The sequence below is a fragment of the Duganella sp. CF458 genome (assembly GCF_900113115.1).
Classification (GTDB): Bacteria; Pseudomonadota; Gammaproteobacteria; order Burkholderiales; family Burkholderiaceae_D; genus Rugamonas.
The window spans coordinates 115,343-164,421 of sequence record NZ_FOOF01000016.1 but is presented as its reverse complement, the minus strand read 5'-3'; the positions used below and the strand labels follow the sequence as shown (position 1 = coordinate 164,421).

The 49,079-nt window shown below is 62.1% G+C and carries 39 protein-coding genes (1 of these 39 cut by a window edge); 19 read left to right on the top strand and 20 right to left on the bottom strand.

Annotation, left to right across the window (positions count from 1 at the left end):
* Positions 1 to 365 precede the first annotated feature (365 nt).
* Positions 366 to 1,094, top strand: coding sequence for a hypothetical protein (locus BM269_RS23135; RefSeq protein WP_090442780.1), 729 nt, complete (start codon positions 366 to 368; stop codon positions 1,092 to 1,094).
* A gap of 93 nt (positions 1,095 to 1,187) precedes the next feature.
* Here BM269_RS23135 and BM269_RS23130 read toward each other — a convergent pair whose 3' ends face one another.
* The 6 genes from BM269_RS23130 to BM269_RS23105 form a co-directional block, all read right to left on the bottom strand.
* Positions 1,188 to 1,601, bottom strand: coding sequence for a DUF6006 family protein (locus tag BM269_RS23130; RefSeq protein WP_139232842.1), 414 nt, complete (start codon positions 1,599 to 1,601; stop codon positions 1,188 to 1,190).
* 124 nt (positions 1,602 to 1,725) lie between these two features.
* A complete protein-coding gene (locus BM269_RS23125) occupies positions 1,726 to 3,297 on the bottom strand; it encodes a GMC oxidoreductase (RefSeq protein WP_090442774.1) in 1,572 nt (523 codons plus the stop codon).
* Positions 3,278 to 5,161: a metallophosphoesterase gene (locus tag BM269_RS23120; protein ID WP_139232841.1), complete on the bottom strand. Its 1,884-nt coding sequence runs from the start codon at positions 5,159 to 5,161 to the stop codon at positions 3,278 to 3,280. Before BM269_RS23120 ends, BM269_RS23125 begins: the two co-directional genes overlap by 20 nt.
* Positions 5,162 to 5,208: 47 nt before the next feature.
* Entirely contained in the window at positions 5,209 to 6,723 is a 1,515-nt protein-coding gene (locus BM269_RS23115; RefSeq protein ID WP_090442768.1) for a patatin-like phospholipase family protein, read from the bottom strand.
* Complete coding sequence (locus BM269_RS23110) at positions 6,720 to 7,607, bottom strand: acetoacetate decarboxylase family protein (RefSeq protein WP_090442765.1); 888 nt, start codon at positions 7,605 to 7,607, stop codon at positions 6,720 to 6,722. Before BM269_RS23110 ends, BM269_RS23115 begins: the two co-directional genes overlap by 4 nt.
* Complete coding sequence (locus BM269_RS23105) at positions 7,604 to 8,626, bottom strand: alpha/beta fold hydrolase (RefSeq protein ID WP_229204765.1); 1,023 nt, start codon at positions 8,624 to 8,626, stop codon at positions 7,604 to 7,606. Before BM269_RS23105 ends, BM269_RS23110 begins: the two co-directional genes overlap by 4 nt.
* A gap of 275 nt (positions 8,627 to 8,901) precedes the next feature.
* Here BM269_RS23105 and BM269_RS30010 point away from each other — a divergent pair, with 275 nt between their 5' ends.
* Positions 8,902 to 9,024, top strand: a complete 123-nt coding sequence (locus BM269_RS30010) for a hypothetical protein (protein WP_255372312.1) — start codon at positions 8,902 to 8,904, stop codon at positions 9,022 to 9,024.
* Between the two features lie 100 nt (positions 9,025 to 9,124).
* Here the strand turns inward: BM269_RS30010 and BM269_RS23100 are convergent, their stop codons facing one another.
* The 5 genes from BM269_RS23100 to BM269_RS23080 all read right to left on the bottom strand — a co-directional run bounded on the left by BM269_RS23100 (position 9,125) and on the right by BM269_RS23080 (position 17,889).
* The gene (locus BM269_RS23100) at positions 9,125 to 12,232 is read right to left on the bottom strand and encodes a CHAT domain-containing protein (RefSeq protein ID WP_170860462.1); all 3,108 of its coding nucleotides are present in this window, start codon (positions 12,230 to 12,232) and stop codon (positions 9,125 to 9,127) included.
* A gap of 10 nt (positions 12,233 to 12,242) precedes the next feature.
* Complete coding sequence (locus BM269_RS23095; RefSeq protein WP_090442759.1) at positions 12,243 to 13,037, bottom strand: hypothetical protein; 795 nt, start codon at positions 13,035 to 13,037, stop codon at positions 12,243 to 12,245.
* The gene (locus BM269_RS23090) at positions 13,034 to 13,222 is read right to left on the bottom strand and encodes a hypothetical protein (protein WP_090442756.1); all 189 of its coding nucleotides are present in this window, start codon (positions 13,220 to 13,222) and stop codon (positions 13,034 to 13,036) included. The genes BM269_RS23095 and BM269_RS23090 overlap by 4 nt, the downstream gene beginning before the upstream one ends.
* 99 nt (positions 13,223 to 13,321) lie before the next feature.
* Complete coding sequence (locus tag BM269_RS23085) at positions 13,322 to 15,433, bottom strand: zinc metalloprotease (RefSeq protein ID WP_090442754.1); 2,112 nt, start codon at positions 15,431 to 15,433, stop codon at positions 13,322 to 13,324.
* Between the two features lie 239 nt (positions 15,434 to 15,672).
* Positions 15,673 to 17,889, bottom strand: coding sequence for a hypothetical protein (locus BM269_RS23080; RefSeq protein ID WP_090442749.1), 2,217 nt, complete (start codon positions 17,887 to 17,889; stop codon positions 15,673 to 15,675).
* A 287-nt stretch (positions 17,890 to 18,176) separates the two neighbouring features.
* On the opposite strand from BM269_RS23080, the gene BM269_RS23075 reads away from it, so the two are divergent.
* Together BM269_RS23075 and BM269_RS23070 are read left to right on the top strand one after the other, a co-directional pair.
* Positions 18,177 to 18,599 carry a response regulator gene (locus tag BM269_RS23075; RefSeq protein ID WP_090442747.1) on the top strand — a complete coding sequence of 141 codons (423 nt, stop codon included), beginning with the start codon at positions 18,177 to 18,179 and terminating at the stop codon, positions 18,597 to 18,599.
* A gap of 176 nt (positions 18,600 to 18,775) precedes the next feature.
* Positions 18,776 to 19,846: a trypsin-like serine protease gene (locus BM269_RS23070; RefSeq protein ID WP_090442745.1), complete on the top strand. Its 1,071-nt coding sequence runs from the start codon at positions 18,776 to 18,778 to the stop codon at positions 19,844 to 19,846.
* Positions 19,847 to 19,867: 21 nt separating this feature from the next.
* Here the strand turns inward: BM269_RS23070 and BM269_RS23065 are convergent, their stop codons facing one another.
* Together BM269_RS23065 and BM269_RS23060 are read right to left on the bottom strand one after the other, a co-directional pair.
* Complete coding sequence (locus tag BM269_RS23065; RefSeq protein ID WP_090442742.1) at positions 19,868 to 21,082, bottom strand: PepSY-associated TM helix domain-containing protein; 1,215 nt, start codon at positions 21,080 to 21,082, stop codon at positions 19,868 to 19,870.
* A 12-nt stretch (positions 21,083 to 21,094) separates the two neighbouring features.
* The gene (locus tag BM269_RS23060; RefSeq protein WP_090442739.1) at positions 21,095 to 23,227 is read right to left on the bottom strand and encodes a TonB-dependent siderophore receptor; all 2,133 of its coding nucleotides are present in this window, start codon (positions 23,225 to 23,227) and stop codon (positions 21,095 to 21,097) included.
* 198 nt (positions 23,228 to 23,425) lie between these two features.
* Between BM269_RS23060 and BM269_RS23055 the strand changes: the two genes are divergently transcribed.
* The 4 genes from BM269_RS23055 (at position 23,426) to BM269_RS23040 (ending at position 28,345) form a co-directional block, all read left to right on the top strand.
* On the top strand, positions 23,426 to 24,265 hold the full coding sequence (locus tag BM269_RS23055; RefSeq protein WP_090442737.1) for a universal stress protein: 840 nt from the start codon (positions 23,426 to 23,428) through the stop codon (positions 24,263 to 24,265).
* Positions 24,266 to 24,281: 16 nt separating this feature from the next.
* Positions 24,282 to 25,892, top strand: coding sequence for a PHA/PHB synthase family protein (locus BM269_RS23050; RefSeq protein ID WP_090442734.1), 1,611 nt, complete (start codon positions 24,282 to 24,284; stop codon positions 25,890 to 25,892).
* Between the two features lie 132 nt (positions 25,893 to 26,024).
* Positions 26,025 to 27,119: a rod shape-determining protein RodA gene (gene rodA / locus BM269_RS23045; protein ID WP_090442731.1), complete on the top strand. Its 1,095-nt coding sequence runs from the start codon at positions 26,025 to 26,027 to the stop codon at positions 27,117 to 27,119.
* 161 nt (positions 27,120 to 27,280) lie between these two features.
* Positions 27,281 to 28,345 (top strand): M35 family metalloendopeptidase, encoded by a 1,065-nt coding sequence (locus tag BM269_RS23040; protein ID WP_090442727.1) that lies wholly within the window; start codon positions 27,281 to 27,283, stop codon positions 28,343 to 28,345.
* 15 nt (positions 28,346 to 28,360) lie between these two features.
* On the opposite strand, the gene BM269_RS23035 is transcribed toward BM269_RS23040, so the two are convergent.
* The 3 genes from BM269_RS23035 to BM269_RS23025 all read right to left on the bottom strand — a co-directional run bounded on the left by BM269_RS23035 (position 28,361) and on the right by BM269_RS23025 (position 33,339).
* Positions 28,361 to 28,813 carry a hypothetical protein gene (locus BM269_RS23035; RefSeq protein ID WP_139232840.1) on the bottom strand — a complete coding sequence of 151 codons (453 nt, stop codon included), beginning with the start codon at positions 28,811 to 28,813 and terminating at the stop codon, positions 28,361 to 28,363.
* Positions 28,814 to 28,843: 30 nt separating this feature from the next.
* Positions 28,844 to 31,096 (bottom strand): PAS domain S-box protein, encoded by a 2,253-nt coding sequence (locus BM269_RS23030; protein WP_170860461.1) that lies wholly within the window; start codon positions 31,094 to 31,096, stop codon positions 28,844 to 28,846.
* 110 nt (positions 31,097 to 31,206) lie between these two features.
* On the bottom strand, positions 31,207 to 33,339 hold the full coding sequence (locus BM269_RS23025; protein ID WP_090442720.1) for a hypothetical protein: 2,133 nt from the start codon (positions 33,337 to 33,339) through the stop codon (positions 31,207 to 31,209).
* Positions 33,340 to 33,380: 41 nt separating this feature from the next.
* Here BM269_RS23025 and BM269_RS29535 point away from each other — a divergent pair, with 41 nt between their 5' ends.
* From BM269_RS29535 to BM269_RS22995, 7 genes are all read left to right on the top strand, one after another.
* Positions 33,381 to 33,533, top strand: a complete 153-nt coding sequence (locus BM269_RS29535) for a hypothetical protein (RefSeq protein WP_170860460.1) — start codon at positions 33,381 to 33,383, stop codon at positions 33,531 to 33,533.
* On the top strand, positions 33,530 to 33,895 hold the full coding sequence (locus BM269_RS23020; RefSeq protein ID WP_090442717.1) for a hypothetical protein: 366 nt from the start codon (positions 33,530 to 33,532) through the stop codon (positions 33,893 to 33,895). The genes BM269_RS29535 and BM269_RS23020 overlap by 4 nt, the downstream gene beginning before the upstream one ends.
* Before the next feature lie 68 nt (positions 33,896 to 33,963).
* Entirely contained in the window at positions 33,964 to 35,244 is a 1,281-nt protein-coding gene (locus BM269_RS23015; protein ID WP_229204764.1) for an alpha/beta hydrolase, read from the top strand.
* Positions 35,245 to 35,260: 16 nt separating this feature from the next.
* A complete protein-coding gene (locus BM269_RS23010) occupies positions 35,261 to 35,656 on the top strand; it encodes an Hpt domain-containing protein (protein WP_139232839.1) in 396 nt (131 codons plus the stop codon).
* Positions 35,657 to 35,886: 230 nt separating this feature from the next.
* Entirely contained in the window at positions 35,887 to 36,270 is a 384-nt protein-coding gene (locus BM269_RS23005; RefSeq protein ID WP_211482740.1) for an SEL1-like repeat protein, read from the top strand.
* 94 nt (positions 36,271 to 36,364) lie between these two features.
* Positions 36,365 to 39,109 (top strand): XrtA/PEP-CTERM system TPR-repeat protein PrsT, encoded by a 2,745-nt coding sequence (prsT, locus tag BM269_RS23000; protein ID WP_090442711.1) that lies wholly within the window; start codon positions 36,365 to 36,367, stop codon positions 39,107 to 39,109.
* Positions 39,110 to 39,205: 96 nt separating this feature from the next.
* Positions 39,206 to 40,087, top strand: coding sequence for a hypothetical protein (locus tag BM269_RS22995; RefSeq protein WP_090442708.1), 882 nt, complete (start codon positions 39,206 to 39,208; stop codon positions 40,085 to 40,087).
* Here the strand turns inward: BM269_RS22995 and BM269_RS22990 are convergent.
* Together BM269_RS22990 and BM269_RS22985 are read right to left on the bottom strand one after the other, a co-directional pair.
* Positions 40,075 to 41,685 carry an FAD-binding oxidoreductase gene (locus BM269_RS22990; protein ID WP_090442705.1) on the bottom strand — a complete coding sequence of 537 codons (1,611 nt, stop codon included), beginning with the start codon at positions 41,683 to 41,685 and terminating at the stop codon, positions 40,075 to 40,077. The two genes, BM269_RS22995 and BM269_RS22990, sit on opposite strands and share 13 nt — an antisense overlap.
* A 1-nt stretch (position 41,686) precedes the next feature.
* Positions 41,687 to 42,532, bottom strand: coding sequence for an N-acyl amino acid synthase FeeM domain-containing protein (locus BM269_RS22985; protein ID WP_170860459.1), 846 nt, complete (start codon positions 42,530 to 42,532; stop codon positions 41,687 to 41,689).
* Positions 42,533 to 42,572: 40 nt separating this feature from the next.
* On the opposite strand from BM269_RS22985, the gene BM269_RS22980 reads away from it, so the two are divergent.
* The 4 genes from BM269_RS22980 (at position 42,573) to BM269_RS22965 (ending at position 46,650) form a co-directional block, all read left to right on the top strand.
* Positions 42,573 to 43,505, top strand: a complete 933-nt coding sequence (locus BM269_RS22980) for an EDSAP-1 family PEP-CTERM protein (RefSeq protein ID WP_090442697.1) — start codon at positions 42,573 to 42,575, stop codon at positions 43,503 to 43,505.
* 102 nt (positions 43,506 to 43,607) lie between these two features.
* Positions 43,608 to 45,131 (top strand): XrtA system polysaccharide chain length determinant, encoded by a 1,524-nt coding sequence (locus BM269_RS22975; protein ID WP_090442695.1) that lies wholly within the window; start codon positions 43,608 to 43,610, stop codon positions 45,129 to 45,131.
* An 11-nt stretch (positions 45,132 to 45,142) separates the two neighbouring features.
* Positions 45,143 to 45,907, top strand: a complete 765-nt coding sequence (locus BM269_RS22970) for an XrtA-associated tyrosine autokinase (protein WP_229204762.1) — start codon at positions 45,143 to 45,145, stop codon at positions 45,905 to 45,907.
* Complete coding sequence (locus tag BM269_RS22965; protein WP_090442689.1) at positions 45,904 to 46,650, top strand: class I SAM-dependent methyltransferase; 747 nt, start codon at positions 45,904 to 45,906, stop codon at positions 46,648 to 46,650. The genes BM269_RS22970 and BM269_RS22965 overlap by 4 nt, the downstream gene beginning before the upstream one ends.
* Before the next feature lie 3 nt (positions 46,651 to 46,653).
* On the opposite strand, the gene BM269_RS22960 is transcribed toward BM269_RS22965, so the two are convergent.
* Entirely contained in the window at positions 46,654 to 47,700 is a 1,047-nt protein-coding gene (locus tag BM269_RS22960; protein ID WP_090442686.1) for a glycosyltransferase, read from the bottom strand.
* An 11-nt stretch (positions 47,701 to 47,711) separates the two neighbouring features.
* Positions 47,712 to 49,079, bottom strand: the 3' portion of a protein-coding gene (locus BM269_RS22955) for an oligosaccharide flippase family protein (protein WP_090442683.1). 60 nt of this gene lie beyond the right edge of the window; the window shows 1,368 of its 1,428 coding nt (coding positions 61-1,428); its start codon lies off the right edge, out of view — the gene reads right to left on this strand; it ends in the stop codon at positions 47,712 to 47,714.

Genomic DNA, 49,079 nt, shown 5'->3' with positions numbered 1-49,079 from the left:
GTCGTGGGCAACTGGAGTGCTAATTTGATGCTTTCGGTTGTGCATAATGGGAACCTACCGCTGTACTCTAAATTAATCGGGTAGGTGTCTCAAGTGTTATATTGGCACAGGGGGGGCGCGGCGTCAGCCCGGTTGGACGCCGGTGCGACATCACAAAAACTGAGGGCGGCGTCAGCGCATCCCTCAAGGCAAGCCCACCATGTTTCAGTGTCAGGGTCCTGGTCGGTCTGCAACGCGAGTAAAGCGTTTAGTCGATTTCATATTACAATGATTTCCGAAATCAGCTGGACTCCAATATGCGCAAGGCCGACCTTTTGTCCTGTCTCGCAATGTTGCTGGCAATTGATTGTGCCAGTTGCGCTTGCATGCCGATGCGATTGGGCTATGTGAACTTACATCGGCCGCCCTACTTTCTCGGGGCCGGCAGCGCTGAAGCACCGGCTCCCGGGGCGACGGTGGAACTGATACGCGATACCGCTGCCTTTGCCGGTTGCCTGGTCGTTTCTGTAAGGCTACCTCCACTGCGGCTGCGCCAGGCACTTGACCATGACGACATCGACGCCATGCTGATGGATGCAAGCGACGCTGACCTGGTCAACTATGCCTTGCCCCAAACCCGCAACGGAAAACTCGATGCCGAACGCGCCGTACGCATGTACACCGTTGTTTTCGTCAGGGCTGGCGACGAGATTCCTCTGGATGCGGACCCGCGTACTTACTTCTCGACTCGCCGGCTTGGCATGAACAATGGCGCATCGCTCGCCGCGCAATTGAGGGCGCAGGGCTTTGTCATTGATGACGGGGCGCAGGACGGCGCGCGGAATCTGGAGAAGCTGGTGCGCCGGAGGATCGACGGCTATGCAGCAACCCTGGTCTCGCCGACCCACATGGACGCCTTCATTGCCGCCACCTATGGAAAGCAGCTGGTGCGGCTTGAGACTCCGCTACGCGTCCACAATTTTTGGCTCGGTTTCAGCAAGCGCTATTACGAGCGCAACCGCCCGCAAGTCGATGCGATGTGGGGCTGGATAGGTTCCCACGGCCATACTCGTTTCGTCGACCTGGTGGACAAGTACCAGAAGACTCCTGATTGAAGAACGGCATTGGCGGCGCCAATCGTTCTCTGTGCTGCGCCAACGGCGCAGCGCCAGATCGAACACAACCATGGTCTCCGTTCTACCAGTTGGCTAACGCCAGCATGATAGTTGATACCGCTTACCTTGCCAGGTGGTCCAGCCCTCCGAACGCCCTGCCTGCGGTTTCGGCAAGTACCATTTATTGCCATCGGCATGGTTGAAGTACAAGCCTCCCTGGTTCCCCATGTGAGCATTGCTCAGCTCAACCCAGCGCGAGCCGTTGTCGGAGAAGCTGCCCTTCCAGTGCACGCTGGTTGACTGGCTGCAGGATTCATCGTCGCACTCTTCTTCCGCGACATTGACGCTCACCCATTTCATCATTGCCGGGCGCCCATCGATATTGCAGTTCCATGTGCCGCCCCACCAGCCAACGGCCATGCTGGCGTTTGCAGTCGCGGAAGCGGCAAGATACAGAGCTGTCGCTGGAAGCAAGCTGCGCCATGTGGACTTTCTCATCGTCTTCATCTGTGTTCTCCTTCGCGTCATTCGGCGCCTCGCTGGCGCCGTTATGCACTTTAGGCAGAACCATAGGCCGCTACTTCCGTACTCCCACCCAGATTTCACGCGTGCGCTTACCCAGATTTGCGGGCTACCCAATTACCTGCCGGATGTTGCGCTCTGCTAGCGCGGCGATGGTGCGCGATGGGTTCAGGCCGATAGCGCGGGGAATGATTGCTCCGTCCATGACGTACAGGCCGGCGTAGCCAAAGACTTTGCCTTGCGCATCGACCACGCCGTTCGCGGGCGTCAACCCCATATTGCATCCACCCAGCGGATGCGGCGTGATCAGGTTCCGCAAGAACGTCCACGTTTGCGGCACATAGGCGCTACCGCCTGTTTTCTCAGTCAAGAGCTTGTGAGCGGCAATCATGGATTCGACAACGGCTTGCGAGCGCTGGAACGACCACTGCATGCGCAGCTTGCGCTTCCAGGGCGCATACCAACGCCGACCGAGCCACAGACGTCCATCGCCCGGCTCCATGGCTTGGCCAAACCAGGGCATCATGTGCTCAAGCGGATCTCCATCGTCGACCAGTTCGCGCAACTCCTTGTAAAAGCCCCTGAGTTTGCCGCGCGGCAGACGCTCCAGGCGTTTGCGCAGGAAATGGCCGGCCAGGTTCGGGATGCCGCCGTCTTCCACGAACAAGGCTTGGCCGTCTGGGCCGCTATTGTCAAGCAGGTCTATCGCCGCGGAGATCGTCACACCGTGGGATGGCGAAATCATGCGCTCCTTGTAGAACGCCGGTGTCACGAAATCGCCGTTGTGCGCCCAGCCGTAGCCCAGTCGCGAGGAAAGTGCCGGCAAGGTGCGGTGTTCGTCACGACAGCGCAACAGCAGCTCGGTGCTGCCGATCGAGCCGGCTGCCAGGAATACGTTTTCCGCGCTGAGGTTGCCAGGCGAGAGGCGGCCGGTTTGCTCATCGATCATGTCGAAGTGGACGCGCCAGCCTTTTTCCATCGGCTCCAGCTTTTTGACAAGATGCAAAGCACGAATCTCTGCGCCGGCCCTCTCGGCCTCGGCCAGATAGTTGAGATCGAGCGTATTCTTGGCCGATACCTGGCAACCGATATCGCAATTGCCGCAATGGACGCAAGTGCCCTGCTCTTTCCCGTGCGCGTTGGTGGATGTACGCGTATCCGGGCGATCGGCATTCCAATCCGGGTCAAAGCGAACCGCCAGCGGGAGTTTACGGAAACGGCCGCCCCAATTGCACGCTTCAGCGCCCTCCCGCATCAGGCGGGTGCGCTGGCTCAGTTGGTTATCCGGCACTTCCTGTACGTTCAACATGCGGCCGACTTCCTCATAATGGGGCCGCAAAGCCTCGTAAGTAATCTGCTGCGGCCATCCGCGCTTGAACACCTCGGGCTTGGCCTCCACCGACACATTGGCGTAGATCAGCGATCCCCCGCCTACGCCGGCTGCCGCCACGACCCACATGTCGGAAAAGGCGCGCAGGTCGGCCCAGCCGTGAAAGCGGTCCGGGCGTTCTTGATTCCACAGCCAGGGGTCGGTGGCTGCACGCGGATAGTTCTGTGGCGTCCATCTGCGGCCGCGTTCCAACACCAGGACTTTGCGTCCTTTCTGCGCCAGGCGGCACGCGGACACCGCCCCACCGAAGCCGCTCCCGATCACGATGGCGTCAAAGTCTAGCTTGCTCATAACGGGCTCCTGTGCGAGCGACAACGATTGGCGGTTCAATCAATTGAAGGCCGTCGGCCGGTTTGGCGTTGCCTTCGGCCGGAACGAAACGCGGGCCGTGCGCTGCCGGTGTCGCCCGCACCTTGTAAGTCCGTTTGACGCGCGCCAGGAATTCCACGCCATTCGTAGCCAAAGACCAGTGGCGACAGATCTTTTCCAGTTTGAGGGGATAGATTGTGAGCCGGCCATCTTCGAAATGCATGCGCAGGAAGCACTTGTAGTCGGGGATGCGCTGCGAGGAAAACACCTCTTCGTGATGGAGGCCCCATGCAGCGTTCGTCAGCACCATCCATACCCCGAACAACAAGCCGCCCAGAGCGCCCCCAAGAAGTAGAGTCTCGAGGATGAACAGGCCGACTTGGCCAAGATCGTTGGTATCCATGCCCAGGTGGAAGACGTTCATGCGGCCCATGAACCACAGGATAATCGCGGCCAGCAGCAAATGCAGCAATCCGTGGACGGCACCGGCCATGAAGGCCAACCTGCCTGCGCGATTGACGCCGGCGGCCGACAGGGCCCCGCACCCGCAAACGATCAGTAGGGCCAGGACCACGCTTGACGGACTATGTGCCGCGACCACAAACAGGCAGCGCAGCGCCTCTCCGATATGGCCGGCAGTCAATTCAAGGCTGGACAAGTTCTCCATCAGGCTCTTCGCCCCCAGTTCCGGGTGTCGCACCTTGCTCGCGCTTTCGATCACCCAGATGCACAGGAGATAGAACGCCGCCAACAGAGAGCAAAGCGACAGGTTGCCAAATGGGAGCAGGCAGGCCCGGTTGCGTAGCCGCCTTGACGTACTCTTGTCCGGATAGGCTTGGGCCAAGCGATATTGCTGCTTCTCCCCAGCCACGGTGATGGGCTCGGGCGGGTCGGGCAATTCATGCGTGCCGTGCAGGAAAGCGCCACCGCCGCCACAGGTGATGCGGTGCGGCGCGGCGATACCCGGCGCCGGCTCATATCGCGCGTAGTGGTGGGAATCTCCGGCCAGCACCAGTGCCAGCCGAGGTCCCAGCATCTGTTCAACTTCGCTCAAGCTCCTGAAGCGCGGGGTCTGGGTTTCCAGCGAACGCAGTGCCACCCGCGACTGACGCTTCACGCGCTCGGCTTCATCCACCCAGCTGGGCTCGGGAGTGCAGATCACCACCCGGTCGTCGGGCCCTAATTCCTTGGCCATCTGCTCGAAGTACTCGCGCTGGGGACGGTCGATCGCGGACTCGAGCTGCAAATCCAGCCCCCAGATCCACCAGCCGCCCGGTAGTTTGAGCACGTAATAGCTGGTCCGTTGCCGCGTTATCCAGCCTCCAACCGGGTCGCCGTTGCAGAACAACTGGCTGAAACCCCGCAGGCCGTCGTACCAGTCATGATTACCCGGCGTAGCCACCATGAGCGGGGCCTTCCTGATCGGGACAACCTGTTTCGAATTCGCGTTTGGATTGTTCAATACCGGCGCCGGCAACGCAGACCGGAACGGGTCGAGGAACCGTGTACGGTAACCGCCCTGGGCCGGCGTCGGGTAGACCTGGTCGCCTCCCAGCAGCAGCACCTGTCCGGCAGGCAGCGTTTGGTCCGCTCCGGCTGGCTTTACGGACTGGCTCACGCACAAGGCCATGGAGTAAGTCGAGTCCCAACCGTCTCCCGTGTCCGACAAGTAGTCGATCCAGATTCCTTTGTCTCCGTCGGCGCTGATTGCGATAGGCGGATTGGCTTGCGCAGGTTTCAGCGCTGCCTGCACTTCACGCGGGTCGGCAAATGCCCCCATCGTGGTGGCTGCAGCCGAACGCATTCCGGTCCGCAGCAGTTGAAGTGGCCCCAGCCAGTTGACCATGGGCTCTTGTGTATAGAGCTCGGTCCGGCAGGGGCTTGTGCCTGGGTTCATGATGTGGGACGCGGTGAGCGCCGGATATAGGTTCGGAACAATTCAGCTGCGAAAAAGCGGAAGAAACGCCACACCGCATTGGTTCGCGCGGACGGCGTCGGCGCATTGGTGGCATGTGCGGTACCGAGCAGGCGAACCAGATCGGGCACGCCGAGACTCAGCGTCCCTGCTCCGATCACTTCGCCGCTGGTATCGGTTCCCTTGTGCAGCTGCGTGTAAAGGGTCGTGGTTTCGCGCCAGAGCCGCCATGGACCGCCGAGGCGTACGTGCTTCTTCCCTGCCAGGTAGTAGTCACTGCCTTGGTGGCGGAATCCCAGTTCGTACACCATGTAAGTCAGCGTCGGGTCGCCGCTGGGACTGAACAGGCCGAACACGCCGGATTGCGCCGGAATGGCGCGGCCCCATGGTTCTATATCGAGATGGCCCGACAATCCAGCCTTGTGGTCGCTGGATGTCACGAACGCGCTCATGTCATCGATATGAATAGTGGCGTGCATCGCCAGCCGTCCTCCGTTCGCCGATCCCAGCTTGAACGGGCCCGCCATGGTTTCCCGGAAGCTCAGGCCAACACCTGGCTCGCGCATCGATGTGGCGCTCGGATCGAGAGGTGCCGGGCGGTTGGCCTTCAGCGCTCTCCGCGCATCGCGGTAGCCCAGGTTGATGAGGGTAGCAGCATCGATGCGCCCCCGGAAAAAGTCGGGATCAAGCGGCAATGGTGATTCGGGTTTGACGATGTGGACCACGACAGGTTCACAGTGGCCCCATACTGTTTCGCCATTGGCGATGCGGCGATTGATGGCGGCGATAGTGGCCAGTTCCGCATGCAGCGCGCCGAGGGCGCTCATTTCGATCATATGGACATACTGGTTAAACGCACCGTCGCGATAAACCGGCGTGTTCCCGATGCACCAGACCAGCCATAGCTCGCGCGCTCCCCGCTCGACGCAGGCCAACAGGTTCGAGTCCTTGATCCAAACGGCGTCGGTCCAGGTGGTGCCGGCCGTTTGCACCGCCGGCAGGAAAATTGGCAACGATGCTGCAGCGACCAGCCGTGGCAAGTCCAGTTCCTTATGCGGCAGTGCTACGACGGTCTTGTCATCGAAGCGGCAGACACTGAATGAAGCGTCAATGCCGTCCGCGGCCCGGATACGGTCGATGTCGATGCCCAGCGCCGGATACACTTTCTCTTTCATGCTGTCCGCGCTGCCCAATGCACGCATATTTGCCAGGCGCAGGTATTCGGATACCGGCCGCATGGAGGAAAAGTCCGTCGGACGCAAGGCGCGCCAGCGGCTGCACAAGGAGTCCGGTGATTCGCCGGAAAGAAGCGCCGCCAGGTTGATCGTTCCACCCGACACGCCGTCGGCATGGCTGAACCGCAAGCCTTCGTCATGAAGCGCTTTGACCGCCCCAGCCTGGTAAGCGACCCGCATGCCGCCTCCAGCAAGCACCAGGGCGCGCCGTGTGCCTGTGCCGGCGCTGGCAATCGGCGGTGTATGCACGGCGTTCATGCCCGGGTACTTTCCCAGTCCAGTGCACGGGCCGGTGCCGGCAACCATGCTTGCGACTGTCCTAATGGAAAAGTCGATTCCAGTCCTTGCATCGGCGCCATGCGCTGGGCCGGCTCCGTGATGAACCAGCATTCGAAATGGTCGTCCAACACGCCTTGGGTGGAAGGGAAGAATCCTGCCGCAATCGGCTCCGGGCGAATATCCAGGGTCCGCAGCGGCGCCATGCGCGGGTGGTCGCCGATCAGCAGCCTTGCCCCGCGTGCATCGAAGATCCTCAGGCCTAGCCTGCCTTTGAAGTAGATGAAGGACTTCATCAGCATGCCACGGAAGGCGCAGTAGTTTGCAGCCCCCATGTTGATCGGCAGCCAGGCCGTGCCGGGCTTTGCCACGTCCAGCCGCATCAGCATCTGGTTGTCCAGGTCATACTGGCTGCTTACCCAGCGGTCGCCGATGACAAAATCGAGGCTCGCCTGGTGCTTCGGCATGCCCCAGATGCCCTTCCCTCCCTTGACAGACACTTCGGTCGACACCGGCAGGTCCAGCACATATTGGCCGGTGCCGAAGGTCTTCATCATCATCGCGGGCAGCAGTCGCGGTGCGGGCCGGCTCCCGTGCGTGCACGCGATGGCGATTGAGTATTCGATGTAGCTGCCGATGTCGGTGATCTTGTAGTGGATCACGGTGACCACCAGCAGTCCCCGTGTCCATAGGCGGAAAGGATGTACCTCCCCGCCCGGCAGCAGGCGCGCCGCAGCGTCGGCGTCAATCGAGAACATTGCCATCAGCGCCGGCGACTGCTCCGAATTAATCGGCATTTCGAATGGAATGCCATCAACCAGGCCATAACGGCCCGCCAGGCGTTTTTGTCGGTCGGGAGCGTTCATGATGGGGCATCCAGTTCCGAGATCAGTATCGGGAAAGTGTCGCGATCGGCGTTTTTGCCGATGAATATGTCGAGGTGCCCGTATCCACCCAGCACATGCAGCGAATGAAAATTCGGGCGATAGCGGTCGAACCAGTCGAAACTGGCCTGTTGGCTTTGCCATTTGAAGCAGTCGTTCATCTCGCCGGCGATGAAAGCGATGCGCGCGCCGGTCCGGGGTTTATCCGCGACGCTCGAAGCAGGCAGCCCCGCCATATCGGACACCAGGTGTCCCTTGTCCAGGCAGCGCGCCATCTGGCGGAAGAACGACAGCGGAACATTGGCGAACTCCTGGCCGATCCAGTCATGCGTCTCCGAACTTAAGTTCTCGTGGCGCCATAGCACGGGGAAGCCTGTGCCATAGGTAAAGCTGGAGAAACGGCATACATCGTTGTCGCATTCATGATGGGTGAGCCGGACCAGGCCGCGTAAAGCGCGCGGTACAAAGCCTTGCGCCTGCTTTCCCCATTGGGGGTTCAGGTATGGCGTGAACTTGCCGAGCACCGGCACCGCAAAGCGTCCCTTCTGGCGGGAGATCCACGACACCTGGGGATGCAGCGACACGGCGTTGGAGACGATCGTTTCGACCTGCGGCACCAGGCCGGCGATTGCGGAGAGCATGAAGCTGGTCGAGCCCTGGCAGTGCACCACCGCCTTGATGGTCTTTGCCCCGGTTATTTCCACCACCTTGTTCACAGCTGCCGGATGATCGTAGAGTGCGGCCTCGTCGAGCGTCCATTCGCATGGCGGCAAGTCGATGCTGGCCCGCCAGTTTTCCAGCCAGACGTCGTAGCCATGATCGAGCAAGGCGTTGACAAAATTGGTGCTGTTCGGGGGGCGGAAGATGTTAGCCCGGACCCCTGCCCCGTGCACCAGCAGCACCGGCCCGCGCGATGGTTCACGCGGGCCAGTCACATTGATCAGGTTGCACATGCGGCCGTCTTGAGTCGGGAACTCGAATGTCTGCTCTTTGTTCACCATGTTCTCCCTAGCGCCCAAAATCAGCCCGCTTTTTGTCCAGGTTCGGATTCCTCTTGATTTGGTTCCCAAGTATTGACTTGCTGCTTGGAGCCGACGGACTTACCGTCTCTCGCGTCGTGGTCTCTGGCCTTACGGCTATAGCCCTCTTCGCGCTCTCGCTCGGTTTGATCGACGTCCCGGCCCCTGCCAACTGGGGCTCATAAGTGCAGTTTGGCGGATTCGGACATACCGAAACACCATGCGGTGCTTCGCGCGGGCCCCTGGTGCCAGGACCGGTGCCGACACGGCTTGGCCTGGAGTTCTCGGGCTCTTCCGTGCTCACCGGGCTTTCGGTACCCGAACTGCCGGACGAAGCTGGCGCCGGGGAGTATGGTCCTGGCCAGTTCGAGCCGCCGTAATCCCGCATCGGCATCGGGCCGCAACCGATCATCAGGGCCATCGCCAAGGAGAGTGGCGCCAGCAATGTTGCGCGCGCTTCGGTTTCGTAAAGAGTGTTCATCAGTCCCACCTCCCAACAACAATAAAGGAAGCCCAGAAATAAGGATGGGCAAAGTCCTTCATCAGCTCCCGCTGCGCGGCAGCCAAAGCATTCGCCACGCCCGCATCCGGCTTGTGGCGCCAATTTCCATAGAACGCCCCCATCAGGCGCCCCGTACTGCGGTCGTCCACCTTCCACAAACTGCCGATAGCGCTGGAAGCGAAGTTGTCGGCCAACCCTGCCAGACCCAATGCCATCACCCCATCTCCAGTCAGTGCGCTGCGGCATGCGCTCAGGGTAAGCAGCTGGATACTCCTGGGACGCTTTTGCCTGTCCGAAAGATCGTCGCCGTTCAGGACTTGGCCGTTCCATAACCTGATCAACGAGGTAGTACTCGTCCCGCCCATTTCCCCGTGCGAAGCCAGGTGCAGGACCAGGCCTTGTGCGGTTCCGCCGCGCAACCAATCGAATAGCCGCTCCCGCGTGCTCTGTTCGTTCAGGAAGCCGTCTGTCTTGAGTGCGGCGGCCACGGTTTGCACCTCGCCTTCCACATTCGGCAGGTCCGGCTTTGAAACGCCCATGACCAGCGAATCAGTCACTCCCGCAGCATGCTTGCCATGCTCCAGCGTCCGCAACGTGGGATGGACGATCGCGTAGCGCTCCCCCATGTATTTCTGTCCGTCGAATAACGCGGCCATGGGAAGGTCACGCAGAAGCGGATCATTGAGGAAAATGATCAAGGCTCCAGGACGCGGGTTTGCAGGCAAGGCCGGCGGATCAAAGCCGGCGAACAACAGTTCGTACAATTCGCGCAACGGACCTTCACGAAGTTTCGCTGTCTCCTCGACAAGCTTCGCCCTACTGACGGTGCCGGTAGAGCCGGCCAGCTTTGCCGCGTTAGTCCACGATTCCTGCAGCGCTGCCGACAAGGCGTCGAGCCTTTTCAGGTCAATCGCTTTTCTGGTCGAGCGATAGCCGTCCAGGTCGGGCCCACCAACCAGCACCCGCAGTTCGCCTTGGTCGATAACGGTCACGACCACGTGGCCCGGCACACGCTCCAGCTCGCGCTGCCAGCTCGTCAGGCCGTTGGTTTTCAGGGCGCTTTGCACCAGCTCGTCCACTTTGACCTGGGCCGCGATGGCCGCGACACAATCGTCCTGCTCTCGCAACAGCGCCTTTCCTTCACCATCGGCCGAATGCCGGAGTTCGCAATAGTTCTTCAGCGCGCTATGCGCACTGCATTCTGCGTTCACCCTGACCGATCCGTCCTCGGCGCAGCATTTCCGGGGTAGGTCCCTGGCCAGGAGAGCCAGCTTTTCCTGATCTGCAAGCACACGCCGTTCCCGTTGCGCGATCTGGGGGCCGCATTGTTCGAGCGGATCAGGGGCGATTGCGGGGACTGCAGGATTGCCCTCGTCCGCGGAGCGGGTGCCGCGCACCCACTGGCGCTCAACGAGTTCGCGGCGATTCATCAGTAGCGCGATCTTCTTGGCCTGCTTGTACGACTGCAAATCCATCAGCAGGGATTGAAACTCGCGATATGCTTCCGAGAATCGGCGGTCGAACGTCTGGTGCGCAGCATCCTCCGGTCCGGTCGGCCGCATCTGTTCGACAAGGTGGATGACGCGGGCGTACCGGCCGGCTGCCACCAACGGTGCGGAATAGCGGCTGGAGCGGGCCAGCCCCCACCAGCCCATGGCCCGGGCTTGCGGCGAATCTCCCGCCACGGCGGCCCGCCAGGCCAGGTTCGCGGCAATCGGGTTGTCGGCGCGCGATTCGGACCACCCCAGGCTGGCCTGCGCCATCGCGATCGCATCGGTGTCCTTTCCCTCGACCGCATAGGCCAGGCTGTCCCTGAAATACTCGCTTGCCTTGGCAAAATTGCTGAATCCGGCCTCGATGGTTGCCGCCTCGAACAGTGCTCGGCCCAGGTCGCCAGGGGTATGGTCCGCGGCGCGCAGCTCCGCGAGCACCTGCTGCATCAGCTTTGCGGCCAGCGCGGAGTCCTGCGGGCTGGAAAGGCGCGCAATGGCGGCCAGACCTTGCAGCGCCTTCGCCGCTTCCGTCGGCAAGCCGGAATCCAGGGCCAGCCGCCGGCCCCGTTCGAATGCCGCCCGCGCGTCGGCGTAGCGTCCCAGGCTGACCAGGTAACCTCCCAAAGCTATCTGGATCATGCGTTCCTGGGACCGATGGCCGAATGCGGCATGCAGTTCGGCGCTCACGCTCAGCTCGCGCACTGCTATGGCAAGGAGGCTCCCATATTCGCTCCGCGCAAGGGCGAAGGCGTGGTATACCAAGGCCGCGCCCATTGCCCTGCGCAGCTCTCCGGCTTGCGCTGACTTGAATGCCAGATCGAGCTTTTCGGGCACAGCCGCCGATGGCATATTGCCCTTCATGGACGTGGTCGACGAAAAGACTTGCGCCCAAGCCAAGGCCTCCGGATCGCCTGCCTCGTTCGCCTCGCGCTCACTTGCCGCGTAGTCCGCCATGGCTGACCTGGCGTCGCGTTCACAGAGTTCCAGCCACTGGCCGTGGGTGCGGAGCCCTTCGGCCTTCCTCAGTGCGTCCGGCGCGACGGAAATCGCTTCGCTGGCCCACTTTCCTGCATCGCGGCAAGCACTCCGGCTGAGGGAAATAATCGCCATCGTGTTGAGTGCTTCGCTGCCCGCCTCACTTTGCCCAGCCTTCTCAGCGCATTCCTTGGCTTTCTTTGCAAGCCGCATTGCTTCATCCATCTGGCGCGTCACGGTCAACCGGGCAAGCCGGGACAAGGCAAGGCAATACAGTTTGCGCGGTGCCGACAGAAATTCGGGCGAACGAAGCATTGTGTCGAGCAGCGCCATTGCCGCGTCATCGCAGGCCATGACTTTCAAGGCCCGGGCCTGCAGGATGGCGGCCGTGTATCGCGTGGCCGGATCATTGGCCTGCCGGCTCACGGCTGCGGATTCGCCGGCCGCATCCCTGTTGCGGCCTTGGCGGTAGCTGCTGGCTGCGCTCTCCAAGTCAGCGCGGCGATCCCAGCGCGCGATATCGCAGAAACCTGGCGAGGTGAGCCGCGGCAAATCCATCACCTCCATGCCGGCACTGGCTGGCCGGTGCAAGGACGCGCATGCCAGCGCAGCCAGCATGACGGCCTGCCTAATGGTGATTCCCACCGGAGCCATCATTCCCTCCGCTCCCCGGCGCAAGCAGCTTGCCGGTGTCCGCGTATGCCGCCGCGATGAATGGAATAGCTTCATTCGCGCGCAGTGCCACCGATGCGATCTCCGCCCGCAATACCGGTGCGCGTGTGAAGTTGTCCGGCAATCCTTCCCGTACCGCGGCTTTGAATCCGCTCAGGTAGACCGGTACGGCTTTTCGATGCGCGCCGCTCATGTCGACCAGCATTACCAACACTGAAGGCTTTGCCATCTCGTTTGCGGCGACGGAGAATTCGTTGATCGGCCGGCGCATCGCCAGCAGAAAGGGTCCGGGCCGGTCCAGTCTTGCTCGCATGTCCGGAGCAAGCGCCATGCGAACGCGGTTCAGGATGGCAACAGACTTGACGAAATTGAATTCAGCCAGGGTCAGCTTCCCTCCCTGGTAATGCTGGGCAGGCACCACGAACTGGTTGGCGTGCTGCAGCAAACCGGCGCCACCAACCGTGCTGGCAGACTGGCTGGCCTGTATCTCCGCCAGCAGGATTGCGAGCGCGTCGCGCGCATTTTGGCGCTCCCGGTTGGACGCAACCTCCGGCGAACCTCCCGCCGCGTCTCCTGATAATACATAGGTGTACAGCAAACTGCGCGGCCCCTGCCACCGCGACTCCGCGGACCCAAGCAGTGTGGACCAGGTGTGGAACTCTACTCCCGCGCGCTGTCCGGAGCCTGTCACGCAGCCAGCGATAAGAACGAACGCGAGCAGTGGCCCCGCCAACCCCAACCATTTCTTCATGATGGGTCTCCCGGCTTGTTTGAACGGGCGAGCCACGCGCCCGCCATGGCGCCGATCACCGCAGCCAGGCCAATCAGGTTGGCGAAATCGCGCGGGTCAATCTGAGGAAATGCAACATCGAGGACCAGGAAGGCAAGCATTCCGCCTATCAGCGCGCTGATGCCTCCTGCTTTCACTTTTTTCACGATCGGCCTCCGGCTATTTCATCGCGGCGCATCTTCAAGAATAGTGACCGTGCCAGCGTTGGCAAGCTGGACAAGGGGGCACAGCCCCCCTTCCCTGCATCAGGCCGGTTCGGTCTTGGCCTTGTTCGCCAGTTCCTTGGCCAGTTGCTTGCCCGGCGCAGTGCTTGGCCCTGCATCCTTGACCCAGGCTGCGGCGCGCTTCAGTTCTGCCGGGCTCATCACAGTGCTGCCGTCGATCAGCTTGGCTGCCGCACTGAAGTCCGCCTTGCGATCGCGGAAACGCGTCGCCATGCGCTTGGCTTCGACGTAGGCGAAGTGTGGGCGCAGCACCGGATTGGCGATGGCGGCGTCGATGGCAGCCATGCCTTCATGCAGGTGGTCGCCGCCGATTGCCAGGGACAGCAGCGCATCCGGCGTCGACAGCACTTTCAGTGCGGCCTCCGCGTGGGCCTGGTCGACCGCGGAAGTCACCATGACCGTGTTCTCCCCGGTGCAGGTGCATTCAATGCCGCCGTTGTCCCAGCGCGCTTCCACAATGATCCGATAAGCGCCCGGCATTGGGAACAAGGCACCCTGGCCTCCGCGCAACAGGGTCAGCGAGTGCGCGACGGTGTCCTGCGCATCCAGCGGTTGAACCTGGTCATCCTCCAGGCAGATCACAATGGGCGCGAAGGTGCGGATGGTGCCGCAAGGGTCGATCACCTTGCCGCGCACGATGCCGCTCTTCATGCTCAAGGTATTGGGCGCGGCGATCGGGGCGCTGGTCTGGTTCTGCAGCGTGATGTTGACGCGCACCGGGGCACCGATCGGGACTGCGCTGGCGACCGGCATCACGAACATGCTCAGGCCGTCGATTTCCAGTTCCATATCGGTAGGACTGATTGGCGTCGAACCGTAGCTGGTGCCGAACGGCAGGCCGCCGGGACGCACATAGATGTCCGGCATGTGGCGCAGGCGCTTTGCGTCGTCCGGGTTGTACGACCATTGGATATTGGCCGGGAATTGCAGGCTGCCGGGATTGAGCGAGCGCGATGCGATCACGTCGGTGGTGCACAGGTAGCCGTTGTCGGCCGTGTTGTGATACAGGCCCATGGCGTGGCCGATTTCATGCACGGCGGTGCGGAAGTATGGCGCGGCTGCGGTACCGAAACGCTGGCCCGCCACGGTACCCCATTCGGCGGTGTTCGGCATGGTCCAGTGCGAGGAAATGGCGCAACCTTCGCGCGGCACGTTGTTGGAGTCGGTGCCGCCGTTGTCATACATGATGCCGCGTTCGGTCTCGTCGAGACGGCGCATGGCCAGCACGTGGTAGCGCCATTCGACATCCAGGTTGGACGCGTCGCGCTTGGCCAGCATCGCGGCATGTGCCTCGCCGTTGGACCAGGAGATGCCGCTCGGTTCGACCACATTGTTATTGCTTTGCATGGCGTTGATATCCCAGTCGACGCTCTTGCCGACAGCAGCCCAGTCAATGCCTGCACCGTTGTTGATCACGGCTTCGGACTGGCTGACGCGATCCACCTCGATAGTGGCTTTCCGCAGGAAATCGGAAACCCAGCCCATCGTCAAGCGGCCGACAACGACATTGGCAGCGTTCTTGACGTCGCCCGCCAGGTAGTGGCTCGGTGCCGGGAAGCCGGCTGGAGCCGCCTGCCACGTCATCAGCGCCGTCAATTCTTCCTTGCTCCAGGTACCGCCGGTATTCCATGCGCCAGGGTTCTTGGTGAAACGCCACATCTCGAATCCCAGCGTGAAGCTGTTACCGAAGGTGAAGTTCTCCAGGATCTTCGTGACGCGCAGGTAATAGCGGTAACGGCTGCGCGAAAGGATGGGGATGCCGTTGGCAGGGTTAGGGCCCGACAGCAGCAATGGCCGCGCCAGGTCGGCAGGCAGTGCAGTTTTCAAGGGCAGGAACAAGACCGGGCGTTGATACAGGTCGCCGCTCGCAGTGCGGCCGCCAGCATGCTTCTCAACCCGCATCGTGCCATCGTAAGTCACCAGGCCAATACCGCTGGGGGTGTAGTTCAGCAAGTAGCAACCTGGGCGCACGCTTTTGATCTTCAGGAACTCCGGATTCACCCGTTCGCCCGGACCTGGAATATGCGGCTGAATGTCGGCCGCGGCTTGAGGCGATGGCATCTCAAGTTCATCGGGCAAGGCAGGAAACATCTGATTCGATTGCATGGTGGAAGCGTTGTTTTGGGCATCCATTGCTAAGCTCCTTGTTTGGACATCGGATATATGGAATTGTTGAGAGCATGCTGGCTGCGCGATGTGCCGCGGCTGCATGTCCTGCACTTTAGGTGGCGGGAGCCAAGTCCGAATTGGTGCTGGCACCCAGATTTGGAGCCAGATGCCCCCCAGATTTCGACGTGGATGGCGATCAGGTAGGAACTACGCCGGGCGGTACGGGCGGTGCCCAAGCGTCAGCGCCGCCCGCCCCGGAGTCGTCAATTACAGTAATCCGCGTTAATGAAGTCCCGCAATCCGTGATGCTGGAAGATCTCGCAGTAGTCCTGCTTCCCGACACTGGACCAGTTGGTGTGCTTGTCGAGGATTTCCATGAAGCGGTTGGCATATTCGTAGCGGTCCTTGTAGGTCGACGCGGCCATCAGGTCGGCAGCCCAATACACGATCCAGTTGAAGTCGGTATCGGTGGACGGACGCCATGTCCCATTCTGGGTGGCCCCGGTGACCTTGATGCCGTGATAGAACTCCCACAGCGCCTGGCCGACCACCCTGCCCGCGTGATACGGTCCCTGGTCCTTGGTCTGGTTGACGCACAGGTAGCCACCTACCGTCATCCGGTTTGCGTCGCTATCATGCACCTGGCCGGTTTCAGAGTGCGAGAAGTAAAGCTTGTTGGTGCTCGAAGGTTTGTAGCCGACGCCGTAATAGCTCTGCCAGAACGCTTGCGGCACCGCCGTGCCAAGCGCACCTTCATGGATGAACTTCATCTGGTTGCTGCCGCCGCAATCGAGGTCCGAACCGAAGCCGTAATAACGGTTCAGGAAGAAGTGATTGAGTTCGTGATGGAGGTTGCTTGGATTGTCAAAGCAACCGCCTCCCTCGCAGGACGCATTGTGATTCGACGAGCCGCTCGGATTCCGGTGCGCGAGACGGATCACATTCCCGCCCTCGCCCTTGTTGTCGTCGGTCGTGACAGCGAAAGAGGAATTATGGACCGATCCGGAACGGCAGGCATCCGAGACCAGCAGTACCCGAGGAAAATCGCTGGCCGAGTCAGGCAGCACACCCATCGCATCGAGCGACGGTTTCAGCCATTGCGAGAACTGGCGCGCCCAGTAATAGGCATGGGTTTCACCAAAAGTCTCGCTGGCACCGCCGGGAAAGTACGGCGCGAAGTCACGATCGGTCCTGCGGGTGGCCCGGATGAATGAGCTGCCGCTATTCGTGCCATAGGCCGCCGAACACCAGGTGCTCGCAAACGTGGTCTCGCCGCAGGTGGTTTCCGCCGCGCCTTCGCAACGGTGGTCGTTCATCATGTAGAAGAAATCGTGCTCCAGGCGGCGGTCATTGCGCGTGTACTGGCCAGTCGAAACGATTTGCGACGGATTGAACAGGTTGCCCGACGGGTAGCGCCAACGATTTACCTGCGCGTCCGTGTAAGCACGGTCAACCAGGTCGCTCACATTGAGGATGCGGCCGGTCGCCGCATCGACTATGGTGCGCCAGTGGCACTCGCCATCGCTGGAGGCGTTCTCGATATCGTACACCCGCAGGCCCCGGGCAATGTCGATCGCGCGTTCGTTGCGTACCGTTCGCACTTGCATTTGCTTGCACTCCGCTTGCGCCGGCTCCAGCAGTGCGGTACGGGCCGCCAATTCTGCGCTGATGCCGCTCCCGCTACCGGCGCTGGTCGACTTGAGCTGCAGCTTGGCCGGCGTCAGCAGCATCCGGCTGATACCGATCACGTTCCAGTTAAGGTCGAAATGCACCAGCGTGCGGCCATACAGCACTTTTTCATCGCCAACGTACTGTTCCAGGGTGAGTTTGTGGAACAGTGGCGAGCTTTGAAAATCCTTCACGCGCAGGGTCTGCGCGATCTTGCCCGAATCGATATCGAACAGTTTGGCATTGCGCGCCAGGAATGCCGTCAGTATCGGCATGGCTGCGCGCTTTTCCAGTGCGAGCATTTCCGCTTTCGGCCTTTCCCACTCCACCATGCGGTCCGGATCCGGCGCGGGCCCCACCCTTACCTCGCGCGGCACCACCGTGCCATCTTTCGGTCTGTCTGCGCCATCGACTGTTCCCAGCGATTGACCGAGCGCACTGCCGCCTTCGACCACGAATGGCAAGGTGCGGCCGTTCGTTTCCAGATCGCGGCTGGCAATCGGGCCCTTAACCGGAAGCAGCATGCTGCGTACTGGCTTCGCTGTAGTCGGCAACGCGAGTTTGGCGAGAATCGGCAAGGCGTAGTCCGGAATCACGGCCTTCGGCTTGGTCGAGAAACTATCGATATGCGCGCCTGCAAAGGTAAACGAGACGTCGGCGTCGAACTTGCGGAACTCGGCCATGGCACCAGCCACCGAAGCCGATGGCGCCGCGCGCGGCGGACGTGCGCCGTCGATGCTCTCTGCCTGGGCCGCAGCTGCACTGAGGACGGTCGCAATGCCGAATGAAGTAAAGAAACCAGTGGTAGTCATATTTCCTCCCGGCTGAAAAGCCAAAATTGTCTGAATGCGTAGGCAACTTTAGAAAACTTCCGCATCGGGCGGATTGGTGCTGGCACCTATATTCCGATGAGTTCGGCACCTATTTTTTCGCAGCACATCCCGCTATCGATCTGAAAGATGAGAGCCGATCCCAACGCCGGGAGGCAGTTTTCGAAGTTGCCGTGTGAGAGCTGTTTCGCCATGTGTAAAGACGCGCGCCGCCCGGCGCTCCATGGTGTTAACCTGCCCATGCCATCAGCAAGCACAGAGGGCGCGCCATGCATTCCGCTACCATCGCTCCGTTCCATAAGCAGTACCCGAAGTCCGTTTTCATCATCGACGACAACGCCATGATGCGGTCGATGATGAGGTTAGGCGCAAACGAAGCTGAGTTGGCGGTGCTCGGCGAAGCCGGCACGGCCCAGGCGGCGCTGGCGCGGTGCACGGAACTGGAGCCCGACATTGTGTTGCTGGACCTCGGACTGCCGGACGGCGACGGTCTTGAGCTTCTTTCGCAACTGAAGGCTCACTTACCCGATAGCTTCATCATCATCGTGTCGGGCCGGAACGACCAGAACGTGGTCCAGGCAGCGGTTTCGCGCGGCGCAATGGGATTTATCGTTAAACCCTTCAGCATCGGCTCCCTGACCGACAGCCTGGTCGCTGCCCGGCGCCGCCTCGCGGCACGACAGAAAGCCTGAGCGCATCTATATCAATTTGCAATGCAATGTCGGAAAGTTTTACATTTCCTCAAGCGCGGTCTTATACCGGTATGGTAAGTAACTGATAGTACAGAAGCTTACCTGCCGGGCCCGTTTATTGCTAAACAATCCCCGACGTATTTATTCACTGAGCAATATTCTCGGGAGGAAATCACGTGCGACAACACTTTGCCAAAAGCCTGTTCAGCATTGCGCTGACCATCGCTGCCTTCGGTAGCACTGCACAAGCAGCACCAAGTACTGGCGTCAAGCCCTTGATCACTTCGGGCGCCTTGCCTGACACACCTGCAGCCCACGTTGATCCCAACGACGCCGCTTCGCGCTTCTCCGGCGTGGTCAGTATCAATATCCGCTATGACGGCCTGAGCTATATCTGTTCCGGGGCGCTGGTCGGCAAGCGACAGGTTGTCTCGGCCGGCCATTGCGTTGACACCAATGGCAAGGGCAGCCTGATCGACCTCAACAAGCCGGGCAACGATGTGCGGGTGGTCTTCAACGCTTCGTCGACGCCAGGCGATCCCGGTCGTGCTGTCGTCAACGCGACCAAGGTGCAGATGAACCCGAACTACGCGGGCTTCGGCAAATGCCCGGCCGGCGTGGCGGGTTTCTGCGTCAACGATGACCTGGCAGTCATCACGCTGGGCCAGGACGCGCCGCCGTCCGCCAAGATTTACAAGGTGGCGGGCCAGCAATTGCAGGCAAACACGCGCCTCATCATGGCAGGTTACGGGACCTCAGGCGATGGCATCAATGGCTATACCATCAGCCCCGATTTCCGCATCAAGCGCACTGGCGAGAATATTGTCGACCTGTTCGATGGTGACGACGAGAATGGCTTCAACGGCCCGAACGAAGTGTGGTACGCCGATTTCGACGGAAACGGCCACGATACGTTCTGCGAATGGGGTCTCGCCTGCTCCGCGCAATTGCCGAACAACCGGGAATCCGGCATAGGCGGCGGCGATTCGGGCGGACCTTCCTTCATCGAGCAGTACGGGGAGTTGATGCTGATCGCCACCAACACCTTTGGCGGCACGCCTGATGGCCTGCTCGACGGCGCATTCGGGACTTACTTCGGCGGCATCGCCCTGCACAGCTATCTCAACTACCTGTCCGCGGCGACCGGCGGTGCGATACAGGTCGTTCCGGAGCCGGCAAGCATTGCCGTGTTCGGGCTTGGCCTGCTGGCTCTGGCGACGTTGCGCCGCCGAAGCCGGCGGCATTGATGGCATCAAAGGGCCGGCGCATCAAAGCGCAGCCTGCATCGCAATCCTTTGCGCTGCCGCCGCCCTTTCCCTCGAAGAGCGTTTGCGCCACCAGATCACGACGCCGGTTACGCTCAGCATCGCAACCACGATCCCCATCGCGGAAATCAGGATGCGTCCCGGCAGCCCCAGGATGCGGCCGGAATGCAACGGAAACTGCGCCTGGACGAAGATGTCGGCAGCAGTGCCCTTCCAGGGCTGGCGATCGCCAAGCAGGCGGCCGTCGATGCCGTCGTAATACAGCACCGCCGGTCCGACGCCACCAGCGCCATGGTCATCACCCGGCTTGAAGAAGCTCACGCCATAGATGCCGTAGGCTTGCGAATAGAACACGCTTCCTGCCGGTTCCTTCCACGCGCGGCGTTGTGCCTCCTGCGCCGCCTGCTGCAGGACTTTCTCATAGCTTATGCGCGCCAGGATAGGATTGTGCAGGTCTTGCGGCACCCGCGTATCGAATGGCGTAGGCGTCACTTCCGAGACGGTCTTCATCACCGGGTAGAAAACTTCACGATAGAGGTTCAGTGAGAAGGCGGTGAAGGCCAGGATGAACAGCAGGCCCCAGGTCCACAGGCTGAACGCGCGGTGCAGGTCGAAATTAAGCTTGGCGGCACCGCCGCCCCAGCGCACTTTCCACGCCGGCTTCCAGCGCTGCCACCATCCGCGGGCGGCGGGAGTGCGGGCGCGAACGGGTAGCGTGAGGTAGAAGCCGACAAAGCTGTCCACCACCCATACCATCGCGATCACGCCCATCAGCCAGATGCCCCAGCGGTCGATGCCCCACATCTCCGGAATATGCAGTGAGTAATGCAGCCGGTACAGGAAGGAAACCAGGGTCTCCTTGCTGATCGGCCAGACAGCGCCCCATTCCCGCTTGCCAAGTTCAGCGCCGCTGACCGGATCGACAAAGACCTGGTTGAAGCCGCTGCCATCGACGCCGAAACCCAGCGAATCGCCCGGCCCTGCATGCAAGGGAATGAACGACACCTTCGCTTCGGGATGCCGCTGCTCGATCTGGCGCGCCAGTTCCAGCGACGGCTGCGGCTTGCCGGGCGTATGCGCCTCCATCAGGTGCGGATTGAGCAAGTCGTCCAGCTCATGATCCCATGAGATCACAGCGCCCGTCAGGCCGCTGACGAACAGGAAACCCGCCGTCAGCAGCCCCAGGTAACGGTGAACCAGCGTCCACGTTGCACGCATGGCTGCCTCGCCTTAGAAACGGTACTTCAGGCTTGCCGATACGCTGCGCGGTGCCGCGTAGGTAATGGCGCCGTAAGCTGCGAACATGCCGAAGTGTTTCTTGTCGAACAGGTTGTTCACGTTGACCTGCGCCGAAAGCTGCTTCGTGATGTCGTAACGCGCCATCAGGCTGGCCAGTGCGAAGGAATCCTGTTCTATCAGGCCGTTGGTGCCTGAAGGTGCAGCCGGGTCCACGGTATAGGTACGGCTTTCCCAATTCACGCCGCCGCCAACTGTGAGCGCATCCAGGCGGTAGGTAGTGAATACGCGGAGCAGCTTGCGCGGATAGACGCTGTTGATGTCGGCGCCAGCGGCATCCTTGGCCTTGAACTGGGAATAGCCGGCGGTGGCATTCCAGCCACTTGCCAGTTCGCCCGACAGCTCGAACTCGAAACCATCGCTCTTGGCTCCGTTGGCGGCGCGGTAATAGGCTTCCTTTGCAAGCGGGCCGTTGCCGTCACGGTCAGTCATGCCCGCTTCCTGCGCCAGCTTGTCCTGCTTGATCTTGAATACGGCAAACGATGCATTCAGGCGGCCATCCAGGAATTCTCCTTTGATGCCCGTTTCGTAGCTCTTTCCAACGACCGGATCCAGGATATTTCCGGCCAGGTCCTTGCGGTTCTGCGGCTGGAAGATATCGGTGTAGCTGGCGTAGGCGGAGAGGTTCTCATTGATGTCGTACACCAAGCCCGCATAGGGGGTCAGCTCGTGATCGTGCTTCAGCTGGTAAGCCGGGGTCCAGGCGCCGACGCCGCTCTTGTCGTAGTTGGTGACGCGTGCGCCGATGATCGCTTTCAGCGGATCGGTGACCGAGAAGCGTGCCACGCCGTAAACCGCCTCCTGTTTGGTCACGCTGCTTTCGTAGAAGGTCGGCGCACCCCACGTCGGCTCAGGATAAGCGGCGCCATTCCATGTATTGAAATTGCCCACTGGCGGATAGCCACCTGCGTAATCGGCGGCGCGGCTGTCGGCATTGAATTTCTGCTTCGAGTGCATATAGCCGAAGGCTGCCTCGTGCTTGCGGCCGGCGAACTGGAACGGGCCGCTGGCATGCAGGCTGAAGTCGTCCTGCCTGGTGTGGGTGATGTACGAGCCGGCGAAGGCGCCCACGCCCAGGCCCGTCACGCGGTCCGGCACCCCGGACAGGTACAGCAGTGCTGAATCGGCCTTGCGGTCGCCGTGGCTGAAGCTGGCGCGCAGCTTCCAGCCATTGTCGAAACTGTGATCCAGGTTGGCGAACACGCTTTCGTATTCCGTTTCCCAGCGCGTCCAATCGGCGGCGGAAGTCTTCGAGACATCCCAATTGGTCTTGCTGCCATCGGTGTACCAATATGGCAGCCCGCCCCACATCGGGCCTTTCGGCTGGTTCTTCTGGCGGCTGTAACCGGCGGACAGCACGGTGCGCGGCGCCAGGTCGGCTTCCACGGTACCGTAGAAAGTATTGCTCTTGCTCTTCAAGAGATCGACCCAGCTATCTGATCGCTGGTACTCGCCCACCACGCGGGCACGCACGGTACCGCTAGCATTGACGCCAGCCGAAACGTCCAGCATGCCACGCCGCTCGTTCCAGTGGCCGATTCCGATTTCGGCGCTGCCGGTCAGTTCTTTGCTCGTCGCGCGCTTGCGTACCAGATTGATCGCGGCGGAAGGATTGCCGGCACCCGTCATCAGTCCGGTGGCGCCGCGCACCACTTCGACGCGGTCGTAGATTGCCAGGCTGCCGATTACTTCGCCGGAACTCCAGGGTTGGTCCCAGGTGGTTGGCACGCCATCGATCTGCAGGTTGTCGATGTCGAAGCCGCGTGCGGTGAAGCCGGCGCGGTGGGTTTCGTACTGATTGACGGAGACGCCGGTCACGTTGTTGACGACGTCGGTCACAGTCTCCAGCGCCTGGTCTTCAATGCGCTGCTGGGTCACCACGGAGATGGATTGTGGGGTGTCGCGCAGGGAAATATTCAGCGGCGTGGCCGTCCGGCTGCGATCCGTCGTGTATGAATCCAGCTTCTGGGCCGTGACCTGAATTTGCGGCATGACCGCCGCTTCCTCGGCAAACGCCGCCATTGGAAACGCCAACCCAAGCAGCACCACCAACTTCTTCTTATCCATCGTTACCTCAGCTAATTAGTCGATTATTAGCTGGCGAAGGGCTGGCTTTTATATGAAGCGCAAATGATAACCATTCTCATTTAAAAGTCAACACTTGCTTATGCAAGTTACTGGATTAGATTGAAATTGACCCAGATCATGCCGTTGGATTGTGTGCAAGCCTAGACTTTTTCCCATCTATCCATCTGGGAGGCTGCCATGGGGTACAAGACTGTCGTAGTGCACGTCAATAGTTCCGCAGATACCGAACGCCGAGTGCGGCTCGCCGCCCAGATCGTCAGGATGGCGAAGGGCCGACTGGTCGGGGCGGCAATGAGCGGGATATCGCGTTTCCTGTACGCCGATCATGCTACGGCGATGGGCGTCAGCATGGCGGCACAATGCATCGATGAAGCGCGTGAGAATGCCCGGGCCAGCCTGCGGCGCTTCGAATCGCAGTGCCGGATGCTGGACCTGCCCTCCTTCGAATCCCGCCTGCTCGACGACCAGGCTGCAGACGGCCTTGTGCTGCAATCGCGTTATGGCGACCTGGTGATACTGAGCCAGGTCAATCCGGACGATCCGGTCCCGCCCCTGGAGCAAGAAACGCCGGAGTATGTCGCCATGAGCGGCGCGCGGCCGGTATTGGTAGTGCCCTACGCCGGCCACTTCGAGGCGCCGTTCCAGCGTGTGCTGGTGGCCTGGGACGGCAGCATGGAGGCCACGCGTGCCATCACCGCCGCCATTCCACTGATGGAGTGCGCCGGCAAAGTCACCCTGGCCGTGTTCAATGCGGGGCGCGAGCCTGGTACCCATGGCAGCGAGCCGGGCGCCGACATGGCGCTTTACCTGGCGCGCCACGGCATCAGGGTCGAAGTGTCGTCGCAGGTCACGGCGATCGACATCGGCTCGGCCCTGCTCTCTTTCGCAGCCGATATCGACGCGGACTTGCTGGTCATGGGCTGCTACGGGCATAGCCGCTTCCGCGAAATCATGCTGGGCGGCGTTTCACGCACTGTTTTGCGGAGCATGACGCTTCCTGTACTGCTAGCGCATTAGGTCTATACTGGCCTGCATGCCGAATCCATTTGCCAATGTCGCCGCCGCATGGCTTGCACATCCCATGGAGATGGCCCGGGCGTGGCAGGAGCTTGCCACGGTCGCCTGGGCCACCGGCATGCCTGCGCCGTTGGCGGAGGCTGCCGAAGGCGACGACCGCTTCAGCGACGACGCCTGGCGCGACAACCCATTCTTTCACGGCCTGATGCAGCAATACCTCGGGTTCACACGCACCCTCGAACGGCAAGTCTATGACACGCCGGGTGTAGAGGAAGCCGAGGCCCACAGCGCGGCCTTCTGGCTGCGCCACTGGTGCAACGCTATTGCACCGAGCAACTTCCCCCTGACCAATCCAGAAGTGTTGCGCCGCGCTTTCGACAGCGGCGGTGCGAGCCTGAAACACGGCTTCGAAGAATGGCTGCGCGACTTGCTGGCCGGCGACTTGCGCATGGTCGATCCGGCCCAATTCCAGCTCGGGCGCGACCTGGCTGCGACGCCGGGCCACGTCGTGATGCGCAACCGGATGATGGAATTGATCCAGTACACTCCGCTGCGGCAGGAGGTGCGGACGATGCCCTTGATCCTGGTGCCGCCCTGGATCAACAAGTACTACATCCTCGACCTCACCGCCCGGCAAAGCATGATTCGGCACCTGGTCGATCAGGGTTTTGACGTTTTTGTCATAAGCTGGAAGAACCCGCACGCGGACATGCAGGACGTCAGCTTTGAAGACCACCTGTTCGACGGCATCCTCGCCGCAATCGAGGCGGCGCGCACCATTGCGGGTGTACCGCAGGTGCACGCAGTCGGCTATTGCATCGGCGGCACCGCGCTGTCGGCGCTGATGGCCTGGTTGAACCGCCGCCACCGCGCGGCACGCGATATTCCCGTCGCACATTGGACCCTGCTGGCTACCTTGACCGATTTTTCCAAGCCTGGCGATATCGCCAGCTTCATTAACGATGAAAGCGTGGCGCTGCTGGAAGAATTGATGGCGCGCCAGGGCTTCCTTGATTCGCAGCAGATCGGCTGGAGCTTCCGCATGCTGCGCCCGAACACCCAGATCTGGCGTTACGTGGTGCGCAAATACCTGCTCGGCGAGCCCGCCCCCGCACTGGCGCCCTTGGCCTGGAACGCGGACGGTACGCGGCAGCCGCGCGCCACGCACAGCTTCTGCCTGCGCGAGCTGTACCAGGCCAACAAACTGGCCCAGGCCGGCGCTCTCGACGTTCGCGGCCAGAAGCTTGACCTGGGCCGCATTCGCCAGCCCCTGTATGCGGTGGGTGCGGTGGCCGATCACATCACGCCGTGGCGCAGCACTTATCGCAGCGCAGCCCTGGTCGGCGCGCCGGTGCAGTATGTGCTGACGGCGTCCGGCCATATCCTCGGCATCATCAATCCACCTGGCGGCAGCACAAAGCAGCAGTTCTGGTCGGGACCCCTGATTCCGGGGCGCGATGCCAAGGACTGGCTGGCGGTGCAGACCGCCAGCCCCGGCTCCTGGTGGCAGGACTGGAGCGCATGGCTGGATGCGCGCTGCGGGGAATGGCGCGCGCCGGCGCCGGGCCCGCACACGGGCTACCCGTGGCTGTGCGATGCCCCCGGAAATTACGTGCGGGAGCGTTAGTCCTGGCCTTATAATTCCGGCCATGCAAAATGAACAAAAACAATTCCGCCGCCGGCTTGCCGTGCTGGGCGCGATCGCGCTTTTGGGCTTTGCCGTCCTGGCCGGCCGTGTCATCTGGCTGCAAGCGCTCCAATGAACGGTACTTATTCCTTGTGGCGCCGCCTGCGGCCGGTGCTGGCCGTCGACGCGCCGTTGGCCGCCATTCTCAGCCTGCTGCTGGCGGCAGGCCTGGCAACCCTGTTCTCCGCCTCGGCCGACTTCCCCGGCCGCTTTGAACTCCAGTTGCGCAACGTCCTGATGGCGCTGGTCCTGATGTGGACCGTTGCGAACATCCCGCCGCCCTTGCTGATGCGCCACGCGGTGACGCTGTATTCCCTTGGCGTGGCCTTGCTGGTCGCTGTCTTCCTGTTCGGTGTCACCAAGAAGGGCTCCACGCGCTGGCTTCATCTCGGCCACGACTTCCAGCCGTCGGAGATGATGAAGATCGCCATGCCGATGATGCTGGCCTGGTACTTTCACCGCTTCGATGGCGCCAAGGGTTGGCAGGTGTTCGTGGCCGCGGCGGTGCTGTTGGCCATTCCTGTCGGCCTGATCGCCAAGCAGCCCGATTTCGGTACCGCCATGCTGGTGCTGGCAGCGGGCTTCTATGTCATTGTGCTGGCCGGCCTGTCCTGGAAGGCGTTGGCAGCGCTGGCCGTTGGCGGGCTGGCGGCGGTGCCGGTCGTATGGCAATTGCTGCACGACTTCCAGCGGCAACGCGTACTGACCTTCCTGAATCCCGACGCCGACCCGGCGGGCAAAGGCTTCCAGATCACCCAGGCCAAGATCGCCATCGGCTCCGGCGGCATGGCAGGCCGCGGCTGGATGGACGGCACCCAGGGCCATCTTGGCTTCATTCCCGAACGCTCCACCGATTTCATTTTCTCGGTCTTCGCGGAGGAATTCGGCCTGTTCGGCGGCATCGCGCTGCTGCTGATGTACACCTTGCTGATCTGGCGCGGGCTGCAGATCTCGGCGGCAGCCGTGACACCGTTTTCGCGCTTGCTGGGCGGCGCCATCACGATGATCCTGTTCACCTACGCCTTCATCAACATCGGCATGGTGAGCGGCGTGGTACCGGTGGTTGGGGTGCCCCTGCCCTTTTTCAGTTATGGCGGCACCGCCCTGGTAACACTGGGGATCGGATGCGGCATCCTGATGGCCATACGGCGCCAAAGCCAGGCCTGAAATCCGTTACAACTGTCCCAGATCAGACAATTCCACCACGTCCTGTTCAGGGCGTAACGGAAGCGTTGCTGAAATGGCGACAGGTTGGCGATTTCGGTTGAATTGCCGCGGCCTCCCCGTCAAGATTGGGTCACCCCAACCACAACCGGACGGAGAGACGAATGAACTTGAAACACCTTGGCGCTTTCGCACTCGCAGCATCCTTCAGCCTGGGCGCCTACGCGGCCGATGGCCTGTCTGCCACCATCAGCATGGACAAGCGCGCCCTGGGCCCGAGCGATGACGTCGTGGTCCAGGTGACCCTGACCAACACTTCGTCCGTGCCGCAGTATGTCCTGAAGTGGCATACCCCGTTCGGGGAAATTGAAGAATCCCTGTTTGAAGTGACCCGCGACGGCGCCAAAGTGCCGTACGAGGGCATGCACGTCAAGCGCGCGGCGCCGACGCCTGCCGATTACTATGTGATCCAGCCGGGCAAGTCGCACAAGGTGAAAGTGGAACTGTCCCACCTGTATAACATGAGTATTTCGGGCGACTATTCCATCCGCTACCTCACCAAATCGTCCAAGCTGTTCAGCAACATGGATCCGATGGGGAAAGCAGTGGACAAGCGCCAGTCCGATACCTTGCAATCGGACGCGCTCACCATCTCGATCGAAGGCAGCCTGCCGCGCGGCAGCATCGCCAAGGCGCCGGCCGAGCCGGAGGCACTCGCTGGCAGCCTGTCGTTCAGCAAGTGCACCGCTTCCCAGCAGTCGACCGTCACCAGCGCCGTGTCTGCCGCCAAGAACATGACCAACAATGCCAACAGCTACCTGGGCGCCAACAATACCGGCCAGCGCTACACCAAATGGTTCGGCACCTACACGTCGAGCCGTTACGCGACCGTGAAGTCGCACTTCACCTCCATCAAGGATGCCTTCGACAACAAACCGGTCACTGTCGACTGCGGCTGCAAGCAGTCGTACTACGCCTACGTCTATCCGAACCAGCCATACAAGATCTATGTCTGCAAGGCCTTCTGGAGCGCGCCGATGACCGGCACCGACTCGAAAGGCGGCACCCTGGTGCATGAGATGAGCCACTTCAACGCGACCGCCGGCACCGATGACCATGCCTACGGCCAGTCCGCGGCCGCCAGCCTGGCAATCAGCAATCCGACCCAGGCCATCGACAACGCCGACTCGCACGAATATTTCGGCGAGAACACCCCTGCCCTGCAATAAGCTGCCCCTTGCCGCTCACCTGCCGGTATGCTCGAAGCGTACCGGTCCAACGGTGAGCGGTATCTCTTTGCCATCCATGAGGTAATGCCCGGCATAGCTGATGGTGTAGGCGTGGCGGCCTGGCTTGAAGCCGTACGCTGGCGCCAGGTCGATCCTGTTGCTACGCTGTGCGCCAGGCTTCATGGCCAGGTAGTCTGCTTCGCTGAGCGGCCCGCGTTTGACCATGATGCCTTGGTATTCAAGCAGCTGGCCAGTTGCCGCGTCGCGCACTTCGAACAGCTTGCCGAACATTTCCGCTTCGGTCGCTAACGCATGCAGCACCTTGACTGGCCGCGGCGCATGGTTGGCAAGCGCGATCTGCAGCACGGGGTGGCCGCCGCCCTCTTGCACGGTGAATTTGACTTCCAGCATCTTCGGTTCCCCAGTGAGCGCGCCCACCGCTAGCATGACTGCAATATTGATTTTCACTCCAGACCTCGTTACACGTGAAACCTGCTGTTAGCGCGACTGTTCCAATGCCTCCCCCACGACTTCCAGGAAGTCGTTGATGTTTAGCGGCTTCGTCAGGTAACGGAAGAAGCCGGCTTCCAGCGCCGCCTGCACATCCAGAGGCATGGCATTGGCAGACAGCGCAACGACCGGAATCTCGCGCGTTGCCGCATCCTGCCGCAAGCGCCTCTGGGCCTCGCGCCCGCTGATGCCAGGCAGGTTCATGTCCATCAATATCACAGTTGGCAGATATTCGCGCGCCATGGCGACTCCGGTAATGCCATCGGTCGCAGACAGCAATTCAAGGTCAAGATGCAGCTTTACGATCTCTTGCACGAGCCTTAGGTTGGCTGGATTGTCTTCCACGTAAAGCAATATTGGCTTGCTGTGATGGCCCCGCACTGCCGCGGGCGTAGCTGCGCCTTCTTCGCTGCCTGGACGCGCTGACTGTTGTGGTTCGGTGGCCTCCATCTCGACAGCGAATGTGCTGCCTTGGCCAACCGAACTGGTGACGCTGATGGTCGCGTTCATCAGCTCGGCCAAGCGCCTGCTCAGCACCAGGCCGATGCCACTGCCCTCCTCCGAACCGCCCTCCTGGCCCAAGCGGTTAAATGGCTGGAACAGGCCAGCCAACTGCTCGCCGCTGAGCCCCGGCCCGTCATCGCGTACTGCCAGCCATACCCGCCCGACATCGCCCTGGCCGCAGGTGACCCAGACGTGGCCGCCTTTGCTGTTGTACTTGACGGCATTGGTCAGCAGGTTAAGGACGATCTGGCGCAGCCGGATGCGGTCAGCCTTTACGCACAAACCGCCTGGCTCGGACAGGTAGACAGTGACTTGCCGCGCGTCGGCCATTGCCTCGATCATCTTGCTGGCTTCACGCAGCAGGTCGTCCAGCGCCACCGGCTCAAGTGAGAGCGTGACGGCACCGACCTCGATCTTGGCCAGGTCCAGTGTTTCGTTGATCAAGTGCAACAGATGCTGGCCGGCCTGCACGATATTGCCGGCGAAGGCGTAGCGCTGCGGTTGCGACAGCGGCAGCTTCTCATTTTGCAGCAACTGGCCAAAACCGAGGATGGCATTCAACGGCGTGCGTAATTCATGGGACATGCTGGCGAGGAAGCGGTCCTTGGCCTTGCTGGCCTGCTCCAGTTCCAGCTTCTGCTCGAGCAGCTTGCGCTCGATCTGGCGGCGCCCGCTGATATCGCGGATGGCGCTGGACACCAGCAGCTCGTCCTCGGTCTGCAGGGGGCTGAGGCTGATCTCCACCGGGAATTCGGAACCATCGCGGCGCATCGCATACAGATCGGTGCCGGCGCCCATGGCACGCGGCTGGGCCTTGTCGAAAAAGCTGCTGCGCGCCGCCGGATGGCGCCCGGCAAAGCGGGCCGGTATCAGGATTTCGATCGGCTTGCCCAGCAACTCCTGGCGCCTGTAGCCGAACAGTTGCTCGGTCTGCGAATTGACCAGCACGATTTCGCCCCGCGCATTGACGATTACCATCGGGTCCGGCGCCGATTCGAGCAAGCCGCGGAACTTCTGCTCGGCCTTCTTGCGCTCGCCGATGTCGCGGATCGCGCTCATGACAATGGCGCCCTCCTCCATCTGGATCATGCTGAGGCTGATCTCGACAGGAAACTCGTGCCCATCCTTGCGCAAGCCGTACAGCTCCAGCCCCGCGCCCATGGTGCGGGTGCGCGGCTGCACGAAATACTGGGCGCGATGCGACACGTGGCCACCGCGAAAGCGGCCAGGCAACAAGACCTCGACCGGTTTTCCCAGCAGCTCGCGCGGTTCAAAGCCGAACAGGCGCTCGGCCTGGCTATTCACCAGCACGATACGGCCGGTGGAATTGGCCATCACAATCGCATCGGGCATCGACTCGAGCAGACCGCGGTAGCGCGACTCGACCTGGCGCGCATCGCGCAGCGCCTTGGCATCGGTGATGTCGTTCTGGTTGTGGATGATGTATTCGATCTCGCCCGGCGCGCTGTACACCGCCTTGCAGGCTGCGCCGACATACACCGCCTGGCCGTCCTTGCGGCGGCGCAGGTATTCGAAATCGGCGCCGAATTCCTGACGCACCGGATGGCCCGGCATGCCGATCAGTTCCGCCAGGCGCTGGCCGCGCGCTTCTTCTGCGCTGAAGCCGTAGATTTCGGTCGCGCCCCTGGTCCAGAAGGTCACGACATCGTTGGCATCCGTGGCGATGATTCCACCGGGAGCTTCTTCCAGGATGAACTTGCCCAGGTCGATTTGCATGGTTGGTCTCTAAGCGAACTCAGCGAAACCAATTGTAAGCGAATTTTAACCAAAAAAAACCGCCGGCCCCTGCGGGCCAGGCGGTCGATAGCGCGGGGGAGCGCGCTTGATTACCAGGAGGCTTTCAAGGTGTACTTGCCGTTGGTAGCACCCGTGCCACCCGAGTAGTAATACACCTTGGCATACAAGGTTACAGCAGTCGAGCCCGTGTTGGCGCGCGTTACAACATCGGCCTGGCCGGTGCCTTTCACGCTGGAGGCCAGCTCGGTGCCTGCACTGTTGTACAGCTTCAGGTCGTAATCCGAGGTCGCGTTCGGCGTCATGGTGGCGGTCAGCGTCTTGCCAGCCGGAACCGTGATGGCAAAGTAATCGACATCGCTGCTGGCGCTCATATTGGCGCTGGCAGTGGTGCAGGACTGGGTGATGGCATTGGCGGTCGCAATGGTGTTATTGCTTTCCGTTTCAGACATATTGACCGGGGTGCAGGCGCCGCCGCTCAGGATGTTCTGCGCTTCGAACTTGGCCTGGAAGGTGTTGGCGTAGCTCAAGTCGGACGGGAACAGGGTCTTGGCCGCGTTCACGATCGCCGTTGCCATGGCTGGCATCTTGATGTTGGAACCGAGGCCGAAGTGCGCTTCCAGGATGATCTTGTCGATGTTGGCGCGTGGCTTGCCGGCAGCGATCAGGGATACCATGGAAGCGTACAGTGGAGCGGACCACAGTTCATCGGACTGGAACGTCACGCCATTCTCGGTGACCGAGCTGTGCGCACTGTACGTTTTGCTGCTGTTGTACTTGGCATCGGTGCGGTTCATCATGCGGCCAGCCCAGCACGAGCCGTGGCCATCCCAGCTGAAGGCCCATTCCGGGTGGTAGACCTGGCCATTCGGGGTGCTGTACGAATACGAAGCGGCCCAGTAGTCGCCGAAGCCTTCGCCCATGGCGCCGGTATCGCCGCCGGACCAGCTGGAATTGATGCTGGCCTGGATGCCGTGGCCGTATTCGTGCAGGATGACGTCCGCGTCTTCGCTGTCGTTCACGCAACCGTGGCCAAAGGCCAGGTAGCCGGTGGCGCCGCTGCCGCTGAAGTGCGAGTTGTCGTCGCCGTTGACGCCGTCTGTGTCGATGTCCATCGAACGCTCGAGGATGCCTTTGCTGCCGCTGAAGCCCAGCGATTGCATGTAGCGTTGGCTCTGGTCGAGGTGGAAATAGACGTTGGTGTCATCGAAGGCGTTGTTGCCGCGTTTGGCAGTCCACACGCCGTTGGTGGTGGTGCTCGGCGCAGTCGCTGGCGCTTCGATGTTCTTGATGTTGACGTAAGGGCCGGTCAGCTTGTAGACGCCGGCGGTCACGGTCAAGTCGCGCAGGGTCTTGGTCGAATAGGCCGCGTCGAATGCCGAGGCCGCCGAAGTATCGGTCAACCCATCGTTGTTCAGCGTGGTCCGCGGATCAGGATCGAAAGCATAGCCGCTGCCGTTGATGCCGGAAGCCGCCAGCACCGTTGCGGTGGAGGCTTTCAGCGCGCTCACGCTGGAGCTGGCCTTGGCTGCGTCAGTGGCGGCATGGCGGTCCAGCATCTGGCCCGGCGCCGCGGCGCGTGCAGCCAGGCTGCGTTCGCCGCCCTTATTGGTGCGTGGCAGCGAAGTGGAGTAGGAATCGATCACGCTGCCGTCGTGCGCGTTCAGGTACTGGACGAAACCGCCGGTCGGCATTTCAGCTTCGATGGCGACCTTGCGCGCCAGTTGCACGCCATCCTTGGTCGGCATCCACACCAGGGTTGCCGAAGGCACATTCACCAGGTTGTGCTGCACCTTCATGTTCTTCCAGCCCTTGTCCAGCGCTTCGTCGTTGCTGATCTGGGATTTGTTGTACAGTTGGTTTACCGCGTCCGCTTCAGCCTTGGCCGAGATATGGCGGGTTTCGTTGAAGATCTTTTGCAGGTCGCCGTTCTTGCCGATCGAAACGACGATCAGGGCGCGGTCCACCGGCAGGCCGCGCAGCATCTGCTGGTAGTAATAGTGCTTGGCCGTCAGCGATTCCTTGACCTCGACCAGTTCCAGGTTTTTCAGGTTCGCCGGCAGGCCGAAACGCGCCGCGTTAACCTTCAGCACGCCTTCTGCGGAAGCTGCCTTGGTGTTGGTGAAGACGGTCAGGTTGTCGACGGTTTTTTCGCCGGCTTGTGCCAGGCTGGCGCATGCCAGCATGACCGTGGTAGCAATCGTGGTACGAGTTGTGTTGCGCATGTTGTCAATGTCTCCTGAAGCGGTTATAGATGTCTTTTTCGATGGAACAACAAGCCCCGCCGGGCCCGGCAATCAACAGCGTGATCGGCGAGTATAACTACGAAAAGTTCGCCGGCTTGATGGGATTTTTGATTAAAAACGCAAAACAATTGCGTCAAGACCGGGCACGCAACGTTAGAAGGAGTCTTCAGTGAAATTGAACATTCTGTTATTTTTTTCGGGCCTTTGCTGCATCGGTGCGGCGGCGGCAATTCCCGATGCGGAGCCCGATGTCACGGCGCAGGTCGTGGCTGTGCTCGAAGGCATTGCGGACGGCAAAACGGCGCCGGACCGCTTCACCGAACGCGGCAGCAGCTACCTTGCCGTACCGGGCCTGCCCGCGCTGATGAAAGGCTGTCCCCGCCCCTTGATGCTTGAGCTGCTTTCGCGAAACGTAAATGGGGAAGACCGGCTTTACGTGTACCGTGCCACATGCCAGCCGCAAGCCTTGCGCATCGCGATCGATTTCAACAAGGCCGCACGCATCAACCGGCTTGAACTGGCACCTGAGCACTAGATGCACGCGGCGCTGGACTTGGCCTTGTGGGTGTGGTCAGATATGCACTAATCAGCCAGGAGAAGAGCATGGACGTCATTACGACAGCAGTGACGGCAGGTGCCGGCGAGGGCGGCGTCAGTGCTGCCTACCAGATGCTGAAATCCCGCCTCGCGGCCCAATCTCCTTCGGTCGCCGACGCCATTGCCGATGTAGAAGAAGATCCCGGTTCGCGTTCGCGCCAGTTTGCGCTGAGCGATGCCTTGGCCTCTGCCGGGTTGGCGGGCGACCGTTACCTGCGCGCCGCCGCGCGCAATCTCATCGATGAGGTCGAACGGCGCCGCAGCGCGCGCACGCCGGCAACGGCCAAACTGGATGGGGCGCCGGACCATGCTGTCATGAAAGTTTTCTTCGCGACCGATCGCGAACTGAGCGGCGACCGCCACCCCGCCCGCCAGTTCGGCAGCGTGCGCGGCCAATTGCGTTACGGCAGCTGTGAAGTCAGCATTCCACGCGACCACAGGATGGGGGAAATGGAATCACCTTCCCTGCTCCGGCTGGAGTTCCGCCAGGATCCGGAACAACATGTGGTGTTGCTTTCAGCCGACTTGGCTGAGCGCGACAGTTGCCTGGCCGAACTGGGACAGTCGATCGCCGCCAACGGCACCCGCAGCGCCCTGGTGTTCATTCACGGCTACCGTACCACGTTCGAAGACGCGGCGCGCCGCACCGGCCAGCTGGTGTACGATCTGGGCTTCCAGGGCACGCCGATTTTTTACAGCTGGCCCTCGCAAGGAAAGCTCTCAGGATATATATTGGATGAAGCCAATGTGGAATGGACCCAGGCGGACCTGGCGGCATTCCTGGCTGACGTCTTGCAGCAGCCGGACGCCGAACATGTGTACTTGCTGGCCCACAGCATGGGCAACCGGGCTTTGGCCCACGCGACAGCCAGCGTGATTGCGGCACGCCCGGACCTGGCGGGCCGGATCCGGGAGGTCATCCTGGCTGCGCCGGATATCGATGCAGAAGTATTCCGTCATCAGTTGTTGCCGTCGCTGTCTGCTGTACCGAACCCGTTGACCCTGTATGCTTCGTCCGAGGATAGCGCCTTGCGTGCTTCCAAAGCCGTGCATGGCTATGCCCGTGCTGGCGACAGCGGAGTGGGCCTGGTGACGGCGCAAGGCGTTGAGACCATTGACGCCAGCAAGGTGGACACCGGCTTTATCGGCCATACGTATTTCGCCGAGCAGCGCTCGGCTTTGAGCGATATGTATTACCTGATCCAGAAACATACCAGGGCCGCCGAGCGCTTCGGCTTGCAGGCGGTCGAAGGTGCGATGGGACGCCATTGGACGTTCCGCGTATAAAAAGGGGACCGTGTTTATGAGTTATGCAAGCGCGCCGGACGAGGCAGTCTTTTGCGTCGACAAGCTTCTTGAATACATGGGGCAGGACGAGAAAGCCCTGAACACAGTGGTCAAGATCGTTCGCGACGGCATTGGCCCGGGTATCGAACCACTGAACCTGGCGGGCGAAGCGATCCGGGACGGCAAGCTCATGGAAGCCCGCCGCATCTTGCACAATTTACGCGGTTCGATCGGCAACCTGGGGGCCAAACGCTTCGTGGCGGCCTCGCTGGCACTTGAATTAGCCCTGCAAGAGGGCCGTATTGTTGAAATCCCGATCCTGTTCACCGCACTCGAGGGTGAGCTCAAACTGGTGCATGACCATGCCGGCGCATGGCTGGACCAGCATAGCGGGCGCGCTGCCGTCCGCTAACGATTGCTTACATCTGTTACCCGGTGCGATTTTGTGCGGCGCAATAACCGCATGTTATGATGGGAAACACTTACAAGTTTGGCAGTTTTGCGTGCCGTGCGCCTGCGTCAGCTCGCATTTCATAAAATCCTGAAAGTTGCCCGAATATTGACATCGGGCAATTAATTGATATAATGCCATCCGTTCGGGGAATAATAGGAAATATGGAAATTTTCAACAAGGCGGGAATCATGGTCACCTCTACGCTTGTCATGGTCGGCATGTTAATTGCCTGCCAAGTCAAGGAAGAAGTCCAGCCGCCGGCCCCCGTGGTCGAAGCTGTCGCCAAGAAATTGGCCGAACATGGCGGTGCGGCAGCTGAACGCCGCATGCGCGAATGGGCTGAGCAAGGTTCGCCTGTTGCGGCCCGTGAACTCGGACTGCTGTACAGCCAGGATGCGGCAAAGCACCAGGAAGCCATGCGCCTGCTGGAAAAGGCTGCGCTGGCCGGCGATGCTGTTTCGGTCGACTACCTGTCTACCCGCTATCGATCAAGCGCAACCGTTGCGAAAGCCGACGGGACGCAAAGCTGGCCTTTGTTCGTCCAGCTCAACAACCAGCACCATACCAAATAAAGTCCCCCGTGGATCGCGCGAACTCTTGAGCGCGATCAACAAGCAGATTTAAGAGCTCCCTACGCTGGTAACTTCACCAGCCTGGGAGTTTTTCATGTCTCGTCCGATTACTATCGCAGCCGGAATGGCGCTTGCCGCCCTGCTTGCTTGCCAGCGGATCAAGCCTGTCGCAGACGTACTCGCCGATGCGCGAACGGCGCACGGCAAGGGCGAGGATCGGGCTGCCGTCATCCATCTGAAAAACCTGCTGCAGCAAGAGCCTGGCCATGCCGCGGCGCGGCGCATGCTGGGCGAACTGCACCTGGCGCTCGGCGATGCCATGTCGGCCGAGAAGGAGCTGCGCCGCGCGCTTGCGCTGGGCCAGCCACGTCATGAATTGCTGCCGCTATTGGTGCGGGCCATGCTGTTCCAGGGATCCTACCAAGGCTTGCTGGATGAACTGCAAGCAGAACCGCTCTCCCCAATCGTTCTTGCTTGGCGTGCTCACGCGCTGCTCGGGCTGGGCAAGGCGGAAGATGCCGGCCAGCTTTACACCCAGGCCCTGCGCCAGGACGGCCAGCTGGTGGAAGGCCATCTGGGCCAGGCCCGGCTGGCACTGCTGCGCAACGAAGCCGGCGCCGCCGCGGACTCGGTCGGGCGTGCCCTGGCTGCCGACCCGCACAACAGCGATACGCTACGCTTCAAAGGTGACCTATTGCGCGCGCGGCACGACCTGGACGGCGCCCTGGCCACCTACCGTTCCATTCTCGAACGCGACAAGGGCAATGTGCAAGCCTTCGCCGATATTGCTGCAGTCCACCTGATGCAGGGCAAACCGGCGCTGGCGCGGCAGCAACTGGAGGCCGCGCGAAAGATCCAGCCTGCCAGCCTGGTCATTCTCTATGCCCAGGGCTTGCTCGACCTGGCTGAGGGCAAGCACAAGGCCGCTCTCGAGCGTGCGCAAATGGTGTTGCGCGCGGCACCGGATCACTTGCCCAGCATGCTGCTGGCAGCTTCCGTGGAGCTGGAGTCGGGCGCCACGGCGCAGGCGCGCGCCCACATCATGCGCTATCGCCAGTCCCAACCCAAGGAAGTCTTTGCACTGCGCTTGCAAGCACAGTGCGATATGCGCGAGGGGAAGCCGCAAGATGCGCTGGCCTTGCTCGAACCGGCAATTGCCGACAACCCGCAGCAGGTCGACTTGCTGGCACTTGCGGGGGAAGCCGCAATGCGCGCCGGCCAACACGAACTGGCCGCGCGCTGGTTTGGCCGGGCCAGCAGCCTGGCGCCGGAATCCAGCAACCTGCTTGCGGCCAATGGCTTGAGTTTGCTTAGCCAGGGCCAGAATGCCCGCGCATTGGAAGCCCTGGAACAGGCCACGCAGAAGGAAGGAGGGGCGGCATCACGCGCCGGTTCCCTGCTGGTCATGACCTACCTGCGCGAGCGCAACTTCACCAAAGCCCGGGCGCAAGTGCGGCAAATGGAAGCGCTGGGCGATAATCCTGCCGTGCAGAACCTGAAAGGCGGCGTGATGTTGGCCAGTGGCGACTTGCCCGGCGCGCGCCAGGCGTTTATGCGTTCATTGGAACTGGATCCTGCGCACATGCCAGCGCTGGACAACCTGGCCGAACTGGACCTGCTGGAAAAAAAGGCCCCCATCGCCCGCCAGCGTTACGAAGCAGCACTCGAACGAAACCGCGGCAGCTGGCCGCTGCTGATGGCACTTGCCAAGCTTGAGGCAAGGCTAGGCAATCTCAAGGCCGGGATCAACTGGCTGGAGCGCGCCGTTGCCGCAGCGCCCGATGCGCTAGCCCCGGCGCAGATGCTGGCGGCGCTATACCTGCGCAGCGGACAGGCCGGCAAGGCGCTGCAACTGGCGCAACGCCTGCATTCGCTGCGCCCGAACGAGGCGGCCAGCCTGGACTTGTTGGCCCAGGCCGCGTCTGCCGCCGGGCAGCACAGGCTGGCCCTGGATACCCTGGACAAGCTGGCGCTGCTGCATCCTGCCGATGCCGACGTGCAGCTGCGCCTTGCGCGTAGTGCGCTGGCAGTGAAGCGCACAGCCGCTGCCTTGCAGGCTGTCCGCAAGGCAATTGCCATCGACCCGGTGAGGGAAGACGCCTTGCTGCTGGCCAGCGCGCTCATGCTCGATGGCCGGGCCTTCGACGACGCCCGCAAACTTGCACGCAGTGTGCAACAGCGGCAACCGGGCGCCGGCATCGGCTTCAAGCTCGAGGGCGATGCCTGGCTCGAAGAAGGCAAGGCGGCCGACGCCCTGGCGCCGTATGAGCGCGCTTACGGCATCCAGCGCAGCGGCCCGGTCCTGATTGCCCTGCACCGCGCCTTACACGCCGCCGGCAAGGCACAGGCAGCGGACCAGCGCATGCGCGACTGGCTCGGCCAGCAGCCTTCCGACCAGCCAACCAGGCTGTACTATGCCAGCCATTTGCTGCAACAGTCGCAGTTCGGAGCTGCTCGGCGCGAGTACGAGATCATCCTGCAACGCGATCCCGACAATGTGCTGGTCTTGAATGACCTGGCCTGGGCGCTGCTGCAGGCCAAGGACGCGGACGCGCTGCGGCCGGCCGAGCGCGCCTACCGGCTCGCCCCGGGCAATCCGGCAGTGGCCGATACGCTGGCCTGGATCCTGGCGGAGAACGGCAAGCCGGCACGCGCCCTGCCCCTGTTGAAAAAAGCACTGGAAACGGCACCGGCGGCGACCGACATCCGCCTGCACTATGCGCACGCCCTGTTTCGCAGCGGCGACAAGCGCGGGGCGCGCAGCCAGTGCGAGCAATTGCTGGCCGTCCAGGGCTTTGCCCACCGGGCCGAGGTCGAAGGCTTGCTCGCCAAGCTGTGAGCTGTCGGCGCCCTTTACGCAGCGCGGGGCTGGCCCCGGCACTGGTGCTGGCCCACTATTTGCAAGATGGTGCATATCCATCACCGGGAGCCCACCATGTTCAAGAACATCCACCACGGCGCCGCCGCCTGGCTGTCAGCCATGGCAATCGCCGGGCCGGCCGCAGCGAGCCCGCTAGCCCCATTCGTCTTGCATACGCCCGGTGCAGTCGAAATCAAGTTCAGCGGCTATATGGCCCGCAGCGGCGACAGCAACGGTACCGGCATGCGCGAGACCAGCTTCGGCGCCGGCTACATGACCAACATCCACGAGCTCGGCAACCCTGCCAACCAGCTTTGGCGTAGCGGACAAGACAACCAGAGCATTTCCTTCATGATGTACGGGATCGCGGATGCCGCGGTGCGGCCGATCGCCGGCTCGCCCGCGCACCAGGTCCTCGGCACGGGCTGCACGCACAGCGCCTTCGGCTGCGACGGTAAAATCCACCTCGATTTCTATCTCGACAAGCTGACCGGCGGCACCAATCCCGGCTTTGGCATTGGCGGCATCAAGGCCTCGCAGCGGCAGGGCTTTGAGCGGCTGGGCGGCATCACCGACGGCGCGCTGTTGATGCGCTGGGAATTCGTACCGGGCCTGGCGGCGACTGGATCGGGCGCAACACCGGTCACCATGGTGCAGCAGCTAAGCGGTGTCGCCTCCCCCTCGTCCGGCTTCGGCAGCTACCTGGCGCGTTGCGCGGGCGGGCCGGCCTGCGCCTATTTCAGCAACGGCATGCAGCAGGCTGGCGCCGACTTCTATGGGACCAACACCATGTCCAGCATCATGGCCCTGACGGCGATTGGCCAGAACGGCTGGAGCGCCCGGCTGTCCGATCCGGTGATCGCCCAGGTCACGCTGGACCAGCCTCCGGCCATTGCCCTGCTGCCGCTCGGGGCCGCGATGCTGCTGGTGCTGCTGCGGCGCCGTCAGCGCGGTTGATAGCGCCCCGGGGCGATGATGTGCTGCGGATCGAGCGCGGCCTTGATGCGGGCCACCGTGCTCCAGTAGGTATCGTGGCCGCTGTCGAGTGCCTTGAACGATTGCGGTCCGACGCGGTAGGGAATGTAGCCCGCGCCCATCAGGCGCGCGAACGATGCTTCATAGCATTGCCTGGCGCGTAGCACTTCCGCGGCATCCTCCTGGTCAAAGCAGATGGTCAGCACGCCCCCCAGCACGCGCTCGTTGATCATGCTGAACGTCTCGAACAGGTCGAAGCCATGCATGGCGAACAGCGGTGCCACCAGCGCATGCACCCGCAGCAGGTCGACGCCGCGCATGGGCAGTACGGGTGCCAGCCACATCATTCCACAACCGTCGCGCGCAGGGTTGGCGGCAAACGGGAAGCCCGGTGGCAATCCGCCACGACGGCGCCAGTAGGCGCCGGCCAGGAAGCGCCCATCCGGGATGCCGCGGTTCATGTTCAGCAAGGAACGGCCAAGGTCCACCTGAGCGCTCAGCTTGGCCCCCAGGCTGGCCCGCCCCATCAAGCGGGCGGCTACGCTGCCAATGGCCAGCGCCCTGTCGTCGATAAAGCGCAGGGTGGCCAGCTTGCCGATCGCCGTCCGCAACGCCCGCCTTGCGTCGGCCAGCTGCGCCGGCCGGCCGTAAAGCGCAGCTGACACTGTCCAGGCGCCGATGCCGGCGCTGCGGCAGAAGTCGGCGCGCAGCTGTTGCGGCAGCGGCGGCCCTTGCGGCACCAGCGCAGCCGGGAACACCATGCCCCCCGAAAGCACGCGCAGGTCGTTTCCGATGTGCACGACGCTGGACAAGGTGCCATCCATGCGCAACGGCCGCAGCGCGTCCACGACGGGCGCGATGCCTTCGAACTGCGACACGCTGGCAACCAGGTGGCTGACCGACGCCGTTTGCGGTAGCAGCCAGAAGCCAAGGCTGGTCACGATGCCGAAATTCGATTGCGTGAACAAGCCATCCAGCCACGGCCCGACGCCATATGGATACAAGTGGGCCGCCGTGGCATGGGCGAAATGGGCGAAGCCGGTCTCGAGTGTGTCACCGCTGGCAAGCACGATGCGCATGCCGGCCACGTGCAGCATCCGGTTGCCGTACGGCGTGTGGCCGAACCCGCGCTCGAGGATATTGCCGACCAGGCTGGTGTCCGGGCCGGCACCGGTACAATCCATCCATAACGGCAGGCGCAGCTCGCCCAGGCGGGCCGCCAGTTGCGCCTGCGTGACGCCGGGCTCGATGACGGCGTAAGCCAGCTCCGGGTCGATCTCGATGATGCGGTTCATGCCGCCAAGGTCCACGATCACCTGGCCCTCGCGGCTGGGATTGGCGTCGCCATAGCCCCAGTTGCGCCCGGTACTAAGCGGATACAGCGGGATGTCAAATTCACCGGCACTTCTCACCACCGCCACCACCTCCCCGTGCGATAGCGGGCGCAACACCGCAAGCGGCGCGACGGGACTGGCCGAGGTGCTGGCCATATACGGTTCGAGATCGGCAGGCGATGTCAGTACCCGGGCCGGGCCCAGCAACAAGCGCCAGGCCTGCAAGGCGGGATCGAGCTTGTTCATCTCAATCCCTCCCTTCGCGCAGGCGCACCGTGATACCGGCCTCGTCTTGCGGCGAGAAAAAGAAGGGATAGAAAGAGCGCTCGTTGGGCACCGACTCCATGCGCCCGCCGTACAAGCGGATCTGTTCCGCCATATGCGTCAAGTCGAGCCGCAGCAGCACGGCCGGTGCGCCAACGCGGCTGCAGTGCCGTTCCGGCGCGGCATCCTTGAAGCCGAGCATGCGCTTGTAGAAGCGGACGTGCCGGGGATTGACTTCAATCACATAGTCGGTGCATCCATGCAAGTTGTGGGCGTACACGTAGGAAATATGGATCAGTGCCGCAAACACCCGCATATTGACATTGCGGTCGATCGCCAGGCGCGCCGGTTCGCACAACTGCCGTCCTTGCGCACGCAGGGACGACAAGATGTCGCCATAGTTTTCATCGGCCGGAAGGCCGATGGCAGGGTCATCCAGGCACAGCGACATGGTGCCAACCGTTTCGCCCTGGCTGTCGGCCGCCAGCGTGATGCGGTTGGGCTCGTGAGGCGCATTCGGGTCCACTTCATAGCCGCGCCATCCATACATCTTTTGCAGCAGCACGCTGGCCGCTTCGCGCTTGCCGGTCGAATTCGCCAGCCGGATATGGAACAGTTGCTGGTCGATCGCGTGTAATGGCTGTTCGCCGCCGGCATTTTCGTCAATCAACAGGGAAACAATGGTGTCGTCATCCACGGTGCGTCCTCCTATCGGTATAGGGCTTGGACACTCGGCTTGGCGCAAGGTTCCGCGCGCGTCGGATTTCTTTTCACCGGCATCGGCCAGCGGGGCGCCGGCGCATGGCACGGATGCTGCTCGTACCACCATGCCGGCAAACCCGCCGCCATCCAATCGGGAGATCCATGCTATGACTACCTTCTACAAGTCCGTACTGGCAACTGCCGCCTTCGTGGCGGCTGGCATCGCCAGCGCACCGGCCCAGGCCTCCACGTTCGCCTCAGCCATCCTCGACATCAACAATTTCCGCCTGCTGCATGGCAGCGGGGCTGCCTATAGCACGGCCGACTTCACGATCCTGCAGGGCACCAACGATGCCCACGCGACGGCGTCGCTGAACGGCATCTTCGCCGCCGATGCGTCTTCCATCCCCATCCTGACGGGCACGCCCAATGTGCTCCGCCAATGTGTCGGTGGGCCCTGCCTGGCAGACAATAACTTCACGCGCTTTCCCAGCCCGCCACCAGTGCCCGGCACCTTCGGTCACGCCGACCAGGACCTGACCGGCGCCTCGATCACCATCAACGGCAACCCTGCCGGCGCGCACGCACGCACCCGTGCCGATGCGTCGACAGCCCTGAATGCCGTCGCCTCCGGTAATTCCGATGTCGGGACTTCAACCACCTTCCGCTTCACACTTGGCGCGGCAGACACCATGACTGTGGAATTTGATGCCGCGGCTTTCACCCAGGCCTTTGTTTCAATGGGCTCGGGGCCGAATGCCAACGCCAATGCGCGCTTGTCGTGGTCGATCAATATCGTCGACCTCACGACCCAGCTCAGGATTTTCGAATTCGCCCCCTCCGAGCTGAACGAATTTAGCGTACGCAGCCGTACCGACGGCGCCCCGGGCCTGTCGACCTACGACTTCGCGACTGTGCCCGGCACGCCGTTCTCCGCCATTTCGCCTTTGCTGACGGCCGGAACCAGCTACCAGATCACGATCCAGCACAACACCTTGGCCAATGCCCTGCAGCAGGAACTGCCTGAACCGGATTCCTTGGCCGTGCTTGCAGCGGGCATGCTGGCGATGTCGCTGGCACTGCGCCGCCGCCAATCCTGATCACTTCTTGACGGGCCTCAACGTTCGGGCGGGTTCGGCAGCGCGGCAGAAAACCCGCCCATATAATCCAAAGGACCGAGGCGTATCACCAGGGAGCGCAGCATGGAGCATCTCTTCAGCCAATTGCTGTCCAGCCTGCAAGGTATGTGGAAGCACCGCTGGGCCGGGTTCAGCATCACCTGGTTGATCGTGCTGGTGGGCTGGGCCAAAGTCTATTCCCTGCCCAACGAATACCAAAGCACCGCGCGCGTATTTGTCGACACCCAAAGCATCCTGAAACCGCTGATGGTCGGCATGACCAGCATGCCCAATGTCGAGCAGCAGGTGGCCATCATGAGCCGCACCCTGCTCAGCCGGCCAAATATCGAGCGCGTGCTGCGCATGGTCGATCTTGACGTGCGCACGGTGTCGGCACGCGAACATGACGCGATGGTCGACGATATGTTGAAGCGCATCCGCATCAACGGCACTGGAACTTACGATATTTACACCATCAACTACGCAGATTCCGAACCGCGCCAGGTGCGCGATGTCGTGCAGGCCCTGCTGTCCATCTTCGTGGAAGGCAGCTTCAGGGGGAAGAAAGGCGATTCGGAAAAAGCGGTCCAGTTCATCGACGAACAGATCAAGAACTACGAAGACCGCCTGCTGTCAGCCGAAAATGCAGTCAAGGAGTTTCGCCTGAAGCATAACTTCCTGCTACCGCGCGAAGGACTGGACTACAGCGGCAAGCTGTTGACTGCCAGCGAATCCCTGGCCACTGCCCAGCTCGAGCTGGCCGAAGCGGAACAGGCACGTAAGGCCATTGAGGCGCAGTTCGGCGGCGACGAGCCCCTGCTTGCAGCCGCCGGCACGCCAGGCGAGGTGTCCGAACTCGATGCCAGGATCAGCGCATTGAACAAGAACCTCGACGCCCTGCGCATGCAATACACCGACCAGCACCCCGACGTTGTCGCAGCCTTGCGCCTGGTCGCCCAGCTTGAAGAGAAACGGCAAGAGGAACGCCAGAAGCAGCCGGACCCGGGCGATACGGCGCGCCAGTACAACCCCTTGTTCCAGCAGATGAAGGTCGCCCTGGCCGAAACGGAGGCGCGTGTCGCGGCACTGCGCGCCCGCGTCGAGGCCATGCGCGGACGGCAGGCCCAGTTGCAGGAACAACGCAATGCGGTTCCCGAGCTTGAATCCCAGCTCGCCCAATTGACGCGCGATTACCAGGTCAATAAGGACAATTACGAAAAGCTGATTGCCCGGCGTGAGGCGGCCAAGCTGTCGGGGGAATTGACAACCACCACGGAGATGATGAGCTTTAAGATCATTGATCCGCCAACCATGCCGCAACGCCCCAACGGCCCCAATCGCGCCCTGTACTACAGCGCAGTCCTGTTTGCCGGCCTGATCGGAGGTGCGGCAGCCGCCTTGGGTCTGTCGGAACTGCGTCCGACTTTCCTCAGCCCCGCCGAACTGCGCGCCAGCACCGGCCTGCGGGTCCTCGGCACCATCGGCATGAACTGGACCGACGACGAGAAGCGCCGGCATATGCGCGACCGGCTCGGTTTCGGCGCCGGCAGCGTTTGCCTGTTACTCGGCTATAGCGGTGTTATGGCCTTCACCCTGCTTTACCAATGAATGGAGGTCCCATGCAATTGCCGCCCAGTTTGCTGGAAGTTGCACCACCGACCGAGCTAGGGTATGCCGACATCAACCTGGTCCGGATGCGCCAACGGGGCATGGTGACACACGAAAGCGGCCGTACTTCCGTCGCCGAGGATTTCCGTATCGTCAAACGCCACCTGTTGAACGATGCGCAGGCCAACGGCAACAGCGCCATCCCGCATGGCAACCTGATTGTCATCACCAGCGCCCTGCCCGGCGAGGGAAAAACCTACTGCGCCGTCAACCTGGCAATGAGTATCTCGATGGAGAAAGATGCCAGGGCGCTGCTGGTGGATGCCGATGTGGCGCGCCCTTCGGTACTGAAAGTGCTGGGCTTGCAAGCCGAGCGCGGCCTGATGAATGTGCTGCTGGATGGCAGCATCGAGCTGTCCGACGTTATCATGCGCACCAACGTCCCTTCCCTGACCTTGCTGCCGTCCGGTCCTGCCAGCCGGCATGCCACTGAGCTCCTGGCCAGCCGCAACATGAGCCGCCTGCTGGAGGAACTCGCCAGCCGCTACCCCGACCGCATCATCGTGTTCGACTCGCCGCCTTTGCTGTTGACGACGGAAGCAAGCGTCCTGGTTTCGCAAATGGGTCAGGTGGTCATGGTGGTCGAAGCGGAAACCACGACACAGTCCGCAGTCCAGGCCGCATTGCAGCGTATCGAGCATTGCCGCCACGTGAACCTGGTGTACAACAAATCCCGCGCCTTCCCCGGCGCCGAGTATTACGGGTACTACGAATGATTGATGCGGCGGCCATTGGCGTCCTGCTCTTGTGCGCGTACATCCTGCACAAAGTGCGCAACATGCACCTGCTGGTGCATGCGATGAAAGATGACTCGCGGCAGGAACATGCCTCGCTGTTCCGCCAGCTTGAAGCCTTGCAGGGCCTATACATCAGCTTGGGACTGCAACGCGCACTGCCGTTGACGCGCGGCTGGGCGGCGTCGCCGGACTTCCTGCAAGAGCTGGCGGCCCACGCGCTTGACGAGAAACCGGCATGCGTCGTTGAATGCAGCAGCGGCACTTCCACGCTGGTGCTGGCACGCTGCATGCAGATTAATGGCGCCGGCAAGGTCTACAGCCTGGAACATGATCCAGCCTACGCCCGGCGCACTCGGCGCCAACTGGAGTTGCACGGCCTCTCAGACTGGGCGGAAGTCATCGATGCGCCGTTGTTGATGCAGACCTTTGGCGACCGCCAGCAGCCCTGGTACGATTGCAGCGGTTTGCAGCCCGGCCAAGCGATCGACATGGTCGTCATTGACGGCCCTCCGCAGGCGACCTGCGATGCCGCGCGCTATCCGGCGGGTCCCATCCTGTTCCCGCGCATGGCTCCCGGCGCAGCGATCTTCCTTGACGATGCCATGCGCCCAGGCGAAAGAACCGCCTTGCAGCGCTGGGCAGCCGAGTTTCCTGAACTTGAAATCAGCTCGCTGCCGTGCGAGAAAGGTGCCGCGGTGCTGCGCTACAGGCCGAAAGCCTAGGTCTCAGAGCGCATTGGCCGGCACCAGTTCGCGGTAGCAGGCGGCAACCTGGGCCGCCACGCGCTGCCAGGTAAACTGCTCCACCATCGACTGCACGCCGGTGCGTTCAGGGGGACGTGAGGCCAGGCCGATGATCGCTTCACGTTGGCCGGCGCGGTCATTCCAGGCGACCTTCCGCAGCACAGCCTCCGAACCGTCAAGCTGGAGCGCGCTTTCCTGTGTCATGACCACCGGCGTACCGGCGGCCAGCGCCTCCAGCACCGACAACGGGAATATCTCGCCCTGGCTTGGGAGGGCCACCACGGAGGCCGCGGCGTAGGCACTGGCCAACAAAGGATCTTCATGGTCCAGCGCTCCAAGCCAGCGCGCCCATGGCGATCTCAGCACGCTTTGCAGGTAATCGTGCTCTTCCCGCGCAACCGGACCGATCATCACCAACGGCAGTTCGCTGCCCTCCAGCGCCTGGGCCAGTCCCAGCTGGTTCTTGTATGACGACACCGTACCCACCGTCAGCACGAATGGCCCGACGATGCCGGTGCGATGGCGGAACAATTCGCCTTTGGCGGTGAAGAAATGCCGGCTGATGCCGTTCGGGAAAACGCGGACCTTGGCGCGATCGGTCAGGAAACCATTCACAATCGCTTCGCGTTCCGCTTCGCCAAGCGCAATCACCAGGTCCGCTAGCTGCAGCGCGCGTTTGGTCTGGGCATAGCTCGTCTGCAGGTTGTACGAACAGATACGCCCCGCCAACCGGTCCGCGACCCGCGCGCGAAAGCCTGCATTACGGTCCCAGGTGGGCGACACCAGGGGCGACAGCACAACGGGGAGTCCCAGTTCGACCGCGGATTCGACCACGCGGAAGTTGCCATTGAATGCGGAAAAAACGTGGATCAGGTCGAAGTCGCTCAGTTTCTGGCGTGCCGGGTCGACCAATTCCGCCGACATCGAGGCATCGAGGTGATTCAGCGCCGCCACGGTCTCGCGCACCTGCACCTGCAGGCCGCCTTCGCGCTGGAACAACATGGGATAAGACAGGATTCCGATGCGCATAGCCCCTCCCCTTATTGCTGCCAACCAGCCCGGCGCAGGAAGCCGGCCAAAGGATGCCGCTGCAGCCAGATCGCCCAACCCCAGCCCAGCGTTCCGACACCGGCGCCGGCCAGCAGATCCAAGGTACCAAGTCCTCCGCTGCCGGCCACCGCAAGCACCAGGCAGGCCGGCGCGATCGCCGCGCAAGTAGCCAAAGCACTCTTGCGCAAGGCCTGCAGCAAAGCAACCAACTCCAGGCCGTACAACTTGCGCAGGCATCGCAGTACAAGCCAGCTGCGCAAAACCAGGCTAAGCGCAATCGCTGCAGCCAGCCAGTCCAGTCCCGCCAGGCCGGCCGGAACCAGCATGGCCAGGCGCCCGAATACCGCCATTGCATCGATCCGCGCTTGCTCGCCGATATGTCCGGTGGCCACCAGCAGGTAGCGCGCCATATTGAACATGCTATACAGCGCCGCGGCACCGCACATGATCCGTATCAAAGGTACGCAAGCTTGCCACTGGGGCCCGTACAACAGGGCCACCAGCGGCTCGGCGAAGAGACCTGCCATCAGGAAGAAAGGCCAGGCCAGGGCGGTGATGCAGGCGGCTGCCGAGATGTATGCCTGCAGGGGATCGCCTCCGTCACGCGCGTGCTTTGCGAACAGCGGAAAGATCACGGGCGAGACAGCGCTTGTCACGGCCTGGTTGAATAGCGAGAGTACCGACTGCGCCTTGCCGAGCACCGCCACCTGCTCGGCACCCAGCAGCTTGCCGGCGATCAGGTCCGGTGCCACCACGCCCACTTCGTCGATGGCATTGCCGGTGACTGCAAGCCCACCCGGCCTCACCAGCGCGAAGATGCCCTTCAATCCCGGGCGCCACGCCATGCCGGCGGGTTGCTGGACGAACGCGGCAATGAACCCGGCGAATGTCGCAGCGAAGCTCCCCCACGCCAGCGCACACGGTCCCAGGCCATGGGTGGCCAACGCGATGGTCGCCGCAAATTGCGTCGCGCTGTAGCAGGCTGACACCCGCAGCAAAGCGCCTGCACGCATTTCACGTCGCAGCATCGCAGTCACCTGCGAGGAAAACGGGACCAGGACGAAATTCAGCGACAGTATGCGCAGCACGGTCGCCAACTCTGCCTGGCGATAGAACACAGCCAGCGGTTCTGAAAGTACCGCCAGCGATAGGGCAAGCCCCCATCCCATGGCGATCGAAATGGTCAGCAAAGCGCGCTGCTCGCCGCTTGAAAGGTCGGCACGCGCAACCAGCAACTGGCCGGTCCCGAGATCGCGGAACACTTGCGCCAGCCCCGTCAGCACGGCGGCAATGGAATAAACCCCGATCTCTGCCGGCGACAAGATCCGTGCAAGAATGACTGACGAGGCCAAAGCCAG

Excerpts from the sequence above, each read along its gene's own strand:
- BM269_RS22995 (WP_090442708.1), top strand. The coding sequence starts at position 39,206 with ATGTTCAAGAACATCCACCACGGCGCCGCCGCCTGGCTGTCAGCCATG.
- BM269_RS23010 (WP_139232839.1), top strand. The coding sequence starts at position 35,261 with ATGAGTTATGCAAGCGCGCCGGACGAGGCAGTCTTTTGCGTCGACAAG.
- BM269_RS22960 (WP_090442686.1), bottom strand. The coding sequence starts at position 47,700 with ATGCGCATCGGAATCCTGTCTTATCCCATGTTGTTCCAGCGCGAAGGC.
- BM269_RS22965 (WP_090442689.1), top strand. The coding sequence starts at position 45,904 with ATGATTGATGCGGCGGCCATTGGCGTCCTGCTCTTGTGCGCGTACATC.
- BM269_RS23015 (WP_229204764.1), top strand. The coding sequence starts at position 33,964 with ATGGACGTCATTACGACAGCAGTGACGGCAGGTGCCGGCGAGGGCGGC.
- BM269_RS23095 (WP_090442759.1), bottom strand. The coding sequence starts at position 13,037 with ATGAAGAAATGGTTGGGGTTGGCGGGGCCACTGCTCGCGTTCGTTCTT.
- BM269_RS22990 (WP_090442705.1), bottom strand. The coding sequence starts at position 41,685 with ATGAACAAGCTCGATCCCGCCTTGCAGGCCTGGCGCTTGTTGCTGGGC.
- BM269_RS23080 (WP_090442749.1), bottom strand. The coding sequence starts at position 17,889 with ATGACTACCACTGGTTTCTTTACTTCATTCGGCATTGCGACCGTCCTC.
- BM269_RS23110 (WP_090442765.1), bottom strand. The coding sequence starts at position 7,607 with ATGAACGCTCCCGACCGACAAAAACGCCTGGCGGGCCGTTATGGCCTG.
- BM269_RS23105 (WP_229204765.1), bottom strand. The coding sequence starts at position 8,626 with ATGGTGAACAAAGAGCAGACATTCGAGTTCCCGACTCAAGACGGCCGC.
- BM269_RS23030 (WP_170860461.1), bottom strand. The coding sequence starts at position 31,096 with ATGCAAATCGACCTGGGCAAGTTCATCCTGGAAGAAGCTCCCGGTGGA.
- BM269_RS23060 (WP_090442739.1), bottom strand. The coding sequence starts at position 23,227 with ATGGATAAGAAGAAGTTGGTGGTGCTGCTTGGGTTGGCGTTTCCAATG.
- BM269_RS23085 (WP_090442754.1), bottom strand. The coding sequence starts at position 15,433 with ATGGATGCCCAAAACAACGCTTCCACCATGCAATCGAATCAGATGTTT.
- BM269_RS23135 (WP_090442780.1), top strand. The coding sequence starts at position 366 with ATGCCGATGCGATTGGGCTATGTGAACTTACATCGGCCGCCCTACTTT.
- BM269_RS23130 (WP_139232842.1), bottom strand. The coding sequence starts at position 1,601 with ATGAAGACGATGAGAAAGTCCACATGGCGCAGCTTGCTTCCAGCGACA.
- BM269_RS23055 (WP_090442737.1), top strand. The coding sequence starts at position 23,426 with ATGGGGTACAAGACTGTCGTAGTGCACGTCAATAGTTCCGCAGATACC.
- BM269_RS29535 (WP_170860460.1), top strand. The coding sequence starts at position 33,381 with ATGGAACAACAAGCCCCGCCGGGCCCGGCAATCAACAGCGTGATCGGC.
- BM269_RS23025 (WP_090442720.1), bottom strand. The coding sequence starts at position 33,339 with ATGCGCAACACAACTCGTACCACGATTGCTACCACGGTCATGCTGGCA.
- BM269_RS22970 (WP_229204762.1), top strand. The coding sequence starts at position 45,143 with ATGCAATTGCCGCCCAGTTTGCTGGAAGTTGCACCACCGACCGAGCTA.
- BM269_RS22975 (WP_090442695.1), top strand. The coding sequence starts at position 43,608 with ATGGAGCATCTCTTCAGCCAATTGCTGTCCAGCCTGCAAGGTATGTGG.
- prsT (WP_090442711.1), top strand. The coding sequence starts at position 36,365 with ATGTCTCGTCCGATTACTATCGCAGCCGGAATGGCGCTTGCCGCCCTG.
- BM269_RS23120 (WP_139232841.1), bottom strand. The coding sequence starts at position 5,161 with ATGGTCAACTGGCTGGGGCCACTTCAACTGCTGCGGACCGGAATGCGT.
- BM269_RS23125 (WP_090442774.1), bottom strand. The coding sequence starts at position 3,297 with ATGAGCAAGCTAGACTTTGACGCCATCGTGATCGGGAGCGGCTTCGGT.
- rodA (WP_090442731.1), top strand. The coding sequence starts at position 26,025 with ATGAACGGTACTTATTCCTTGTGGCGCCGCCTGCGGCCGGTGCTGGCC.
- BM269_RS22980 (WP_090442697.1), top strand. The coding sequence starts at position 42,573 with ATGACTACCTTCTACAAGTCCGTACTGGCAACTGCCGCCTTCGTGGCG.
- BM269_RS23050 (WP_090442734.1), top strand. The coding sequence starts at position 24,282 with ATGCCGAATCCATTTGCCAATGTCGCCGCCGCATGGCTTGCACATCCC.
- BM269_RS23100 (WP_170860462.1), bottom strand. The coding sequence starts at position 12,232 with ATGCTGGCTGCGCTGGCATGCGCGTCCTTGCACCGGCCAGCCAGTGCC.
- BM269_RS23040 (WP_090442727.1), top strand. The coding sequence starts at position 27,281 with ATGAACTTGAAACACCTTGGCGCTTTCGCACTCGCAGCATCCTTCAGC.
- BM269_RS22985 (WP_170860459.1), bottom strand. The coding sequence starts at position 42,532 with ATGGTGGTACGAGCAGCATCCGTGCCATGCGCCGGCGCCCCGCTGGCC.
- BM269_RS23005 (WP_211482740.1), top strand. The coding sequence starts at position 35,887 with ATGGTCACCTCTACGCTTGTCATGGTCGGCATGTTAATTGCCTGCCAA.
- BM269_RS23115 (WP_090442768.1), bottom strand. The coding sequence starts at position 6,723 with ATGAACGCCGTGCATACACCGCCGATTGCCAGCGCCGGCACAGGCACA.
- BM269_RS23065 (WP_090442742.1), bottom strand. The coding sequence starts at position 21,082 with ATGCGTGCAACGTGGACGCTGGTTCACCGTTACCTGGGGCTGCTGACG.
- BM269_RS23075 (WP_090442747.1), top strand. The coding sequence starts at position 18,177 with ATGCATTCCGCTACCATCGCTCCGTTCCATAAGCAGTACCCGAAGTCC.